Annotated in this window: 35 protein-coding genes and 1 rRNA gene (1 of these 36 running past the window's edge); 25 read left to right on the top strand and 11 right to left on the bottom strand. The window is 67.3% G+C overall.

Annotated elements, in window-relative coordinates; genetic code table 11:
• Both rrf and ABE464_RS17760 read left to right on the top strand, forming a co-directional pair.
• Positions 1–103, top strand: a 5S ribosomal RNA gene (gene rrf / locus ABE464_RS17755); the annotation flags it as partial.
• 168 nt (positions 104–271) lie between these two features.
• Positions 272–1,228 carry a D-2-hydroxyacid dehydrogenase family protein gene (locus ABE464_RS17760; RefSeq protein WP_070470104.1) on the top strand — a complete coding sequence of 319 codons (957 nt, stop codon included), beginning with the start codon at positions 272–274 and terminating at the stop codon, positions 1,226–1,228.
• A 3-nt stretch (positions 1,229–1,231) separates the two neighbouring features.
• On the opposite strand, the gene ABE464_RS17765 is transcribed toward ABE464_RS17760, so the two are convergent.
• From ABE464_RS17765 to hemH, 3 genes are all read right to left on the bottom strand, one after another.
• Positions 1,232–2,962, bottom strand: a complete 1,731-nt coding sequence (locus tag ABE464_RS17765) for a methyl-accepting chemotaxis protein (protein ID WP_346473011.1) — start codon at positions 2,960–2,962, stop codon at positions 1,232–1,234.
• Positions 2,963–3,396: 434 nt separating this feature from the next.
• Entirely contained in the window at positions 3,397–4,245 is an 849-nt protein-coding gene (locus tag ABE464_RS17770; protein WP_102788729.1) for an alpha/beta hydrolase, read from the bottom strand.
• Entirely contained in the window at positions 4,242–5,204 is a 963-nt protein-coding gene (gene hemH / locus ABE464_RS17775) for a ferrochelatase (protein ID WP_102788728.1), read from the bottom strand. Before hemH ends, ABE464_RS17770 begins: the two co-directional genes overlap by 4 nt.
• Positions 5,205–5,391: 187 nt before the next feature.
• On the opposite strand from hemH, the gene ABE464_RS17780 reads away from it, so the two are divergent.
• From ABE464_RS17780 to tatC, 4 genes are all read left to right on the top strand, one after another.
• Positions 5,392–6,288, top strand: coding sequence for a YSC84-related protein (locus ABE464_RS17780; RefSeq protein WP_313211935.1), 897 nt, complete (start codon positions 5,392–5,394; stop codon positions 6,286–6,288).
• A gap of 75 nt (positions 6,289–6,363) precedes the next feature.
• Positions 6,364–6,591, top strand: coding sequence for a Sec-independent protein translocase subunit TatA (gene tatA, locus ABE464_RS17785; RefSeq protein ID WP_019185586.1), 228 nt, complete (start codon positions 6,364–6,366; stop codon positions 6,589–6,591).
• A 15-nt stretch (positions 6,592–6,606) separates the two neighbouring features.
• Positions 6,607–7,149, top strand: a complete 543-nt coding sequence (gene tatB, locus ABE464_RS17790; RefSeq protein WP_313211934.1) for a Sec-independent protein translocase protein TatB — start codon at positions 6,607–6,609, stop codon at positions 7,147–7,149.
• The gene (tatC, locus tag ABE464_RS17795) at positions 7,146–7,895 is read left to right on the top strand and encodes a twin-arginine translocase subunit TatC (protein ID WP_102788725.1); all 750 of its coding nucleotides are present in this window, start codon (positions 7,146–7,148) and stop codon (positions 7,893–7,895) included. Before tatB ends, tatC begins: the two co-directional genes overlap by 4 nt.
• Before the next feature lie 42 nt (positions 7,896–7,937).
• On the opposite strand, the gene ABE464_RS17800 is transcribed toward tatC, so the two are convergent.
• The 3 genes from ABE464_RS17800 to ABE464_RS17810 all read right to left on the bottom strand — a co-directional run bounded on the left by ABE464_RS17800 (position 7,938) and on the right by ABE464_RS17810 (position 11,502).
• On the bottom strand, positions 7,938–8,837 hold the full coding sequence (locus ABE464_RS17800) for a BPSS1780 family membrane protein (protein WP_313219253.1): 900 nt from the start codon (positions 8,835–8,837) through the stop codon (positions 7,938–7,940).
• 135 nt (positions 8,838–8,972) lie between these two features.
• Positions 8,973–9,692: a glutamine amidotransferase gene (locus ABE464_RS17805; protein ID WP_313211932.1), complete on the bottom strand. Its 720-nt coding sequence runs from the start codon at positions 9,690–9,692 to the stop codon at positions 8,973–8,975.
• Entirely contained in the window at positions 9,664–11,502 is a 1,839-nt protein-coding gene (locus tag ABE464_RS17810; protein WP_346473012.1) for an ATPase, T2SS/T4P/T4SS family, read from the bottom strand. Before ABE464_RS17810 ends, ABE464_RS17805 begins: the two co-directional genes overlap by 29 nt.
• An 81-nt stretch (positions 11,503–11,583) precedes the next feature.
• Between ABE464_RS17810 and glyQ the strand changes: the two genes are divergently transcribed.
• The 9 genes from glyQ to ABE464_RS17855 all read left to right on the top strand — a co-directional run bounded on the left by glyQ (position 11,584) and on the right by ABE464_RS17855 (position 37,773).
• Positions 11,584–12,495, top strand: a complete 912-nt coding sequence (glyQ, locus tag ABE464_RS17815) for a glycine--tRNA ligase subunit alpha (protein ID WP_346473013.1) — start codon at positions 11,584–11,586, stop codon at positions 12,493–12,495.
• The gene (gene glyS / locus ABE464_RS17820; protein ID WP_346473014.1) at positions 12,492–14,588 is read left to right on the top strand and encodes a glycine--tRNA ligase subunit beta; all 2,097 of its coding nucleotides are present in this window, start codon (positions 12,492–12,494) and stop codon (positions 14,586–14,588) included. Before glyQ ends, glyS begins: the two co-directional genes overlap by 4 nt.
• A 260-nt stretch (positions 14,589–14,848) precedes the next feature.
• Entirely contained in the window at positions 14,849–16,654 is a 1,806-nt protein-coding gene (locus tag ABE464_RS17825; protein ID WP_346473015.1) for an autotransporter assembly complex family protein, read from the top strand.
• A complete protein-coding gene (locus ABE464_RS17830; protein WP_346473016.1) occupies positions 16,651–20,496 on the top strand; it encodes a translocation/assembly module TamB domain-containing protein in 3,846 nt (1,281 codons plus the stop codon). The genes ABE464_RS17825 and ABE464_RS17830 overlap by 4 nt, the downstream gene beginning before the upstream one ends.
• A gap of 99 nt (positions 20,497–20,595) precedes the next feature.
• On the top strand, positions 20,596–22,743 hold the full coding sequence (locus tag ABE464_RS17835) for a S46 family peptidase (protein WP_346473017.1): 2,148 nt from the start codon (positions 20,596–20,598) through the stop codon (positions 22,741–22,743).
• A 121-nt stretch (positions 22,744–22,864) separates the two neighbouring features.
• A complete protein-coding gene (locus ABE464_RS17840) occupies positions 22,865–23,614 on the top strand; it encodes a response regulator transcription factor (RefSeq protein ID WP_346473018.1) in 750 nt (249 codons plus the stop codon).
• Positions 23,615–23,844: 230 nt separating this feature from the next.
• On the top strand, positions 23,845–33,399 hold the full coding sequence (locus ABE464_RS17845) for an SdrD B-like domain-containing protein (RefSeq protein ID WP_346473019.1): 9,555 nt from the start codon (positions 23,845–23,847) through the stop codon (positions 33,397–33,399).
• Positions 33,396–36,752, top strand: a complete 3,357-nt coding sequence (locus ABE464_RS17850) for a hypothetical protein (protein ID WP_346473020.1) — start codon at positions 33,396–33,398, stop codon at positions 36,750–36,752. Before ABE464_RS17845 ends, ABE464_RS17850 begins: the two co-directional genes overlap by 4 nt.
• Before the next feature lie 10 nt (positions 36,753–36,762).
• Complete coding sequence (locus tag ABE464_RS17855; RefSeq protein ID WP_346473021.1) at positions 36,763–37,773, top strand: OmpA family protein; 1,011 nt, start codon at positions 36,763–36,765, stop codon at positions 37,771–37,773.
• Between the two features lie 13 nt (positions 37,774–37,786).
• Here the strand turns inward: ABE464_RS17855 and ABE464_RS17860 are convergent, their stop codons facing one another.
• Positions 37,787–39,739, bottom strand: a complete 1,953-nt coding sequence (locus ABE464_RS17860) for a diguanylate cyclase (protein WP_346473022.1) — start codon at positions 39,737–39,739, stop codon at positions 37,787–37,789.
• 149 nt (positions 39,740–39,888) lie between these two features.
• Between ABE464_RS17860 and ABE464_RS17865 the strand changes: the two genes are divergently transcribed.
• On the top strand, positions 39,889–41,250 hold the full coding sequence (locus tag ABE464_RS17865) for an ATP-binding protein (protein ID WP_346473023.1): 1,362 nt from the start codon (positions 39,889–39,891) through the stop codon (positions 41,248–41,250).
• A gap of 63 nt (positions 41,251–41,313) precedes the next feature.
• Positions 41,314–44,763 carry a PAS domain-containing hybrid sensor histidine kinase/response regulator gene (locus ABE464_RS17870; protein ID WP_346473024.1) on the top strand — a complete coding sequence of 1,150 codons (3,450 nt, stop codon included), beginning with the start codon at positions 41,314–41,316 and terminating at the stop codon, positions 44,761–44,763.
• Positions 44,764–44,793: 30 nt separating this feature from the next.
• On the opposite strand, the gene ABE464_RS17875 is transcribed toward ABE464_RS17870, so the two are convergent.
• The 3 genes from ABE464_RS17875 to acs all read right to left on the bottom strand — a co-directional run bounded on the left by ABE464_RS17875 (position 44,794) and on the right by acs (position 48,423).
• On the bottom strand, positions 44,794–45,372 hold the full coding sequence (locus tag ABE464_RS17875) for a manganese efflux pump MntP family protein (RefSeq protein ID WP_123729786.1): 579 nt from the start codon (positions 45,370–45,372) through the stop codon (positions 44,794–44,796).
• 268 nt (positions 45,373–45,640) lie between these two features.
• Entirely contained in the window at positions 45,641–46,306 is a 666-nt protein-coding gene (locus tag ABE464_RS17880; protein ID WP_346473025.1) for a response regulator transcription factor, read from the bottom strand.
• Between the two features lie 173 nt (positions 46,307–46,479).
• Positions 46,480–48,423, bottom strand: a complete 1,944-nt coding sequence (gene acs, locus ABE464_RS17885; protein WP_346473026.1) for an acetate--CoA ligase — start codon at positions 48,421–48,423, stop codon at positions 46,480–46,482.
• A gap of 384 nt (positions 48,424–48,807) precedes the next feature.
• Between acs and ABE464_RS17890 the strand changes: the two genes are divergently transcribed.
• The 4 genes from ABE464_RS17890 to xth all read left to right on the top strand — a co-directional run bounded on the left by ABE464_RS17890 (position 48,808) and on the right by xth (position 54,307).
• Entirely contained in the window at positions 48,808–50,235 is a 1,428-nt protein-coding gene (locus ABE464_RS17890; protein WP_346473027.1) for a DcaP family trimeric outer membrane transporter, read from the top strand.
• 66 nt (positions 50,236–50,301) lie between these two features.
• Positions 50,302–51,957, top strand: coding sequence for an MFS transporter (locus tag ABE464_RS17895; protein WP_346473028.1), 1,656 nt, complete (start codon positions 50,302–50,304; stop codon positions 51,955–51,957).
• A gap of 122 nt (positions 51,958–52,079) precedes the next feature.
• Entirely contained in the window at positions 52,080–53,495 is a 1,416-nt protein-coding gene (locus ABE464_RS17900; protein WP_346473029.1) for a coniferyl aldehyde dehydrogenase, read from the top strand.
• 41 nt (positions 53,496–53,536) lie between these two features.
• Positions 53,537–54,307 carry an exodeoxyribonuclease III gene (gene xth / locus ABE464_RS17905; RefSeq protein ID WP_346473030.1) on the top strand — a complete coding sequence of 257 codons (771 nt, stop codon included), beginning with the start codon at positions 53,537–53,539 and terminating at the stop codon, positions 54,305–54,307.
• 55 nt (positions 54,308–54,362) lie between these two features.
• Here xth and ABE464_RS17910 read toward each other — a convergent pair whose 3' ends face one another.
• Positions 54,363–54,614 (bottom strand): GlsB/YeaQ/YmgE family stress response membrane protein, encoded by a 252-nt coding sequence (locus tag ABE464_RS17910; RefSeq protein WP_070426235.1) that lies wholly within the window; start codon positions 54,612–54,614, stop codon positions 54,363–54,365.
• Positions 54,615–54,704: 90 nt separating this feature from the next.
• Between ABE464_RS17910 and ABE464_RS17915 the strand changes: the two genes are divergently transcribed.
• The 4 genes from ABE464_RS17915 to ABE464_RS17930 all read left to right on the top strand — a co-directional run.
• Positions 54,705–55,304, top strand: coding sequence for a 4'-phosphopantetheinyl transferase superfamily protein (locus ABE464_RS17915; protein ID WP_346473031.1), 600 nt, complete (start codon positions 54,705–54,707; stop codon positions 55,302–55,304).
• A 50-nt stretch (positions 55,305–55,354) separates the two neighbouring features.
• On the top strand, positions 55,355–55,993 hold the full coding sequence (rsmG, locus tag ABE464_RS17920; RefSeq protein ID WP_346473032.1) for a 16S rRNA (guanine(527)-N(7))-methyltransferase RsmG: 639 nt from the start codon (positions 55,355–55,357) through the stop codon (positions 55,991–55,993).
• 201 nt (positions 55,994–56,194) lie between these two features.
• Positions 56,195–56,992: a ParA family protein gene (locus tag ABE464_RS17925; protein WP_019185613.1), complete on the top strand. Its 798-nt coding sequence runs from the start codon at positions 56,195–56,197 to the stop codon at positions 56,990–56,992.
• Positions 56,992–57,671 carry the 5' portion of a ParB/RepB/Spo0J family partition protein gene (locus ABE464_RS17930; protein ID WP_123729796.1) on the top strand. Its footprint extends 244 nt past the window's final position, so only the first 680 of its 924 coding nucleotides appear in the window; it begins with the start codon at positions 56,992–56,994; its stop codon lies beyond the right edge, outside the window. Before ABE464_RS17925 ends, ABE464_RS17930 begins: the two co-directional genes overlap by 1 nt.

The raw sequence follows: 57,671 nt of genomic DNA on the forward strand, positions 1-57,671 counted from the left end.
AGCGCTGTGGAACCACCCGATCCCATCCCGAACTCGGAAGTGAAACGCAGCTGCGCCGATGGTAGTGTGGCCTAAGCCATGCGAGAGTAGGTCATCGCCAGGGTTTTTACCGGAAAACCCCGCTGCTCACGCAGCGGGGTTTTCTTTATGTCCGCGATCAAGTGCGTGTCCAACGCGTGCCCGACACGCCGCGAGGTGTCGTGTCTGTCCGTAGAGCGCGCCACTGCACGGGCGTATCGTCACGGCTGCTGATGACGATGGACGACCCCCCATGGCGCTGAACTGCGTGATTCTCGACGACTACCAGAACGCCGCGATGGCGTATGCCGACTGGAACGCGCTCGGCGAGGCGGTGCAGGTACGCACGCTGACGACGCCACACACCGGCGATGCACTGGTAGCCGCGCTCGGCGATGCCGACATCCTGGTGGTCATGCGCGAACGCACACCCATCACCGCGGCTCTGTTGGCCCGCTTGCCCCGTCTCCGCCTGCTGATCACCAGCGGCATGCGCAATGCGGCGGTCGATGTCGCGGCAGCGAAAGCACAGGGGATCATCGTCTGCGGCACCGACAGCCATCCCGAGCCTGCCGTGGAGATGACCTGGGCGCTGATCCTCGGCCTGATGCGTCAACTGGTGCCGGAGGTCAACGCGCTACGCAGCGATGGACCGTGGCAGCAGACGGTCGGCCGTGACCTGCATGGTGCGCGGTTGGGACTGCTGGGGCTGGGCAAGATCGGTCAACGCGTAGCGCAGATCGGCCAGGCGTTCGGGATGCATGTCAGTGCATGGAGTCCGAATCTCGATGCCGCCCGTGCGGCGGCGGCGGGGGTGCAATTGGCCACGTCCAAGCAGGCGCTGTTCGCCGGCAGTGACGTGGTCTCGCTGCATCTGGTCCTGGGCGAACGCAGCCGCGGAATCGTGGATGCCGACACGCTGGCCTGTCTGCCGACGCACGCGTGCCTGATCAATACCGCGCGGGCCGGTCTCGTTGATCGGCAGGCGTTGATCGATGCCGTGACTGAAAAGCGCATCGCCGGTGTTGGCCTGGATGTCTTCGACATCGAACCCCTCCCGGCAGGGCATCCGCTGCGCACATTACCCAACGTCTTGGCGACGCCCCATCTGGGCTACGTCACCGAGCGCAATTACCGGGACTATTTCGGCCAGGCGGTCGAGAACATCGCCGCCTGGCTGCAGCGCACGCCGCAGCGCACGCTGGGCTGAGGATCACGCCAGCGCGGAGTGGCGCACGGGGTGGGCCTGGTGACGGAACACGGCCACCGCCTGGGTGAGGTCGGCCGCCTGCGCTTCCAACAAGCGTGCGGCGGCGCTGGCTTCCTCAACGAGCGCTGCATTCTGCTGGGTGGCATCGTCCATCTGCGCCACGGTCTGGTTGACCTGATCGATGCCCGCGGCCTGTTCCTGCGAGGCCGATGAAATCTCGGCCATGATCCCGCTGACGCTGGCCACGCTGCTGACGATCTCACCCATGGTCTGCCCGGCGTCCTGCACCAGACGCGCGCCCTCGGCGACCTGCACCACGGAGGCGTCGATCAGGTTCTTGATCTCCTTGGCCGCATCTGCCGAGCGCTGGGCGAGAATGCGCACTTCGCTGGCGACCACCGCAAAGCCGCGACCCTGCTCACCCGCGCGTGCGGCTTCCACGGCGGCGTTGAGGGCAAGAATATTGGTCTGGAAGGCGATGCCGTCGATCACGCGGGTGATGTCGCCGATCCGGCGCGATGCAGTCTGGATCCCATCCATGGTCGTTACCACCTGGCTGACCACCTGGCTGCCGCGCGTGGCGACGTCGTGCGCACCGTGGGCCAGTGAGCTGGCCTGACGTGCGTGTTCGGCATTCTGGCGCACCGTGGAGGTCAGCTCCTCCATCGAGGCCGCGGTCTCTTCCAGGTGCGCGGCCTGGCGCTCGGTGCGTTCGGACAGGTCATCGTTGCCGCTGGCGATCTCACTGGCCGCCAGCGAGATGGAGCCGGTGCACTGCTTGATGCGCTCCACCATCGCGGTCAGCTGCTCCGCCGTTGCGTTGGCGTCGCGCTGCATGGCCTCGAACGAGCCATGGAAATCGCCCTGCATGCGCTGATCCAGATCCCCGTCGGCCAGCGCCGACAGCATCCGGCGGATTTCCCCGACCGTGCCGCCCACGCTGTCCAGCAGTTGGTTGATGCCGCCGGTCAGGCCATTGAGGAAGCTGGCGCCGCCATCGGTGGCCTGCAGACGGCGATCGAGATCGCCCTTGCTGGCGGCGTCGACGATGCCCGCCACCGCGTTCTCCAACAGCAGCTCATGGGTGCGGTCATGCCACTCCACCGCGAAGCCCTGGCGCTGCCCCTGCGCATCGAAGACCGGCGTCACCACCTGGGCGAAGTGCACCGGGCCGATCCGGACGCGGCCATGGTGGGTGGCCATCAAGGTATTGAGGATGGCGCGGATGCGGTCCGGATTGGCATGGAAACGATGGATGCTGCTGCCGACCAGACGCTCGGCATCGAAGTCCGGAAAGGCCTCGCGCAGGCTGGCCTGCTGGTTGCGCAGCAGGGTCACCACGGACTGGTTGACGTAGCGGATCACGTGATCGTTGTCGGCGATCATCATCGCGGTGCGCGAGACGTCCAGGGCCTGGCGGACCTGGCTGTCGTGCTGGTGGACGACATCCTCGGTCTGGCGGCGCTGGGTGAGCTCGGCAACGGCCAAGGTGGCGCGTTCTTCAGCGCGGAGCAGCGCCAATGCCTGTCGTCGGGTTCGCGTCGCCAGCACCCACAGCAGCGCCGCCCCGATCGCGAGTGGCAGCACGGACCATGGCTGTCGTTGCCATACCGCGATGATCAACGAGACCAGCAACAACACACCTGCAGCAAGCAGACACACCGTATCGGTGCGGAGCGCGGAGCGCAGCACGTGATCCGGCGGACGGGGCGGGGCGTGGGAAATGGCGGACATAGCGACTCCAGGATCAGTAGAAAGCAGGGAATCCGTCGCGCGCAGACGCACAGGCGGATGCCACCCCAGACACCGGCAATGCGGTGGGCGTGGCAGCGGGATGAGAGGGGTGTGGGCGCAGAGCCGGTGCGCGTGCAAGAGGATGCATGCGTGCCATGGCGGCAGGTGCCACCGGCATGGCGCGGCCCGGTGGGCGATGGCGCGGCCAATCCGACATTGCTTACGACCTTCCCTGGAAGCCCTGATGGATACGCGGCTTCGCAACAGCGGAGCAAGCGGCAGTGCAGACCGCGCATGGCGGGCTGCGTCCTTGGTATCGGCCCGGAAATGGAAAAGTTGAGCGGCGTGACATCGGCCGGTCACCACACTCTGCTCCAGCAGCACGCGCCGGACCGTCGCGTGCTGGCGCCTCACATGCGCCTACGCGAGGGGCGTCATTCGGCCAGGAAGCGGCGGATTACCTCGCCCACCACGTCTGGATGCTCCATGTGCAGATGATGCGTGCCCGGGAACACCGCCAGCTGCCCGTCACGCAGCAGGCCGATGCGTTCGCTGCGCAGCGGCTCGGGGTAGTACGACTGTGCGGGGGTGGCGTAGATCACCTGGGTCGGGCATTCGATCGCGGCGAGCAGGTCGTCGATCTGCGCCTCGCTGAGGCGCATCGCGGTGGGCAGCATCAGGCGCTGATCGCTGCACCAGCTGTAACCGCCTTCAACAGATTTGACGCCGCGCTCGACCAGCAGGCGCGCACAGGGCTCGCTGAGCTGGTTGGCCATCATGCGGGCGCGGATCGGGGCGGCCAGATCGGGAAACACACGCAGCTTGCGGGTGGGCAGGGCACGTGCGGCGCGCACGTGTTCGCGCAGGCGCTGCGCCGTCTCATTCTCCGGACCGCGCAGGCCGCCGAGTGCCTCGATCGCGACCAAGCGCTCTACCCGTTCCGGGGCAGCTGCTGCGGTGAGGCTGGCGATGCCGGCACCCATCGAATGCCCGAGCAGCACGAAGCGGTCCCAGCCCAGTGCATCCGCGACATCGAGTACGTGGCAGATTGCACCGGGCGTGTTGTATTGCGTGCCCGGCGGCAGATGCGCGCTGTGGCCGTGGCCGGGCAGATCGATCGCCACCAACTCCAGATCCGGCAGCTGCGCGGCCAGCGGCACGAAGCTGGCCGCGTTGTCGAGCCAGCCGTGCAGCGCCAACACGCGGGTGCCCCCTGCAGCACCAGAACGCAGGCCGGCCACGGTAGTGCCGGCGACCGCCAGCGAGAACGGCTGCAGGGTCATGCCAGCGCCGCGATGCTCAGCCGCGACAGCGCCAGTGCATGCGCCTGCGCGTCGTTGAGGCAGGGAATATAGCGCATCGTGGCGCCGCGCTCGGCCACGGTCTCGGTAAAGCCCATCGCGACTTCTTCCAGCGTTTCCAGGCAGTCAGTGGCAAAGCCGGGGCAGACCACGTCCATGCTGCGCACGCCGTTTTCGGCCATCGCCCACAGGGTGGGTTCGGCGTAGGGCTGCAGCCACTTCTCTCGGCCGAAGCGGGACTGGTAGGTCAGCTGCCAGGCATCGTCGGGCAGTTCCAGCGCTTGGGCGATCGCGTGTGCGCTGGCCTCGCAGCGCTGCGGATACGGATCGCCGGCGTCGGCCAGGCGCTGCGGAATGCCGTGGAAGGAAAACACCAGCTTCTCGCCGCGGCCATGCTGCTCCCACCACTGGCGGATGCTGCCGGCGACGGCGGCGACCCAGTCCGGATCGACCGCGTAATCGCGCACCAGGGTGACGGTGACCCCTGGGTGTCTGGGCTGCCATTCGCGCACCTGGTCCTCGATAGAGGCGGTGGTGGTCGTGGAATACTGCGGATACAGCGGCAACACCACGATCCGCTTCATGCCCTCGGCGGCCAGCCGGTCCAGCTCGGCCGGCAGCGCGGGAGTGCCGTAGCGCATCGCATGGCGCACCCGCAGATCGGGCATCAGGCCCTGCATGGCCTCGGCCAAGCGCCGCGTGTAGACCATCAGCGGGGAGCCCTCCGGCAGCCAGACCTGGGCGTACTTGGCCGCCGAACGACCGCTGCGCAGCGGCAGGATCAGCCCGTACAGCAAGGGTTTCCAGAACAGCGGCGGAATCGCGACCACGCGCGGGTCGCTGAGGAACTCAGCCAGGTAGCGACGCACCGCCGGGGCGGTTGGCGTCTCGGGCGTGCCTAGATTGACCGCCAGCACGGCGGTGTCGGGTGCGTCGAGCATGCCGCCATTCTCGCAGGTCTGCGCGATTGGCGGGATGGATTTGGATGATGAACGCGATCCAGCGTGCATATCGATAGCCAGGAATACTCATTGCCGATTCATCGCCGGCCTTCTAACGTCGAGAAGCGTATCGACCCCGGTCGTACCTGCCGCTATCTTGTATGAATCGACTTTCTGGAGCCCACCCATGCGCCGCCTCAGCCTTGTTCTGCTGATCTCCGCCAGCCTGCTGTCGACCCAGGCCATGGCCGGGCCACAGGAGGACCAGCGCGCCCGCAATGCCGTGCGCGTCCTGAATGAAATCCAGGACATCCCCGAGCAGGGGATTCCCGACAAGCTGCTCGACGAAGGCCGCGCGGTCATCGTCATTCCCGACACCATCAAGGCCGGCCTGGTGATCGGCGGCCGTCGCGGCCACGGCTTGATGTCCGTCAAGACGCCCGATGGCAGCTGGTCCAACCCGGTGTTCGTGAAGCTCACCGGCGGCAGCATCGGCTTCCAGGCCGGCGTGCAGTCCTCCGATGTAGTGCTGGTGTTCCGCAACGACCGCAGCCTGGACAATCTCGTCAACGGCAAGTTCACCCTGGGCGCCGATGCCGGCGTCGCCGCCGGACCGGTCGGTCGCAACGCCGCCGCCGCCACCGATGGCCAGCTGAAGGCTGAGATCTGGTCCTGGTCGCGCGCCCGTGGCCTGTTCGCCGGTGTGGCGCTGGATGGCGCCGTGCTGCAGATCGACGATGCCGCCAACCTGGACGCCTACGGCAGCAACACCACGCCGCGCATGGTGTTCGAAGGCCGTGTCGGCGAGCCGCCTTCGGTGGACGTGGTCGCCTTCCGTGATCGCCTGGAGGAAGCCACCTATACCGCCCGCGAGAAGCGCGGCACTGCGGGCAATGCCCCAGCGCCGGCCGCTGCGCCGCGCGCCGCCGCCGTACCGGTTCGACCTGAACAGGCACCTGCCCCGGCCCCTGCTGGCGCGACCACGGCCCCGCTGCAGTCCGTGCCGGCGCAACCGGCCCCGCAGCAGGGCTTCCAGCCGGTTGGCGACGGTGAAGTCCGTACCGAATCGCTGGACGGCAACTGACTTTTGTCACGCGCGCCGGCTTACCGCCGGTGCGCTATGCTCAACCGTCTGATCACTACGTAACGCGAGCGAGTCATGGGCAGTTTCAGCATCTGGCATTGGTTGGTCGTGCTGGTCATCGTTCTGCTGGTGTTCGGCACCAAGAAACTGACCAGCGGCGCCAAGGACCTTGGCAGCGCCGTCAAGGAATTCAAGAAGGGCATGCGCGACGAGGACAAGCCGAACGCGCAGCTCAGCGACAGTTCGCGTCCGCAGGACTCGACGACGACGTCGCAGACCGAGCACGACCGCGACCCGCGCTGATCCGGGCGGCTTGGCGTGTTCGATATCGGTTTCAGTGAACTGCTGGTCATCGCGGTGGTGGCCTTGGTCGTCCTCGGCCCCGAGCGGCTGCCCAAGGCGGCCCGCTTTGCCGGGCTGTGGGTGCGCCGTGCCCGCAACCAGTGGGATTCGGTGAAGCAGGAGCTCGAGCGTGAACTGCACGCCGAAGAGATCAAGCGGCAGTTCGATGATGTGAAAACCTCGATGCGCGATACCGAGTCGCAGCTGCGCGCCAGTGGCGAAGCGGTGCGCCGCGAGGCCGAGCAGATGCGCCAGGACGTGGCACGGCAGGGCGATGACGTCGCCGCGGCTGCGGACGACGAACCGGTGATGACCGGCCCCGCACCAGGTTCCCCGGCCAGCGTGGCCCAGCATGTGGTGGCCCCCGAGGAGGCCGAGCCGCCGCGCGATGCGATGGCGCCGCCGGGCATCGATGGCAGCGCACCGCGTGCAGATCCGCCGGCGGCCCTGCCGCCGTCGACTGACACCGCGCCGCTTACGCCTGTGCCCACGCCGCCGAACGACGAGGCACCGCGATGAGCGAGCATGAAAGCAACGAGAGTTCGCTGGTCGAACACCTGATCGAGCTGCGTGCGCGCCTGGTGCGCGCGTTGATCGGCCTGGGCGTGGTGCTGCTGGGGTTGATGCCGTTCTCGCGGCAGATCTACACGATGATCGCCGAACCGCTGATCTCGCAGCTGCCGAACGGGCAGACGATGATCGCGACCAATCCGGCCGGCGCGTTCTTCGCGCCGTTGAAACTGACCTTCTTCGTGGCGGTGTTCATCGCCGTGCCGTGGCTGCTGTTCCAGCTGTGGTCGTTCGTGGCGCCGGGCCTGTATGCCCGCGAAAAACGCCTGGCCGTACCGTTGCTGGCCTCGTCGGTACTGCTGTTCTATCTGGGCTGCGCGTTCGCGTACTTCTTGGTGTTGCCGGCGGTGTTCCACTTCCTCACCACGTTCCGCCCGGAGGTGATTGCGATCACACCGGATGCGACGGCGTACCTGGATTTCGTGCTGGCGATCTTCTTCGCCTTCGGCACCAGCTTCGAGCTGCCGGTGGCGATGGTGATCCTGGTGCTGCTGGGCTGGATCACGCCGCAGCAGTTCAAGGAAGGCCGCGGCTATGCGATCGTCGGCATCTTCGTGCTGGCCGCGGTGCTGACGCCGCCGGACGTGGTCTCGCAGCTGATGCTGGCCATTCCGATGTGCCTGCTTTACGAACTGGGCATCCACGCCGCGCGCTGGCTGGTGCCGCGCCCGGGCGGGAAAGAGCAGCCGGAGTAAGGCACAAACAAAAACCCCGGCCTCGGCCGGGGTTTTCGTTGATCAGGCGGCGAACACGTTGTTCGGGCCCGGCATCGGCGGCGGGGTCTGCGGCCCCTGCTGGCCGAACATCTGCTTCCACGCCGTGTAGATGGCACCGGCGAAGACCGGCATCACCACGCCCATCAGCAGCAGCTGCGCAACGAACAGCGCGAGCATCGTGCCGCCGATCAGCTGCGCGATCAGGGCCACCAGCATCACGCCGAAATAGATCGCAAACACCGCCACGAAGGCGAGCAGGAAGAACACCAGCATCGCCAGCACGTTGTGCAGGCAGGCGCGCAGGCTCAGTCGCATCGCCTGTAGGCCGTTGCGGTGCTCGAACATCACCTGCGGCGGCAGGGTGAACAGCGCCAGCGCCATGGCCAGGAAGGTGACCACCACCAGTGCCAGCCAGAGCAGGATGCGCATCGCCGGCAGGCTCGCCATCAGCTCTTCGATCTGCGCCGGGTCCGGCTGCGCGCCGGACTGGCTGATCGCGTTGAGCTGCACCATCACCTCGCTCAGGTGCTGCAGGCCACTGCTGCCGATCAGCACCAGCAACAACACGCCCAGGAACAGGCCGGCCACCAGCTGCGGCAGCAGCGAGGCGAGCAGGTTCAAGGCGCGGCCTTCCTGCAGGCCCTGCAGCAGGTGCGCAGGCTGCGCCACGCGACCCTGGTCGACTTCGCGCACGGCCCACACCAGGCCGCCGAAGAACAGCGGGCCGGCCAGCGCCATCAACAGCTGCGCCAGGGTACTCAGCGCCGGGCTGACCATCGCCAGCGACATCACCAGCAACGCGGCCACGGCCCAGATCACGCCGAGCAGGCCCAGCGCCAACGGCGCCTTGCGCAGCAGGGTGAAACCCGACACCAGCCATTCCGCGCCGGCGGAGGCCGGCAGCTTGCGAATCTCGCTCATAACATTCCGGGACAGGGGAGAAGGCGCGAACGCCCGATTGCGGTCGATTATCCCTGTTTTCCCGGCGCGTGACCTGAAGGCCGCCCTGCGCGGCGCGGACGCTGCGTTGCGTCCGGGGGCATGCCGGTGCAGCCCTCAGGCGTTGCGTGCCTGGCGGACGAAACGGCGCAGCAGCTGGCGGGCCAGCGGGGCGGCGCTGACGTCGCGGGCGACACTGCGCGCGCAACCGCCGTGCTGGCGGATGCACTCGGCGCGGGCGCGGACGTAGCCGCGCATGTGGTGGGTGGCGAACTCCGGATGGAACTGCACGCCCCAGGCATGTGCGCCCCAGCGGAAGGCGTGGCAGTTGTCCTGCGCCGAGCGTGCCAGGATCGCCGCGCCCTCGGGCGCGCGCAGCACGGTCTGCAGGTGGGTGGCATGGGCCGGGAAGCGCGCCGGCAGGCCGCCGAACAGCGGATCGTCCACCGCCGAAGGATCCAGCGCCAGCTCGATCGTGCCGGACTCCCGGCCGGCCGGGTTGTAGGCCACTTCGCCGCCCAGCGCGTGGGCGAGCAGCTGGTGGCCATAGCAGATGCCGAACACCGGCCGGTCGTCGTGGGCGGCAGCGCGCAGCCACTGCGCGCTGCGTTCGCTCCACTCGGCGCGGTCGGTGACGTAGGCGGCCGAACCGCTGACGATCACCCCGGCAAAATCGCGGTGGCTGGGCAGGGTGCCGCCCTGCTCGACATCGACCACCACGGTCTCGTCGGCGTCCAGCCCGGCCGCGACCCGGATCCAGTGCGAAAACCGCCCGTAACGGCGCAGCGAGGCGACGGGTTGGCCGGTTTCAAGAATCAGGAATGGGGCGGAATTCATCCGGGGGAGGCAGGACCGAGAGGACTTCCTCGATTGTAGTCAGCCCTGCCGCTACCTTTTCAAGCCCCGCGCGACGCAGGGTTCGTACCCCTTCAGCACGTGCGGCACGGTTGAAGGCGGCCAGATCCATGTCCGCGCGGATGTGTCGGCGCAGGCTGGAACCCAATGGCAGCAACTCATACAGGCCCACGCGGCCCAGGAAACCGGTGCGTCGGCAGTCGATGCAGCCGACCGGTGCATATGGCGTGGGCGCCTCAGGTAATGCCGCATCGGCATCAGTCAGCACCGCCCATTGCTCGGCCGAGAGCACCGTCGGCACCTTGCAACTGCTGCACAGGGTGCGCACCAGCCGCTGGGCCAGCACCCCGTTGAGGGTGGAGGCGAGCAGGTAATGCGGCACGCCCAGATCGAGCAGACGGGTGATCGCCGAGGGCGCATCGTTGGTGTGCAGGGTGGACAGCACCAGGTGGCCGGTGAGCGAGGCCTGGACCGCCATCTGCGCGGTCTCCAAGTCGCGGATCTCGCCGATCATGATGATGTCCGGGTCCTGCCGCAGCAGGGTGCGCACGCCGCTGGCGAAATCCAGGTCGATGTTGGTCTGCACCTGCATCTGGTTGAACTCCGGTGCGATCATTTCGATCGGGTCTTCCACCGTGCAGACATTCACGTCCGGGGTGGCCAGCCGCTTCAGCGTGGAATACAGGGTGGTGGTCTTGCCCGAGCCGGTCGGCCCAGTGACCAGCACGATGCCGTGCGGGCGCTCGACCAGGGCGGTCCAGCCGGCCGCTTCCTGCGGGCTGAAGCCGAGCTGGTCGATGCTCTTGAAGGCGGCATCCGGGTCGAAGATGCGCATCACGCACTTTTCGCCAAACGCGGTGGGCATGGTCGACAGGCGCATTTCCACTTCGCGCCCGCCCGGAGAGCGGGTCTTGATGCGGCCGTCCTGCGGGCGCCGGCGCTCGGCCAGGTCCATCCGGCCCAGCACCTTGATCCGGCTGACCACGGCGGTCATCACCGCCGGCGGCACCTCGAACACCTTGTGCAGCACGCCATCGATGCGGAAGCGCATGCGGCCCATGTCGCGGCGTGGCTCCAGATGAATGTCCGAGGCGCGCTGCTCGTAGGCGTACTGCAGCAGCCAATCCACGATGTGCACGATGTGCTGGTCGTCGGCGTTGACGTCGCCGGCGCGGCCCAGTTCCACCAGCTGCTCGAAGCTGGGCAGGGTGCTGCTGGTCTCGCCGCGGACATCGCCACGGGCGCCGCGCACCGAGCGCGTCACCCCGTAGAACTCCATGGTGTAGCGGTGCAGATCGAGCGGGTTCACCATCGCCAGCTCGATCCGGCGGCGGCTCAGGTGTTGCAGGTCGCGCAACCATTCCTGGGCCAGCGGCTCGCTGGTGGCGACCAGCACGCGCTCGCTGTCCACCGCCAGCGGCAGGAAGCGGTGGCGGCGGGCATAGGCATGGGACACCAGGGCGGTGACTGCCGAGACGTCGACCCGGGTCGGGTCTACCCGCAGGTAGCGCACACCCGCGCGTTGGGCCAGCCACTCGCTCAGGCGCTCCAGGCCGAGCTCACCGCCGGCGCTGGCGCCCAGCTTCAGGTTGGCCAGCAGCACCAGCGGATGGACCTCGCTGGCATTGCGTGCGCCCGGGGCGGAGAAGCGGATGCGCTCCAGATCGGCGGCGGCGACCAGACCATCGGCGACCAGTGCCGCGGCGACCTGGTCGAAATCCAGGCGGCCGTGCGGCAGGGGCACGACCCCCGCAGGGACGCTGGCAGAAGCCGCAGGCAGGCGTGGATCCATCCTCCATTTCCCCAGGCACGGAAGGCCCGTGCGGTCGGTCGCTATACTAGCGCACCCCTTCTGCAGGCAAGAATCCGCCGCATGTCCGCGATCCCGAACGTTCCGATCACTTTCCAGGGCCTGATCCAGACCCTCAACCAGTATTGGGCGCAGCAGGGCTGCGTGCTGATCCAGCCGCTGGACCTGGAGGTGGGTGCAGGCACCTTCCACCCGGCCACGTTCCTGCGCTCGATCGGTCCGGAAAGCTGGAATGCCGCGTATGTGCAGCCGTCGCGCCGCCCCACCGACGGCCGCTACGGCGAGAACCCCAACCGCCTGCAGCGCTACTACCAGTACCAGGTGGCGATGAAGCCGAGCCCGGACAACATCCAGCAGCTGTATCTGGATTCGCTCAAGGCGCTGGGCATCGATCCGCTGGTGCATGACCTGCGCTTCGTCGAGGACAACTGGGAATCGCCGACCCTCGGCGCCTGGGGCCTGGGCTGGGAAGTGTGGTTGAACGGGATGGAAGTCACCCAGTTCACCTATTTCCAGCAGGCCGGCGGCCTGGAGTGCAAGCCGGTGCTCGGCGAGATCACCTACGGTCTGGAGCGCCTGTGCATGTACCTGCAGAACTGCGACAACGTCTATGACCTGATCTGGACCTACGGTCCGGATGGCACCCCGGTCACCTATGGCGATGTGTACCTGCAGAACGAGATCGAGCAGAGCACCTACAACTTCGAATACGCCGACGTGGACGAAATGTTCCATCGTTTCGATGCCTGCGAAAAAGAAGCGCAGACGCTGGTCGATGTCGGCCTGCCGCTGCCCGCGTATGAGCAGGTCTGCAAGGCCAGCCATGCGTTCAACCTGCTGGATGCGCGCCGCGCGATCAGCGTGACCGAGCGCCAGCGTTACATCCTGCGTGTGCGCGCGCTGGCCCAGGCCGTGGCCAAGCTGTACGAGGCCAAGCGCCTGGAAGCCGTGGCCGCCAAGGAGGTGCAGGCATGAGCACGATGCAGCCGCTGCTGATTGAACTGGGGACCGAAGAACTGCCGGTCAAGGCGCTGCCGGGCTTGGCCCAGGCTTTCTTCGATGGCGTCGTGGATGGCCTGACCAAGCGTGGCGTGACCATTGAACGCGGCGATGCCAAGCCGCTGTCGACCCCGCGCCGCCTGGCCGTGCTGCTGCCCGGCGTGGCCGTGGAACAGCCGGAACAGCACAGCGAAGTGCTGGGTCCGTACCTGAACATCGCGCTGGACGCCGAGGGTCAGCCGACCAAGGCATTGCAGGGCTTCGCGGCCAAGGCCGGGATCGAGTGGACCGCGCTGGAGCGCACCAGCGATGCCAAGGGCGAGCGCTTCGTGCACCGCTCCACCACGCCGGGCGCGCGCACCGCGACGCTGCTGCCGGAGATCCTGCGCGAGGCAATCGCCGCGATGCCGATCCCCAAGCCGATGCGCTGGGGCAGCCACACCTACGGCTTCGCGCGCCCGGTGCATTGGCTGGTGCTGCTGCACGGCCCGGACATCATCGAGGCCGAGGTGCTGGGCCTGAAGGCCGACCGCATGAGCCGCGGCCATCGCTTCATGCATGACAAGACCGTGTGGCTGAGCGCGCCGGAGGACTACGTTGCCTCGCTGCAGGCCGCCTATGTACTGGTCGATGCCGACGCGCGCCGTACCCGCATCGTCGAGCAGGTCAACGCGGCGGCGGCCCAGGCCGGCGGCCAGGCGCGCATCACCCCGGACAACCTGGAACAGGTGGTCAACCTGGTCGAATGGCCGGCGCCGGTGCTATGCAGTTTCGAGCGCGAGTTCCTGGCGGTGCCGCAGGAAGCGCTGATCGAGACGATGGAGATCAACCAGAAGTTCTTCCCGGTGCTCGATGCCGGCGGCAAGCTGACCGAGAAGTTCATCGGCATCGCCAACATCGAGTCCAAGGACGTGGCCGAAGTGGCCAAGGGCTACGAGCGCGTGATCCGCCCGCGCTTCTCCGATGCCAAGTTCTTCTTCGACGAAGATCTGAAGCAGGGCCTGGAATCCATGGGCGACGGCTTGAAGACCGTCACCTACCAGGCCAAGCTGGGCTCGGTGGCCGACAAGGTCGCCCGCGTGGCCGCCCTCGCCGAGGCCATCGCGCCGCAGGTGGGCGTCGAGCCGGTGCTGGCCAAGCGCGCCGCGGTGCTGGCCAAGAACGACCTGCAGTCGCGTATGGTCAACGAGTTCCCGGAGCTGCAGGGCATCGCCGGCCGCCACTACGCCGTGGTTGGCGGGGAGTCGCCGGAGGTGGCGCTGGCCATCGACGAGGCTTACCAGCCGCGCTTTGGTGGGGATGACATCGCGCTCTCGCCGCTGGGCAAGGTGCTGGCCATCGCCGAACGTCTGGATACGCTGGCCGGTGGCTTTGCCGCAGGCCTGAAGCCGACCGGCAACAAGGATCCGTTCGCGCTGCGCCGCAATGCGCTGGGCCTGGCCCGTACGGTGATCGAGAGCGGATTTGATCTGGATCTGCGCGCGCTGATCGGCACCGCCATCGCCGGCCTGCCGGCAGGCGTGCAGCCCAGTGCGGAGCGCAAGACCGAGGCGCTGCCGCAGGAGTTGTACGACTTCGTGATCGATCGTCTGCGCGGCTATTACGCCGACAAGGGCGTGCCGGCCACGCACTTCAACGCGGTCGCCGAGCTGAAGCCGGCCTCGCTGTACGACTTCGACCGCCGCATCGATGCCATCGGCACCTTCGCCGCGCTGCCGGAAGCCGAGGCACTGGCCGCGGCCAACAAGCGCATCCGCAACATCCTGCGCAAGGCCGAGGGCGAGATCCCGGGCATGATCGACCCGGCGCTGCTGGCCGAGCCGGCCGAAAGCGAACTGGCCGAAGCGGTGGAAGCGGCCATCGACGACAGCAACGCCAGCCTGCACCAGAAGGACTACGTGAGCGTGTTGAACCGGCTGGCGCGCTTGCGCCCGCAGGTGGACGCGTTCTTCGATGCGGTGATGGTCAATGCCGAGGATCCCGCGCTGCGGGCCAATCGCCTGGCCCTGCTCAAGCGCCTGGGCGACCGCCTGGGCAGCGTGGCGGCGATCGAACACCTGTCCAACTGACGCTGCGGGGCCGCGCGCCCTACGGCGGACCAGAAGGCGCGGCGGCTTCGGCTGTTCGCGCCTTCTGCGTTTCCGGGAGGCGGCGCTCCGATACTCGTGCCGGAAGCGTCATTCGATGTCGATACCATGTCGCGGACGCTTCTGTCCGATGATGTGTTGTCATCAATCATGCCGCGTGTGACGCACGCGACTTTCTCGCGGAATTTAACGGCGTCTTCACCGTCGTTCTGAAACAGCCACGCCGATTTCGCATGCTCGCGATGGCCCGTTATGCTGTCGCCATGCAGCCAACGAAATTCGCCCTTCCGCTGATGTTCCTGTCCCTTGCCACCGTCTCGGTGGCACATGCACGGGGGACCATCGAGAAAGTGGACATCAAAGGATTGGACAAGGGCGACGATGCCGAGATGATCGAGAACATCGAGGTCTCGCTGTCCCTGTACGACACCATCGGCAAGGTCCAGGGCGAGTCGCGGCTGGAGTACCTGTTGTCCCAGGCCGAGCGCCAGACCCGCGAGGCGCTGGAGCCGTTCGGCTACTACAACCCGACCATCACCGTGGAAAGCCCGCGCGAAGGCGAGAACCTGCGCGTGGTGATCCAGGTCGAGAAGGGACCGCCGACCGTGGTCCGCCGCGAGCACATCGACATCACCGGCCCGGCCCAGCTGGACCAGTATCTCCAGGAAGACCTGGAGAACTTCAAGCCGCGCAAGGGCCAGCGTTTCGAACACACCGAATACGAAGCCAGCAAGATCAAGGTGACCCGTCGCTTGGCCGAGCGCGGTTACTTCGATGCCGACTTTACCCAGCGCCAGGTCCAGATCACCCGCGCCGAGAACGCGGCCGACGTCGATCTCACCTGGGACAGCGGCCGCCGCTACAACATGGGTGAGATCCGTTTCCACCAGGATTACTTCGTCGACAAGCTGTTCGACCCGCTGGTGTACTGGGACGAAGGCAGCTACTTCCACGAAGGCAAGCTGGACCGCCTGCGCGAGTCGCTGACCAAGCTGGATTACTTCAGCGTGATCGACATCCAGCCGCGCCCGGACCAGGCCGACGAGAACGGTGACGTACCGGTGGACGTCAACCTGACCCGCGCCAAGCGCACGATCTACACCGCCGGCCTGAGCTACGGCAGTGAGAGTGGCGCCGGTGTGCGTGGCGGCCTGGAGCGGCGCTTCCTCAACAGCCGCGGCCACAAGATGAACACCCAGCTCGACTATGCGCAGAAGCGCAAGAGCCTGGTCACCAGCTACCGCATCCCCGGCTTCGCCTGGCTCGACGGCTGGTATGCGTTCACCGCCAGCGCCTATGACGAGCAGACCGATTACATCGACCTGCGCAACTTCAAACTGTCGGCCAGCCGCAGCGGTGAAATCAACGAGTACTGGACCGCGATCGCCTCGATCAACGCACTGCGCGAGCGTTGGCGGTACGCCTCCGGCACCGAGTTCACCGATGCGGTCTACAACACCTCCACGCTGGTCTACCCGCAGCTGGTTGCCGACTACGTCAACGTGGACGATGACATGTTCCCGCGTCGTGGCATCAGCGGCAGCGCGACCCTGCGTGGCGGCGTCGAGGGCGCCGGTTCGGACACCAGCTTCGTGCAGGCCAACATGGTGCTGCGCTGGTATGTGCCGATCGGCGACAGCGACCGCCTGATCCTGCGTGGCGAAGGTGGCACCACCTGGACCAGCGATCTGGTCGCGATGCCGCCGAGCCTGCGCTTCTTCGCCGGTGGCGATCGCAGCATCCGCGGCTATGCCTTCCGCGAAGTCGGCCCGCGTACCGCACCGCCGGACAAGTACGCGCTCGGCGCGAAGAACCTGGTGGTCGGCTCGGCCGAGTATGAGCATTACTTCAAGGGCGGGCCCTGGGGCGCGGCGGTGTTCGTCGACACCGGCAGCGCGTTCGACAACACCATCGACCTGCATACCGGCGTGGGCTTCGGCGTGCGCTGGAAATCGCCGGTGGGCCCGGTGCGCGTGGATATCGCGCACGGCCTGAACAACCCGGATTCGCAGTTCCAGCTGTACCTGAGCATCGGAGCGGACCTGTGAGTACGCCGACGCCGTCCGCCCCTGCCACGCCGCCGCCGCCGCGCGTGCGTTTCTACCGCAAGCGCCGCTTCTGGGCGTGGTCGGGCTTCACCGTGCTCGGCCTGGTGCTGCTGGCCCTGCTGCTGGTGTACTGGCTGCTGCAGACCGTGGCCGGCCGTGATGTGCTGCTGGCCCAGGTGGTCGCACGGTTGCCGGTCGGTGCCTCACTGACCTGGAGCAAGGTCGATGGCCCGGTCGCCGGGCCGCTGGTGCTGCACGATCTGGATTTCCGCTACGACGACATCCATTTCACCGCCGAACGCGCGTACCTGGATCCGGACATCCGGCCGCTGCTGGGCCGCAAGCTGCAGCTCGATGCGCTGCAGATCAAGGACGCCACGTTGAACCTGGCCAAGAGCGATGAGCCGTTCGAGCTGCCGTCGTGGCCGGATTCGCTGCCGCAGATCGAAATGCCGCTGGCGATCCAGGCCGACACCATCATCATCGATGGCTTCCGCATCACCCAGGCGCAGCAGCCGCTGATCGACATCGCCAAGGTGCGCGGTGGGCTGGAGATCGCCAATGGTGAATTCCGCGCGCGCCAGCTGATCGTGGACAGCAGCTACGGCGATTTCCGCGTGGACGGGCATTACCTGCCGCGCAGCGATTACGACACCGACATCACCGTTGGCGCGCTGATGCCGGCCCCGCGCGGGCGCACCCCGGCGCGGCTGGGCCTGGTCGCCCGCGGCGACCTGGGCCATATGGAAGTGGCGATCGCCGGCAATGCACCGGCGCCGCTGCAGGCCAGTCTGGTGTTCGATGGTCGCACCGACCCGGTGTGGAAACTCGCTGCGCGCAGCAAGGAACTGGACCTGGCATTGCTGGTGCCGGGGATGGACGCGAGTTCCAGCACGCCGATGGCGCTGGATGTGCAGGCCGATGGCAAGGGTGGCCAGGCCAATCTGCAGGGCAGCTTCAAGCAGGGCGACATCGCGGTGGAACTGGCACCGTCCAAGGTGGGCCTGGCCGACCAGGTGCTGACCGTGTCGCCGCTGCAGGTGAAGGGCTTTGGTGGCCAGGCGCGGCTGGAAGGCATCGCCGATTTCACCGACAAGGAAAACGCCAGCCTGCGCTTCTCCATCGTCGCCAACGACCTCACCTTCGTGCCCGCCGCCGATACCACCACCCCGGGCGCCGCCGCGCCGGTGCCGGTGACGCTCAAGGAAGCACGCATGGGCCTGGCCGGCACGCTCAAGGCGTGGGCGGCGGTCGGCCGTGCCTCGTTGGAACGCGAGAAACAGGTGGCGGATCTGCAGTTTGACGTGCGCGGCAATGACCAGGCCGCCGTGATCAAACAGCTGCAGGCCAGCACGCCGGGCGGTTCGCTCGACGTGACCGGCCAGGTGGCCTGGGCGCCGCAGTTGGATTGGGACGTGGCCGCCAAACTGGCGGGCTTCGATCCGGGCTACTTCGCGCCGGGCTGGGACGGCAAGCTGTCCGGTTCACTCGCCTCGAAGGGCCGCCAGTTGCCGCCACCGGCCGGCAGTCCGGCCGGTACCGCGGGCAGCTACGAAGCCACCGTCGATGTGCCCGGCATCAAGGGCACGCTGCGCAAGCGCGCGCTGGATGCACAGGGCAGGTTCGCGCTGCGCGGTGAGCAGGGCGAAGGCAACCTCCGGCTGGCGCTCGGCACCAGTCGCTTGACCGCCAAGGGCTCGGTGGGTGACCGCCTGGATATCGATGCGCAGCTGGATCCGGTGCAGCTCGCTGACCTGCTGCCCAACAGCAGCGGCAGCCTGCGCGGCCACGTGCTGATCAAGGGCGCACGCAACGCGCCGGACATCACCGCCGACCTGGTGGGCAGTGGCCTGCGCTGGGACGATTGGAGCGCCGAGGCGATCAGCATCAAGGGGCGCCTGCCGTGGCAGGGCGACAGTGGCACGCTGGCGGTACAGGGCAGCAAGGTCCAGGTCGGGATGCTGCTGGACACGCTCAACGTCAATGCCCGCGGCAGCCTCTCCAATCTGCGCCTGGATGCACAGACGAAAAACGAACTGGGTGCTGTCTCGCTGGAAGGCGGCGTACGCCAGCAGGGTCAGGCCTGGCGCGGGGATCTGACCGCGCTGCGCATCGCACCGGTCAAGGGCGATGCCTGGAGCCTGCGTGCACCGGCGACCTTCAGCGTGCAGGGCAGCAACGTCACCTTGAGCGATGCGTGTCTGGGTGCCGCCACCGGCGGCGCGCTGTGCGCCAGCGCGAACTGGCCGCGCGAAGGGCTGCTGGTGCGGGGCGATGCGTTGCCGCTGTCGCTGGTGCAGCCGTGGCTGCCGCCGCAGTCCGGGCGCCGCATCTTCCTGCGCGGTGAAGTGAATCTGGATGGGCGCATCCGCCCCCGCGGCAACGCGTGGGAAGGCAGTGCCTCGGTCACCTCGCGCGAAGGCGGTGTACGCCTGGGCGACAACGCGCGCGGCGAGCTGGTGCGTTACGACCAGTTCTCGGTGAACCTGGAGATGACCCCGCAGCAGATCAACGCCAAGCTGGGTGTCGGCTTCCAGGGCGATGGCTTCGTGGATGCCAAAGTGCAGACCGGCTGGGATGCCAACGCGCCGCTCAATGGCGAGCTGTACATGAACATCGCGCGGCTGTACTGGCTGGAGCTGTTCTCGCCCGACATCGTGCGCCCGACCGGGCTGATCGAAGGCCACGTCAGCCTGCGCGGCACCCGTGGCACGCCGTCGCTGGGTGGTGAGGCCACGCTGAGCAAGTTCAACGGCGAATTCCCTGCGCTGGGCCTGACCTTCGCCGAAGGCAAGGGCAGCTTCACCGCGCAGCCGGATGGCTCGGCCAAGATCACCGCCCAGGCGAATTCCGGCAAGGGCACGCTGTACGTCGATGGCGGGTTGTCGTGGTTCGGCGATGCACAGCCACTGCAGCTGCATATCCACGGCGAAAACGTGCTGCTGGCCAACACCAGCGAGCTGCGCGTGATCGCCAACCCGGACCTGGATTTCACCCTGGCCGGCAGCGCGATGCAGTTGCGTGGCACCGTGCACGTGCCTGAAGCGGATCTGGACCTGGAGCGCCTGGACCGTGGTACCTCGGTCTCTGAAGACGTGGTGGTGCTGGACCCGGTCGATCCGGAAGAGGGCCCCAGCTCGCCGCTGGACATGGATCTGACCGTGAGCCTGGGCGACAAGGTCAAGATGGCCGGGTTCGGGTTGAAGGGCGCGCTGACCGGCAAGATGCAGGTGTGGGCACGCCCGGGGCGGGAGATGACCGCCAACGGCGGGCTGGAAGTCAGTGGGCGCTACAAGGCCTACGGACAGGACCTGACCATCACCCGCGGCAACTTGAACTGGAACTACAACGCGGTCTCCGATCCGCGCATCAACATCCGTGCCCAGCGCACCGTGGGTGATGTCACCGCCGGCATCGACGTCACCGGGCGGGCGCAGTCGCCGCGCGTGGATGTGTGGTCGGAACCGGCGATGTCGCAGTCCGAGGCACTGGCCTATCTGGTGCTGGGTCGCAGCCTCACCGGTGCCAGCAGCGATCAGGCCCAGCAGGTCAACGCAGCCTCGGCCGCGCTGTCGGCCGGCAGTGGCCTGCTCGCCTCGCAGCTGGGCGCCAAGCTTGGCCTGGACGACGCCGGCGTGAGCCAGTCGCGCGCGCTGGGCGGCTCGGTGATCGGCTTCGGCAAGTACATCTCGCCCAAGCTGTACATCGGCTACGGCGTGTCGCTGGTCGGCAGTGGCTCGGTGCTGACCCTGAAGTACCTGCTGCGCCGTGGCTTCGATGTGGAGCTGGAATCGAGCACGGTGGAAAACCGTGGGTCGTTGAACTGGCGACGGGAGAAATAAGCTGCGGCCGATGGTTCAGGTGCCCCTGACCATCGGCCGTTGCCCTGCGGGGCCTCAGTGGCTAAGGTCTCGGGCTGTTCTGACGTACCGGATGTGCCCATGTCTTCACGCAAACCCCTCACCGCCGCGCTGGCGCTTGGCCTGACCCTCGCCGCCGGTGCCCATGCCGATGAAGGCATGTGGATGCCGACCCAGCTGCCGGACCTGGCCAAACCGCTGAAGGCGGCCGGCTTCAAGGGCAACCCGGGTGACCTGGCCAACGTCACCGCGCCGCCGTTGAGTGCGGTGGTGCGTGCGGGTGGCGGCACCGGTTCGTTCGTGTCCGACGATGGCCTGCTGCTGACCAACCACCATGTGGCCATGGGCGTCATCCAGTACAACACCTCGCCCGAGCACAACCTGATCAACGACGGCTTCATCGCCACGGGGCGCAGCGATGAGCGCGCGGCCAACCCGGATTTCCGCGTGCTGGTCACGGTCGGGTTCGACAAGGTCACCGATGAGGTGCTGCGCGATGCGCGCGGCAAGACTGGACGAGCGTATTTCGATGCGGTCGACCGCGCCAGCAAGCAGCTGGTGGCCGAGTGCGAGAAGGAAGGCAACATCCGCTGCAGCGTGGCGGACATGTACTACGGCACCGATTTCTACCGCATCCGTCAGCTCGAGCTGAGCGATGTGCGCCTGGTCTACGCGCCGCCGCGCGCGATCGGCAACTACGGCGATGAGATCGACAACTTCATGTGGCCGCGCCATACCGGTGATTTCACCCTGCTGCGTGCCTACGTGGGCAAGGACGGCAAGCCCGCGCCGTACAGCGTGGACAACGTGCCGTACCACCCGCCGGCGCACCTGAAGATGGCGATCGACGGCCCGAAGACCGGCGACTACGCGATGCTGGCCGGTTACCCGGGCATCACCTACCGCCATCGCACCGCCGCGGAATTCGCCGGCCAGATCGATGCCGTGCTGCCGCGCCGCGTGGCGGTGTTCCAGCAGATGATCGATACCATCGAAGCGGCCAGTGCGAAGGATGCCCAGGCGCGTACCCGCTACGCCTCGCAGCTGCAGTCGCTCAAGAACAACCGCAAGCGGGCCGCCGGTGAGCTGGAAGGCCTGCTGCGCAGCGATGCCAAGGCACAGCGCGCCGCCGATGAAGCGGCGATGCTGCAGGCCACCGATGCGAAGTACCGCGGCGACATCCAGTCCTTGATGAGCTCGCTGTCCAGCGGTGCCTCGGTAGGCGAGCGCGATCTGCTGCTGGATCTGCTCTCGGCGCAAAGCCAGCTGCTCCGCTCGGCACTGACCCTGGAGCGGCTGCGCATCGAATCGGCCAAGCCCGATGCCGAGCGTGACACGGGCTACCAGCAGCGCGATCTGGCGCTGATCGAAGGCGTGCTCAAGCAGGTCCAGCGCCGCTACGATCCGGCCATCGAAAAAGCGTTGCTGACCACGCTGCTGACCCGCTACCAGCAGCTGCCCGACGCGCAGCGCGTGCCCGAGTTCGACGCGGCCTTCGGCCGCACCCCGGCCGCGCTGGCCAAGACCTTGGACACGCTTTACGCCAACACGCACCTGGGCGACGAAGCCGAGCGTCTGTCGCGCTTTGCCGCGGCGAAAGAGGGCAAGGCGCTGGCACACGATCCGCTGATCGATCTGGCTGGCCCGCTGGTGGCCGCGCAGCTGCGCCTGGATGACGAGCGCAAGACCCGCGAAGGCGAGCAGCTGCGTCTGCGCCCGGCGTACATGCAGGCCCTGTTCGCCTGGCGTGCCAAGCAGGGCCGCGCGGTCTACCCGGATGCGAACCGCACCCTGCGCATCAGCTACGGCAAGGTGCAGGCACTGTCGCCGCGCGATGCGGTGCATTTCGACCCGGTGACCACCGTGGCCGGGATCGTGGAGAAGAACACCAACGCCTACCCGTTCGATGCGCCCAAGCCGCTGCTGGCCGCGATCGCCAAGGGTGACTTCGGCTCCACCGCCGATCCGGTGCTGAAGACCCAGACGGTCAACTTCCTGACCAACCTGGACACCACCGGGGGCAACTCCGGCTCGCCGGTGCTCAACGCCAAGGGCGAACTGATCGGCCTGAACTTCGACAGCAACTGGGAGTCGGTCAGCGCCAGCTGGTGGTTCGACCCGCGCTTCAAGCGTGCCGTGCACGTGGACATGCGCTACCTGCGCTGGCTGCTGGCCAAGGTCTACCCGGCGCCGGCGCTGCTGAAGGAAATGGGCGTTCCGGCGGAATGATGCACCGGGCTGGCCACGATCCACGTCGTGGCCGGCCGCTGCGTCTGCCACCTATGTCGCATTTGGCTCGCTTCGAGGGGGCCGCTAGACTGCAGGCCGGCGTAGGGAGGCGAGCGGTCACGTGACGGCAGATCAGGACAACCACAGTGGCGCACTGCTGCCGGTGGTGGACAGGGAACTGGATGGCTTGACCGTCTGGGTGGTCGAGGACGACCCCGAGTTGCTCGCGCTGATGCTTGATGATCTGTCCTGGCGCGGTGCCGCGGTGCGTGGCCTGGGCAGTGCCGAGGCGCTTTATCGCGCGCTGTTGCAGGACCGGTGCGACATCGTCGTGCTGGATGTCGGCCTGCCCGGCGAGGATGGGTATGCCGTGGCCAGCCACCTGCGCCAGGCCGCGGATATCGGCATCGTGATGCTGACCGGGCGTGGCAGTCCGCATGACATGGCGCATGGCCTGACCCAGGGTGCCGATGTGTACCTGGTGAAACCGCTGGATCTGGACGTGCTGGCCGCCGGGCTGCTCAGCCTGCGTCGTCGCCTGTCCGCCGGGCGCCCCGCCGTACAGACAGTCACGCAGGTGCAGCGGGCCTGGCAGCTCTCTGCCGATGGCTGGACGCTGCACTCGCCCGCCCAGCAGACGTTGGCATTGACCGCGATGGAGCGTGGCGCGCTCCAGCTGTTGTTCGAGGCGGTGGGTGAACCCGTCACCCGCGAGCGCCTGATCGAGCGTGTTACCGATGCCCCATGGGATTTCGACCCGCACCGGCTCGATGTGCTGGTCCACCGTCTGCGCGCACGCGTACGCACCGCCACCGGCCTTGAACTGCCCATCCGTGCACTGCGTGGGCAAGGCTACCTGCTGACCCCCTGATCCGGCCGGTCGGCCCGATGTGTGAGGAAGTGTGAGCCAGCGTGAGCAGGCGGCACTGACTTGCCGATGCCGCGACACCACAATGCGCCCCGCTTGAGCGTGCCGATGACGACAGTCACGCGCGCTCCAGTCGCATCACGTCACGGGAGCGCAGCGCCTGCCCGCGGTCATCACCGCACCTGGCCGCGTTCCCTCTGAAAGCAGCAGAGACCGGAACAGGGGAACAACGCATGTCCAGCCATAGCGATCGCGCAGCCATCTGCGCGGCGGTGACGCCGTTCGAGCGCGTGTACGCAACCGCGCGCAAGGGCCGCTGGCGCGCCGCTCTGGCGATGCTGATGCTGGCCATGCCGCTGTCCGCACTGGCAGTGGATCTGCAGATCACCGACTTCTCCGATACCGGCTACGACCCGGTACCGGCGGGCACGACCGTGATCTACAACGTCAAGGTCGAGAACGGTGCCAACGACACCGCGGCCGGCAGCGTCACGATCATCGACCTGCCGGTCGGTACGGCCTTGGGCAGCCCGGCACCTTCCGGTTGCAGCGCTTCGCCCGGCAGTGCCGGCACGACCCGCGTGGTGTGCACCAACCCCACTCTGACCGCCTCCGGCGCGCCGTACCAGTTCAAGCTGCCGGTCACCACGCTGCAGAGCCAGCCGGCCACGATCAGCCTGCATGCCGCAATCGGATTCGCGACGGCGTTGCCGCCGGCATCGACCCCGATCGTGGCGTTGCAGAGCAATGATCCGTTCTTCGCCGGTGACACCAACACCGCCAACAATACGTCCAACCAGACCACGACGATCCAGGCGGCGGCCGATCTGGAGCTGAGCAAGTCCGCTACGCCCGATCCGGTCATTGGTGGCGGGGAGATCACGTACACGCTGACCGTCAAGAACAACGGTCCCAGTGTCACCACCGGCTTCCGGGTGATGGACACGCTGCCCCCCAACGTGACGCTGGTGGGCGTGCCGAGCGGCGCCGACTGGAGTTTCAGCGCGCAGAACGGCACCTACAACGGCACCCTGGCCGTGGGCGCAAGCGCGAGCTATCAGTTCCGCGGCAAAGTGAATGTGGGCACCGGCAACATCGTCAATGCCGCCGTGGTCAATGCCGGTTCGGTGCCCGATGCGGTGCCGGACAACAATTCAGCGCAGGTGACCACCGCCGTCACCGCCGGTGCGGACCTGGCGATGTCCAAGTCGGTATCGCCGGCCCCGGCGGCAGCGGGTTCGATCGTCACCTACACCTTGACCGCGCGCAACGACGGCCCCAGCGCCGCCACTGGCGTGGTGGTCACCGATGCGATGCCCGAGGGTTTCGTGATCACCGGCGGCACTGCGCCTGCGGGCTGGACCTGCACCAGCAATGCGGGCGCGACCGCCCGCACCTGCAGCCTGGCCGGCAGCTTCGCGCCGGGCGCGCAGGCGATCATCACCATCACCGCGCAGGTGCCGTCGACCGGCACCAACAGCAGTGGCGTGGTCAGCAATACCGCCCAGATCACCGCGACCACGCCGGATCCGGTGCCTGGCAACAACGGTGGCACGGTCGGCCTGACCATCATTCCCGATGGCGCCGATCTGCGCATGAGCAAATCCAAGGCGCCGTTGCTGGTGCCGATGTGGAACGGCACGGGCGTACGCAGCGACAGCATGATGACCTCCACGCTGGGTGTGCGGAACGAGGGGCCGCGCGCGGTGACCGGCAACCTGCAGGTGGTCGATACCCTGGCCGCCGGCGAACAGTGGGTGGATGCCAGCGGGCAACCCATCCTGCCGGGCACCTCGGTGGCCATCGGCCGTTGGAGCTGCAGCGTTGATCGTGCGTGGGCCGTCGGCCAGGCGCAGACGGTGACCTGCACCCTGACCAGTGGCTACCCGGTCGCCGTCAATGCCAGCGCGCCCGCACTGGCGCTGCAGACGCTTGCGCGCACTGCCGGGGTACTGCGCAATGACGCCTGCACCGGCGGCAGCGGCGGCTCGCTGGAACCGACGACCGCTGGCGGCATCGATCGCGACCCCAACCAAACCAACGACTGTGCCGGTGGTGAGAGCCGTGCCACCGACGACCGCGCCGACCTGTCGATCACCAAGCAGACCAATGGACCAGGCGACACCGACAACATCATCCGCAACAGCGATGATTCGGTGACCTACACCCTGCAGATCCACAATGCGGGCGAAGCCACCACCGGCGTGGTGGTGAACGATCCGATCCCGGGCTTCGTCACCGGCGTGACCACGGTCACCGGCAACGTCAGTCCGGCAGGCTGGAACTGCCGTCTCAGTGGCAGTGCGTGGGTCTGTAATGCGGGCACCACCGTGCTGGGCCGCAACGAGACCGCCACCGTCCGCTTCACCGTCAACCGTGGCCTGTTCGACAGCCAGCTCCAGCCTTCCGGCAGTTGCGGTGGTCAAGCCATGCCGGCCGGTCGCTTCTGCAACACGGCCGGTGTACGCATCGACCCGGCCATTTCCGGTGCACTGGGCGAGATCGACCAGAGCAACAACACTGCCTCGGACTGGGTGCAGATCGATCCGGTGGCCAATGTCGCCACCACGCTGAAGAGCATCACTTCCGGCACGCCCGGGCGCGCCGGCGTCAACACGACCTACCAAATCACCTACCAGAACAAGGGGCCGTCGACCGCACGTGGCGTGGTCTTCAGCGATGTGTTCACGCTGCCTGCCAACGATGCCGGCTTCGTGCTGGTCTCCGCGCTGCGTACCGGTTCGGATGCGGCAAGCAAGGTCTGCGCGGTCACCGCGCGCGATGCCTCCATCAGCTCCGCACCGGCGCCCGGGGGCACCTCCTGGTTCAACACCGGCAGCGCGCCCGCCACGCTGACCTTGACCTGTACGCCCAAGGAGATGGCCAACAACTCCACCGAGACCATGACGGTGGTGATCCGCCCGAACGTCAACAGTGGCAACACCGGACGCCAGTTCACCAACACCGGCAGCTTCCATTTCGACCTGGATGGCGATGGCACCGCGGATCCGTCCAGCGGCACCGATGCCAATGGTCTTACCTACGATTACAACAGCCGCACCGATGACGACAGCAAAGACGCCACGTTGAACTTCGACGCCGGGCGTGTGGACCTAATCGTCAACAAGATCGATCAGAACTTCGACGGTGCGGTGGACCCGCTGGGCTTCGACTCGCGTGCCGGGATGGAGACCAACAACTACATCTACTACCAGATCAGCGTGCGCAACGAGGGCCCTTCCTTGGCCACACAGACGATGATCGATGACACGATCAGTCCGGCTCCGGGCGCGAGCATCAGCCTGGTGGGCAGCCGCACCGGTACCGCCACCACGCCGCAGGGCGCCTTGGAGCCGGTCGGTACCCGCTGTTCGATGGCTGCCGGCAGTACCAATCCGAGTACCGGCCCGCAGACCATTTCCTGCAGCATGCCCAGCGTGGGTGTGATCACGACCGACGAGGGGGTGATCGCCAGCAAACAGACCAGCTATCTGTATCTGGTCTACCAATACCTGAGCGCGCCGCCGGCCACCGGCGAAACGCTGCGCAACTCGGTCACCGCACGCTCGGCCGAGGCCGAGAGCGATACCAGCAACAACACCGCCACCCAGGAAACCAGCATCCGCACCCGCTCGGATCTGGAGATGAAGAAGTCCAGCGTGGTGATCGCGCCCAGCGCCGACCCTGGCGTCGCGCTGCCTGCCGACGCCGGCACGGTCAGCCTGCATCAGCCGTTCTGGTTCGTGCTGGACGTGGTCAACCACGGTCCCGGGCACAGCCTCTCGCGCGACCGCACCGGTACCAACCCGCTCAACGGCGAAGGCGTGGCCGTCACCGACACGTTGCCCGCAGGGCTTGAGGTGATCGGCGGCGCCGCTGCGATCACCTGGCAAAAGATCGGCACCACCGCCGATCCGGGCGTGCAGACCACCGGCATGGGCAACTGCCTGCTGGCTGGTCGCACCGTCACCTGCCGCATGGGCGACCTGGCGCTGGACGGGCGCGTACGCGTGCTGATCCCGGCACGCTGGACCACCCTGCCGGCCAATGGCAGCGGCATCAATACCGCCAAGGCCACCAGTGACCAGCTCGATCCCGAGCCGGGCAACGACGACGATACGACGACCCACACGGTGGTCCGTTCCTCGCTGACCGGCGTGGTGTTCCAGGACCGCGACCGCAGCGGCGCCAACGGCGGCACGCTGCAGAGTGGCGAGCCGGTGATCTCCGGCGTGACCGTGTACCTCAGCGGTGAAGATGCGTATGGCGCCGTGGTCGCACGTGAAGCCACCACCGATGCGCAGGGCGTGTATCGATTCGAGAACCTTGCTCCGGCCGGTGCTGCCGGTTACATCCTTACCCAGGCCCAGCCTGCGGCCTACGTCAACGGCCCGGTCGCACCGCCCGCCAGCGGCGCCGAAGCGCCTTCGGCCGGTGGCGTGTTCGCTGCGGTGACCCCGGCCAGCACCGCCGATTCGGTCTACACCTCGATCCTGCTGGGCGCTGGCGTGGACGCCGTGCGCTACAACTTCCCGGAAGTGCGTCGCCCGTCGCTGTCCGGCTTCGTCTATGTGGACAGCAACTACAGCAACCTGCGCGACACCGGCGATGCGCCGATCGCCAATGCCACCGTTGAACTGCTCGACGCCGCGGGGACGGTGGTTGCGACCCGCACCACCGGTAACGATGGCAGCTACAGCTTCATCGATCTGGATCCGTTGCAGGTCTATGCGCTGCGCGAAGTGCTGCCCGATGGCAGCTACCGCAACCGCCCCAGTGCGATCAATCCCGGCCTGGTCGGCGGTGTTGCGTGCGCGAGCTGCACGGTAGCCACCGGTGCGGGCGGCGATGCCGCCACCACCGACCGCATCGCCGGCATCGATCTGTCCAGCGGCGACGACGGTACCGCCTTCAACTTTGGCGAAGACGCAATCACCGCCATCTCCGGCCATGTGTACCTGGACCGCAACGGCAACGGCGATTTCGATGCCGGTGATGCGGGCGGTCGTGGCTCGCAGCCCAATGGCGGCCTGCAGAACGTGACCATCACCCTGACCGGCGCTGGTCCGGACGGCATCTACGGCACCGCCGACGATCTGCCGCCGGTGAGTGTGCAGACCGATGCACAGGGCCGCTATACGTTCGACAACCTGGTGGTGGGGCAGAACTACCGCATCACCGAAACGCAGCCGCAGGGCTACGCCGACGCGTCGGAGAATCCGGGCAATCAGATCGCCATCACCGCGCTGCCGCTGACCGGCTCCAGCGGCAATGATTTCGGCGAGGCGCTCGGCTCGATTGCTGGCCTGGTCTACGAAGACTTCTCCAATGTGGCTGCCGGCAACAACAACGGCCTCCGCGACAGCGGTGAGAACCCGATCGCCAACGTGATCGTGACGCTTACCGGCACCGATGTGCTTGGCAATCCGGTCAGCCTGACCGCGACCACCGATGCCAACGGTGAGTACCGCTTCAGCGATCTGCTGCCGGCACAGACCGGCACCGGGTACACGCTGACGCAGACCCAGCCGGCCGCATACCTGGACGGCAAACACACCGCCGGCAATGCGGCCACCCCGGGCAGCACTGGCGTACCCAACGTGATCTCCGGCATCGCCATCAACGCCGGACAGGACGCCACCGGCTACCTGTTCGGTGAGCTGGCCAACGCACCGATCAGCGGCACTGTCTACCTGGACCGCAACGATGACGGCGACAACAACGCCGGCGACGTCGGCATCCCCGGCGTGCAGGTGATCATCGTGGGCGCGGGCCCGGACGGCGTGTTCGGCACGGCCGACGACACCACCGAAACCCTGGTCACCAACGCCGATGGCCACTACAGCTATCCGGGCGCGATCGCCGGCCAGGACTACCGCATCACCGAAACCCAGCCGCCAGGTCTGGCCGAGGGCCGTGAAACTCCGGGCAACCTGATTTCCATCAGCAACCTGCCTGCCGCCGGTTCTACGGGCAATGACTTCGGCGAGCGCGCTGCGGCGCTGTCCGGCACGGTCTATCTGGACCGCAACAACAACGGCGTGCAGGATGCCGGCGAACCGGGCCTGCCCAACGTGCAGGTGCAGCTGCCGGGCGGCACCGTGGACGCGCTGGGCCAGCCGGTCGCGGCAATCGCGACCGATGCCGACGGGCGGTATCGCTTTGACGATCTGCTGGCGGGCACCTACACGGTGACCCAGCAGGTTGCACAACCGGTGTTCAATGGCGTCGCCACGATCAACGGCATCACCGTTGCCGGCACCGTCGACGGCATGACCGTCGGCACCGCCACCCCGGTGGCGAGCGTACCCAGTGCGATCAGCGCGGTCGTACTGCCGGCGGGCAAGGCCTCGATCAGCAACAACTTTGGTGAAGTGCTGGCCGTCGCCGTGTCCGGCACCGTGTTCTTCGACGCTGACAACAACGGTGCGCAGAACGGTGCGGCCGAAACCGGCATCGAAGGCGTGACCATCGAGTTGACCGGTACCGACGACACCGGCGCCAGCGTCCCGCGCAGCGTGCAGACCGACGCCGATGGCCGTTTCGCCTTTGCTGATCTGCGCCCGGGCACCTACACCCTGACCGAACCGCAGCAGCCGACCGGCACCAGCAACGGCATCACCACCGCCGGCACCGTCGACGGTGTCAGCAGTGGCACCGCTACGCCCGTGGCCACCGTGCCCAGCCGCATCAGCACGATTGATCTGTCCACGCCGGGCACGGCCTCGGTGGACAACCTGTTCGGTGAGATTCCGCTCAACAGCGGGATCAGCGGCAAGGTGTGGACCGACCGCAACAACGATGGCGTGGTCGACCCGGGTGAGACCGGTCTGGCCAACGTCACCATCACCCTGACCGGCACGGACCTGGTCGGCAATCCGATCACCCGCGACACCGTGACCGACGCCGACGGCAACTACAGCTTCAGCGATCTGCCCCCAGGCACCTACACCGTGACCGAGCCGGACCAGCCGACGGGCACCCGTGATGGCCGCACCGTGGCGGGCAGCACCGGTGGCACGGTGACGGCACCGGGCACCCTGCCGTCGAAGATCACCGGCCTGGTGCTGGGCGTGAACCAGCAGTCGGTGAACAACAACTTCGGTGAGATCCCGACCGGCGGCATCGCCGGCCGCGTCTACAACGACAGCAATGACAACGGGGTGGTCGACACCGGTGAGGGCGGCATCGCCAACGTCACCGTGGTGCTGACCGGCACCGACGACCTGGGCCAGGCCGTGTCGATCACGCTCACCACCGATGCCGACGGCCGCTACCGCTTCGATGAACTTCGCCCGGGCACCTATACGGTGACCGAGCCGACCCAGCCGCCGCAGACCCTCAACGGCATCACCAGTGCGGGTGCGGTGGACGGCATCGTCACCGGCGTGGCCACCGGCCGCGACACCGTGCCCTCGGCGATCAGCCAGATCGTGCTGCCGCTGGGCGGGCATTCGCTGGACAACAACTTCGGTGAGATCGGTGATTCGCCGGACATGCTGGTCAGCAAGTCCGCCGGCAGCACGCGCTTCACCGTCAACAACATCGCCACGTACACCATCCAGGTGCGCAATGGGGGGCAACAGCCTTCGCGCGGCGAATACGTCGTGCAGGATCGCCTGCCGCAGGGCCTGACCCTGGCCGCCGTGCCGAGCGGGACCGGCTGGGTCTGCACCGGCGCCGTGGGTGAGACCCGCTTCGAGTGCCGCAGCCAGCAGGTCGTGGCTGCCGGTGCCACCTCGGTGGACACGATCAGCGTGCAGGCCCTGGTGGGCGCCGCCGCCGCAGAGGCGGGCAGCGTCAACAACGCCGTACTGGTCGAAGGCGGTGGCGAGAACGAGTTCCGCACGCCGACGCCGGCCGAGCGCAGCGCGTTCGAGGGCGACGTGACCCAGCTGCCCGAGTGTGTGGACACGATCCAGTTCAACGCCTGCCGTGTGCCCAACGCGGTGCAGTTGGCTGCCTCGGTCGGCGGAACCGTGTGGTACGACATCGGTGGCGACGATCAACTGCTGGACAGCGGCGATCAGCGTCTGTCGTCGTGGATCGTGGAACTGGTCGATCCGGCCACTGGCCAGATCGTCAAGACCACCACGACAGGTGCCGATGGCAGCTACCGCTTTGGCGATGTGGTGCCGGGCGTCATCTGGAACATCCGCTTCCGCGACCCGGCCTCCAACATCCTGTGGCCCAACCCGGTCACTCGCGAGTCGGTCAACGGCATCCAGCAGACCTGCGACGCCCAGGCAGCCATCGCGCGTGCCGGTGTAAGTGCCTGCCGGGTGACCGACAACGGCATCAGCCAGCTGGAAGTCGTGCTCAGCCCCGGCCAGCACCTGCCGCAGCAGAGCCTGCCGGTGGATCCGTCGGGCGTGGTGTACGACGCCACCACCCGCGACCCCGTGCCGGGCTCGATCGTGACGCTGAGCCCGGTCGGCATGTGTGCCGGCTACGACCCGCGTACCGCCGTGCTCAATGCCGGCAGCGGCGGTTACCGCCTGGAGGGCAGTGCGATCTCGATGACGGTGGGCAGCGAAGGCTTCTACCAGTTCGCCTTTGGCCCTGCCGCGCCGGCCCGTTGCGAATTCCAGCTCACCGTGACGCCCCCGGGCAGCTATCAGTTCGTCTCGACGTTGATCCCGCCGCAGGCTGGTGCGCTGTCGCCGGCCGGCAGTGCCGGCGCCAACCATGAGGTGCAGCCGAACCGGCTCGCACCGACCGGTGCGGTCGGCACGGCCACGCAGTACTACCTGACCCTGTTTGCCGGGTCGGACACCGCCGCGATCATCAACAACCACCTGCCGCTGGATACCGCGGTGGCGACGGGCCTGGCGATCAGCAAGAACGGTGACCGCCAGACCGCCGAGATCGGTGACACCGTGCAGTACACGATCACCATCCGCCAGACCGCGGGCAGCGAGCTGCGCACGGTCAACGTGGTCGATCGCCTGCCGCGTGGCTTCACCTACATCGACGGCACCGCGCGTGCCGATGGCCGCGCCGTGACCGATCCGTCCGGCAAGCCGGGCCCGCTGCTGGGCTTCGATGTCGGCCCGATCAGCGTCGGTGGCCAGATCGTGCTGACCTACCGCGTGCGGGTTGGCGTGGGCGCGCAGCAGGGCGATGGCATCAACCGTGCGCAGGCCTTCGGCTGTGCCTTCAGTGGGGGTTGCATCGACACCGGCAGCATCACGCCGCTGCCCGGTGCATTGCCGTCCAACCGTGCCGAGTACCGCGTGCGCGTCACCGGTGGCGTGTTCACCGACCAGGCCTGCGTGCTAGGCAAGGTGTTCGTGGACTGCAACAACAACCATGTGCAGGACCGCGAAGAACTGGGCATCCCCGGTGTGCGCCTGTACTTCTCCGATGGCACCTGGGTGATCAGCGATTCGGAAGGCAAGTACAGCTACTGCGGCCTGCCGCCGCAGAGCCACACGCTGAAGGTGGATGCCGGCACGTTGCCGCTCGGCGCGCGCCTGACCACCAGCAGCAACCGCAACCTGGGCGATGCGGACAGCCTGTTCCTGGATCTCAAGAGCGGCGAGCTGCACCGCGCTGACTTCATTGAAGGCAGCTGTGCCAACCCGGTACTGGAGCAGGTCAAGGCCCGCCGCACCCAGGGCGAGGTACGTGCGCCGGAGACCGAGACCGGCCAGCCGCCGCTGCGCTTCGACAGCAAACCCGCGCGGGCGCCGCAACAGGCGACCGACTCGGCCAACCAGAGACCGATCGTGCATCCCAGAGCCAACCCGCCCGCTGCCGGCGCCTCGACGGAGGGCCAGCCATGAGCCGCGCCCAGTCGTTGTACCGCCTGCCGCGCCTGAGCCTGCTGGCCTGTGCCCTGGCCGCCGTGCCCGCCATGGCCCAGAGCGTGGGCAGTCCCGGCCGCTTCACGCCGGTGCTGGGCGACGCCAGCACCTTGTACCCGCGCAGCCCGGCCAGTACCGATGCCGCCCCGCGCGCGCTGGACAGCGCCGTGCCGGGCACGCTCGACCGGATCCTGGTCGAGCTGGACCGTGATGGCGTGCCGGCCGATGGCCAGAGCGCCGTGCATGTGCGTGTGCAGCTGCTGGACGCCGCCGGTCGTGCGCTGACCGGCACCACCTACGCCACGATCGAGACCAGCGGCGGCCGCATCCGCCTGCCCGGCTCGCGGACCGACGAACTCGGTCCTGGCGCGCTGGATGCCGACAAGGTCACCCCGGGCATCCAGCTGCAGGTGGTCGACGGCATGGCCGAATTCGACCTGCTTGCCCCGCATGAGCCGCAGGACGTGGTGCTGCGCATCACTGCCGGCGCCGAGACGGCCCAGGGCACGATCGGCTTCCTGCCGGAGATGCGTGAGCTGCTGGCCACCGGTCTGATCGAAGGCGTGGTCAACTTCCGCCGGCGCAGCAACGCCGGGCTGATCTCGCCGGTGGAGCATCACGATGCCTTCGACCGCGACATCCGCCGCTGGGAGCGCCAGTTCAACAACGGCAAGGCCAATGCGGCCGCGCGCACCGCGTTCTTCGTCAAGGGCCGGATCAAGGGCGAATATCTGCTCACCGCCGCCTACGACTCGGACAAGGACACCCGTGGCCGCCTGCTGCGCGACATCCAGCCGGAAGAGTTCTATCCGGTCTATGGCGATTCGTCGCTGCGTGGCTTCGATGCGCGTTCGGCCGAGCGTCTGTACGTGCGCATCGACAACCAGCGCAGCTACCTGCTGTACGGCGACTTCCAGACCGGCGACACGCTGGCCACGGCAACCGGTATCGGCGGCAGCGGCGCGATCCCGCAGCGCAGCCTGGGTACCTACAACCGCACTGCCACGGGCCTGGGCTGGCACTTCGAAAGCGAGCGCGTGCGCAGCAATGTGTTTGCGATGCAGGATTCGCTGCGCCAGGTGATCGAGGAGTTCCGCAGCCAGGGCAGTGGCCCGTATGCGCTGCGCAACAACGCCGTGCTGGAGGGCAGCGAACGGGTGGAAGTGATCGTGCGCGACCGCAACCAGCCGACCCGCATCACCTCGGTGCGTTCGTTGGCACGGCTGGTCGACTACAGCTTCGAGCCGTTCTCCGGCCGGATCCTGCTCAATCAGTTCCTGCCCGCGTTCGACAGCGATCTCAATCCGGTCTCGCTGCGAATCACCTATGAGCTGGACCAGGGCACCGAGAAGTTCTGGGTGGTCGGCGCCGATGCACAGGTCAAACTGACCGAGCAGCTCGAGGTCGGTGCGGCGGCGGTCGATGACCGCAATCCCTACGCTGAATTCAAGATGGGCAGCGCCAACGCGAGCTATCGGTTCGGTGCCAACACCCTGCTGGTGGCCGAGTTCGCGCGCACCCGCAGCGAGGTCAATACCAATTCGATCAACCAGATCACCTCGCAGGGCCTGAAGGACATCACCGGTGAGGTCGAGGGCGATGCGTGGCGGGTGGAGTTCGCGCACAGCGCCGACAAGCTCGACGCGCGCGTGTTCGCCGCACGCACCGATCCGGCGTTCAACAACCCGGCCGCACCGCTGTACGGTGGTCGTGGCGAGTACAACGCGCGGTTGGCGTACCGGGTGGGCCCGCGGCTGGAACTGTATGTGGAAGGCCTGCGCAGCGAGGACCGCAACCCCGATGGCGGCAAGCGCGATGCTGGCGGTGCCGGTGTGCGCATCGGCGCTACCGAACGGCTGACGGTGGATCTGGGCGTGCGCAGCATCCGCGAGACCATCGGCGTGACCTCGCCGTGGTCGTCGGGGGTGCCGTTCGGCAATCCCGGCGGTCTCACCGGTGGGTTTGCGACCGGTTCCGGTGGCGGCGCGCTGGGCTACGGCCAGCAGGCGCTGGATCCGCTGACCGGCCTGATGGTCATCAACGGCAGCAGCAGCGGCAGTCCGATCACCAGCGAATTGCCGGTCGGCACCGAGCTGGAATCGGACAGTGCCCGGTTCGGGCTGGGCTACCGCCTGAGCGATCGCCTCAGCGCCGGCGCGGAAGTGGAGCACAGCGTCAGCGGTGAAGACCGCAAGCGCCTGGCGGCCGGCCTGGACTACCAGGTGTTCGAACGCAGCCGCGTGTATGGCCGCTATGAGAAGCAGACCGGCCTGACCAGCGCCTATGGCATCACCACCACCGACCGCGAAGCCGATGCGCTGGTATTCGGTATCGACAGCAGCTACCTGCGCGATACCCAGACCTTCAGCGAGTACCGCCTGCGCGATTCGATCAGCGGCCGCGATGTGCAGGCCGCCTCGGGTATCCGCAATAACTGGGACATCCGCGAAGGCCTGCGCCTGGCCAGCTCGGCCGAGCACGTCAAGGTGATCGACGGCAGCACCGGCGACAGCACCGGCCTGGCGCTCGCCCTGGACTACAGCGCCAACCCGCTGTGGCGCGGGGCGATCCGTGCCGAGCACCGTATCTCCGAGGACGTGCCCGATACCGAGGTCAATGAGGCGTTCAACACCACGCTGCTGCAGTTCATGCTCGCCCGCAAGCTCAGCCGCGATTGGACCCTGCTTGCCCGCAACTATCTGCTCAGCACCCGCTACGATGCCCGCGGCGATGTGCTGCAGGATCGTTTCCAGCTCGGCGTTGCGTACCGCGATACCGACCGCAACCGGATCAACGCGCTGGCCCGCTACGAGTACAAGCTGGAGCGCGATGAGAGCGGCCTGACCCTGTCCGACGGCAATACCATCGATGGCAGCAGCCAGGATGTGCGCACCCGCGCGCATATCGTCTCGGCGCATGCCGACTGGCATCCGTCCCGACCGTGGTGGTTCACCGGCCGCGTGGCCGGCAAGTGGCAGCAGGACCAGTTCGCTTATACCGACAGTGCACGGGTCAACAGCCGCTTCCGCGCGATGCTGTTCTCCGGCCGCGTGGTGTACGACATCACCGAGAACTGGGACATCGGCGTGCTGGGCTCCACCTTCCGTGGGCAGAGCGGTGCCAACCAGTATGCCTACGGCATGGAGGTCGGCCGGTTGCTGCGGCAGAACCTGTGGCTGTCGGCCGGCTACAACTGGAGCGGCTTCGCCGGCGACCGCGATCTGAACGGTTACGAGTACACCCAGCAGGGCGTGTTCCTGCGCCTGCGCTTCAAGTTCGATGAAGACCTTTTCCGGCCGGACCCCGTCCGCTACCGCGACCCGGCACGTTGAGGATGCCCTGATGACGACTCTTTTCCCGATTGACCGTATTGCTCCGTCGCTGCTTGCCGCGGCTCTTCTGGCTGCTGTGGCCGGGCACGCCGATGCGCAGCAGGCGCAGTTGTTGCCGCAGCAGCAGCGCATCACCGATGAGGCGATCCATGCCGACCATGGCACCTATGAAGCCACCCAGGGCCGTATCCAGGCGCTCAACGACGGTGGTCGCCCGATCCGCGATTACCACCTGTCCAAGGCACAGTGCTGGCTGGACGTGTCCTTCCACGAGTACAGCCGCAATGATCGCAGCGCGTTCCCGCAGCAGGCGCTCACCGAATCGGAGAAGCTGATCATCGGCATGGAGCAGGGTGTCTCGCCGCTGCCCACCGATACGCCGCTGGTGAACAACGCCAAGTACCTGCGCGATGACCTGTGGCAGCGCCTGCGGGTACTGCACGGTGCGCCGGGCTTCGTGTGCGCGCAGCAGCAGGTCGCCTGCGGTGAGGTCGAGCTGGTGCACGCCGGCAATGAATTCAACCAGCAGCAGTGGCGCCATTCCAAGCCGTATATCCAGATCGCCGAGGAACTGGTCAACGAGGCCGAGGCGCTGGCGCGCCAGTGCAATGTCGGCCCGGCCATCGTCGCTGCGCCGGGGCCGTTGGTGGCCAATGTGCTGTTCGAGTTCGACCGTGATGCGTACCGCGACATCCGCACCTACTCACTGGAAAGCGTGGACCGCGCGCTGGCCAGCATTGCCGACGAGTCCCTGCAGCTGGAGGGTGTGACCCTGGTGGGTCATGCCGACCGCATGCAGGGCCGCGGCTTCGATGCCAACCAGGCGTTGTCCGAGCGGCGTGCCCGGACCGTGCGTGAGCTGCTCATCGGCCGGGGCGTCGCTCCGGCCAGCATCCGCTACGAGTACAAAGGCGACACCCAGCAGGTACAGCAATGCGATGGCGTGCGCCCACGCGCAGCGCTGCTGGAATGCCTGCTGCCCAACCGCCGGGTGGAAGTACGCTTCGATGTGACGCGCTGATCGCAGCACGCGATCAACGCGGGTGACCGGTCCCGGTCTGCACATCCTGATCCACCGGGGTGCGAGCGGGCTCCGGACGCGGCGGAAGCCAGGCCATCGGCCTGCTTCCTGCCAATGACAACCAGCCGCTGGTCATCGCCTTGGCGGGGTCGTGGAGCAGGCTGTACAGATCGACATCGCGGCCGGCGTCCTCGCCCCACAACATGGCCCAGGCATTGTGTCCACTTCGGCGGGCGCTCTGCAGCGCCCGATCGGCGGCGCGCAGGCTGTCGTCGAGCACATCCGGCGCATCCGGCGCATGCGCGAACAGCGGCAACGGTGCCATGCCGATACTCGCCGTCAGGGTCAGGGTCAGGTGCTGGGACGGTCCGATGTCCACCACCAGGCGCTCGATCGCGGCACGCAGATGGCTGGCCAGCGCCTGCGCGGCTGGCGCAGCGGTATCGTGCCGGACGACCAGGAAGCTGGCGCCACCCCATCGGGCGAGGCGGTCATGGCTGTCGCAGTGTCGGCGCAGGCACTGAGCCACGGCGCGCAACACGGCATCGCCGGCGGCCTCGCCGTGTCGCTCGTTGAGGGCTTTGAACGCATCCACTTCCAGCAGCATCACCGCGCTGCGCTGATCGGCACCAGCCTTGGCCCGCTCCGCAGCGAGCAACCGCTCCGCTTCGCGGCGGTTGACCAGGCCAGTGACCCGGTCGGTGCTGGTCAGCAGGGTCAGGCGGTGGCGTTGCCGACGCATGCGGAGCACCACGAACGTGGCGATGCCTGTCACCACCAGCAAGGCGATCAGCGCGCCATTGCGCAGCACCCGTACGCGGTCGAGGTCCTGCATCGCATGGATATCGGCCGGGTGGATGCTGCGTTCGGCGGTAGCCTGCAGTTTGGCGAGCTGGTTGAGTGTCTCCCCTTTGCTGCGCGCTTGATCGATCCCGCGGGCCTGGCGCGCGTACTGCAGCGCCTGCTCGCGGTTGCCCAGCAAGGTATGGATATCGCCGAGCAGGTCCAGCCCGCCGCGGACTTCATCGCTGAAATGGCCGCGCTCAGCCAGCTCCTGGGCCTGTTCCGCCAACGGCTGGGCTGCCTCGGCACCGGCCTGCTCCAGGGTGAGCCGGGCGAGCCGCTGCAGGGTGACCACCTGGCCCTGCGGGTCCTGCACCACCTGCCAGGCCAAGGCTCGCCGCAGCCCTGCTTCGGCGGCAGGCAACTGTCCGCGCAGGCGCTGGATCTCCGCGCGGTGGCTGACGATGCGGTGCAGGAACAGGTCCTGGCCGCCCACGCGCGTGCCAATCGCCTCGGCCCGGCTGAAGGCCGTGTTGGCCTCTTCAAGCCGCTGCATCTGCAGCAGCGCATACCCGAAGTTGTAGTACAGGATGAGATCGCCGGGATTGGGCGGCCGACGCAGATGCTCGCTCAATGCGGTGGCTTTCTGCAGATAGGTCAGAGCGCCCTGTGCGTCGCCCATCGCGTCGCCGCGGATCATGGCGATCTGCATCAGCGCCCCGATCTGGCCCTGCACGTCGCGTTGGCGGACCGACTCCTCCAGGAAGCGATTGGTCAGCTCAAGTGCCTGGCCATGGTCGCCGCGCCACAACAGCAGGTGTGCGGCGATGGAATGAGCGCGCAGCTGGTCCTCGGCCGTTGCATCAGGGCGCGAGGCAGCGGCCAGCAGCCGGTCGGGCAATTCGATGGTCTGGTCGAGCTGACCCTGGGAGCGCAGCGCCGCACCCAGGCACCCCAAAGCCCCGATTTCGATCGAGGTGGGCAGCACGGGCCCGGCGAGCAACGAACGCGCCATCTGCAGTGACGTGCGCGGCGCGCTGGTCAGCAGGCCGTGGCACTGTTGTACCTGCGCGGTCAGTGGGGCGCTGTCCATCGGGTGCTGCGCCAGCGCGCACGGCGCGGCCAGCCAGGACAGACAGACAAGCGCGGACAGCCCGCGACGGACAAAGGACAACGTAGGCATGAGGACAGCGACTTCCCGGTCGAATGCGGACGGACGGCAATGCGGCACGTTCCTGGTGATACCGGCGCAGCGACGCTGCCGGATCACGCGCCGCTAATATACCCTCCTTGTTGCCGGACGCTGTCGCTCCGGCCCGGAGCCTGCCGCGCATGCCCATACCACCACCGTCCACCCCGAGCGGGCCCACCGACGTGGCTGCGCCACAGTCGCTGGGTCGCCGTACCGATGCCATGCTGCGCGGCCTGCTGCACATGGTGGGCCTGTTCCACCTGGTGATGGCGCTCTGGATCGCGCTGCGCATGGGGATGGCGCTGGACCTGGTGGTGCCGCTGATTGCCGTGCTGCACGCACTGCTGTGCGTGCTCTGCCTGCTGCTGCAGCGTGCCGGGCGACCGCTTCGCGCAGCCACCTTCTTTGTTGTTGGCCAGATGCTGCTGCTCACCGTGGCCTACGCGTACTGGGGGCTGGCGGCCCAGCTCCGGCTGCAGCTGGTGTTGCTGCTGCCAGTGATGCTGGTGGCGGCCGTACTGGGCAGGCGCCCGCTGTGGTGGGTCACCAGCGGGGTATGCGTGCTGATCGTGGTCGGGGCGTGGGTCGATGCGTCCAGCCTGATGTTCCGCCCCGATCGGCTGCTGCTCGCGGTGAATGACCTGGCGATATGCTTGTTCGCCACCCTGATGGCGGCCTGGTTGCTGCATCACAGTGTCACCGGCCTGCGTGAAAGCCTGCAGGTGGCGCGCGAGCACAGCCGCGACCTGGCCCGCAAACGCGATGAGCTGCAGCTGGAGATCCAGGAGAAGGAGCGCTCGCGCGACCAGTTGGTGCACGCGATGAAGATGGAGAACGTCGGTCGCCTCGCCAGCGGCATCGCGCATGACTTCAATCATCTGCTGGCCCTGGTCCAGAGCTATATCGCCAAAGCCCGGCGCAGCCAAGGCGGAGAGCTCCAGGTGGCCCTGCAGGGAGCCGACGCGGCGGTGCGGCGTGCGGCAGCCGTCAGCCGGCGGTTGCTGGATTTCAGTCGGCTGGAGCACAGCCGGCCGCAGCTGCTGGATGTCGCCGCAACGATCACGGCCATGGCACCTACCCTGCAGCAGGTGTTCGACACGCGGGTGCAGTGCGAGGTCGACGGCGGTCAGGTGCAGTGTCTGATCCATTTCGATCCGGCCCAGCTGGAGTCGATCCTGCTCAGTCTGGCGGTGAATGCCCACCAGGCCATGCCGGATGGAGGCCAGTTCAACCTGGTGGTCGTGCAGCCCTCGCGCATCGATGAAGTGGTCATCCATGTGAGCGACAGCGGCCACGGGATGAGCGAGGAGGTGCGTGCCCGCTGCCTGGAACCGTTCTTCACCACCAAGCCGGTCGGGCAGGGAACAGGACTCGGGCTGGCCGTCACCGCCAGCCTGGTCGAGGCGGCCGGTGGACACATCCAGGTAGAGAGCGGCAAGGGCCGTGGTACCCGGGTCAGCATCCGTCTGCCGACCCGCCCGCTGGCGATGGTGCCGGCCTGAACCGGGCCGTGACCGGGGCCGCCCAGCCGCTACACTGCGGGCTGCTCTCGCGGAAACAACCCTGTGGTTTCTAGCTGGATCCTGCTGCTGGTCTCGGTGGCCTACGCCGCGCTGCTGTTCGGCGTGGCGTGGTGGGGCGACCGTCGCCCGATGTACCCCGACCGCCCGTGGCTGCGCCCGGTGGTCTACAGCCTGGCGCTGGCGGTGTACTGCTCGTCGTGGACCTTCTACGGCGCGGTGGGGACGGCGGTGCGCAACGGCGTGGGCTACCTGCCGATCTACCTGGGGCCGCTGCTGCTGTGGGTGTTCGGCTGGCGCATCATCGAGCGGCTGGCGCTGATCGCACGCAGCCAGAACGTGGTGTCCATCGCCGATTTCATCTCCTCGCGTTTCGGCCGCTCGCGGCGGCTGGCCGCGCTGGTGGCGGTGATCGCGCTGATCGGCATCGTGCCGTACCTGGCCCTGCAGTACAAAGCCGTGGCGATGAGCCTTCAGGTGCTGACCGGCAACGTCGGGCCCACCGGCTTCTTCACCGATCCGGCGCTGTACGTGGCGCTGTTGATGGCCTTGTTCGCCACGTTGTTCGGCACCCGCCAGGTGGATGCCACCGAGCACCACCACGGCATGATGCTGGCGATCGCGCTGGAATCGATGATCAAGCTGATCGCGATGGTGGCGCTGGGCCTGTTTGCCTACCTGTGGCTCAACGACCGCACCGATGCGGTGATCGAATCGGCGCACACGCTGTTCACGGGCCTGCCGCCGGTCGGCTTCATTTCGCAGACCCTGCTGAGCTTCCTGGCCATCATCTGCCTGCCGCGCCAGTTCCATGTGGCCGTGGTCGAGTGCGGCGACGTGCGTGACATCCGCCGCGCGCGCTGGATGTTCGGTGCGTACCTGGTGATTATTTCGGCGATGGTGATTCCCATCGCCACGGCGGGCGTGACCCTGTTCGGCACCGGTGGCAGCGTTGCCGACGACAGCATGGTGCTGGCCCTGCCGCTTGCCGAGGGGCGCAAGTTCCTGGCACTGGTCGCCTATGTCGGCGGCTTCTCGGCGGCAACCGGCATGGTCATCGTGGCCTCGATCGCGCTGGCCACCATGGTCAGCAACGACCTGGTGATGCCGGTCCTGCTGCGCCGCAATGATCACCACGAGGACGCAGCAAACGTCGCCTCACGCGTATTGTGGATCCGGCGTACGGCGATCCTGCTGCTGGCCCTCGTGGCCTACAGCTATTACCGCGGCAGCAGCAATGACAGCACGCTGGCCTCGTATGGATTGATGGCGTTCGCGGCGGTGGCCCAGTTCGCGCCCGGGTTGATCGGTGGGCTGTACTGGCGCGGTGCCAGCCGCCGAGGCGTCGAGGTCGGCATGCTGCTGGGCTTCGGCACATGGGTCTACACCCTGCTGCTGCCTGCGCTGACCCATGCCGGCTGGATGGATGAAACCTGGCTGGTGCAGGGCCCGTTCGGCATCGACTGGCTGCAGCCGCAGCACCTGTTCGGGATGAGTGGCTGGGACCCGCTGACCCACGGCACGTTCTGGTCGCTGCTGGTCAACGTGGCCGCGATGGTGCTGGTCTCGGTGCGCTGGCGTCCCGGCGTGGACGAGCGGCTGGGCGCGGCGCCCTTCCTGGATCCCTATGCGCAACGGCCGTCGGTCGCCGGTGCGTGGCCGGGCCATGTGCACGTGGGTGACCTGCTGGCGCTGGCCGCACGGGTGGTGGGTGACCGCCATGCCCGCCGCTCGTTCTTCGAACAGGCGCAGTCACTGGGGCGCGAGCTGCAGGCCTCGGCGCCCGCCGACCGTGCCTGGGTGCAGTTCACCGAACGCCTGCTGGCCGCCTCGATCGGTGCGGCGTCCGCGCGTCTGCTGCTGACCAGCCTGCTGCGCGGCTCGGGCATGGACCTGGGCGAAGTGGTGGCGGTGCTCGATGAAGCCGGCCAGGAACTGCGCTTCAACCGCGAGATCCTCTCCACCACCCTGGAGAACATCAGTGCGGGCGTCAGTGTGGTCGATCCGGACATGCGGCTGACCGCCTGGAATCGCCGCTACCAGCAGATGTTCGGCTATCCCGACGGCATGCTCTACGTGGGCCGCCCGGTCGCCGATCTGATCCGCTACAACGCCGAGCGTGGCGAGCTGGGCGAGGGCGAGATCGAGGTGCAGATCAACCGTCGCATCGGTTACATGCGCGCCGGTTCGCCGCACATCTTCGAGCGCACCCGCAGCGACGGCAAGGTGATCGAGATGCGCGGGCAGGCGCTGCCTGGCGGCGGCTATGTCACCAGTTACAACGACATCACCGACTACAAGCACGCCGAGCGCGCGCTGCTGGAAGCCAACGAAACGCTGGAGCAGCGGGTGGCCGAACGCTCGCACGAGGCGGAGATGGCGCAGCAGTCCAAGACGCGTTTCCTGGCGGCGATCAGCCATGACGTGCTGCAGCCGCTCAACGCTGCGCGCCTGTTCGCTTCTGCGCTGCGTGAGAGCCACCACAACAATGAAGAGCAGCGGCATCTGGCCGAGCGCGTGGATGCGTCACTGCGCGCAGCCGAGGAGCTGCTGGATGGCTTGCTGGACGTCTCCCGGCTGGATGCAGGGGGGCTGCACCCGGTGATCGGGGATTTCGACGTCAGCCTGCTGATGCGCGAACTGGCCGCGCAATACTCCCCCGTCGCCGCCGGGCGTGGCCTGCGCCTGGATCTGTTCGCGCGGCCGGCGTGGGTGCGCAGCGATCGCCGCCTGCTGCGCCGCGTGCTGCAGAACTTCCTGGCCAATGCGCTGCGTTACACGCGTCAGGGCCGCATCGTACTGGCGGTGCGGCATCGCGGGCCGGAGGTCGAACTGCAGGTATGGGATACCGGCCCGGGCATTCCCGAACACCACATGCAGCAGATCTTCGATGAGTTCCATCGCTACCAGCAGCCCTTCGACTGGGGCGAGCAGGGGCTGGGGCTGGGGCTGTCGATCTGCCAGCGCATCTCGCGCCTGCTCGATCACCGCCTCAACGCGCGCAGCCGGGTCGGCAGCGGCAGCATGTTCTCGATCCTGTTGCCGCTGGTGGCCGCACCGGCGCTGCCCAGCGTGACAGCGGTGCCGGCACCCAGCCCGATCACCCGCACCGATTCGCTGGCGGGCATGCGCGTGCTGTGCGTGGACAATGACCAGGAAATCCTGGATGGCATGCGCGCGCTGCTGGGCCGTTGGCAGGTGCAGGTGATCACCGCCAGCACGGTCGACCAGGCATTGGAGAAAGTGGTTGAACGGCCGGATGTGATGCTGGTGGATTACCACCTGCACGACCGCCTGGATGGGCTGGATACCTTGGTGGCCCTGGGCCAGAAGGCCGGGCGCGCGATCCCCGGTGCGCTGCTCACCGCCGATGGGCGCGATGAGCTCAAGCGGATGGCGCGCGACCGCGGCTACCGGTTGCTGACCAAGCCGATCAAGCCGGCGTCGCTGCGCGCCTTCCTGGCCGCCTTCCACGATACCCGCGGCGATCTCTAGCCGCGGGCTGGCGGCGGTCGCAGTGCCCGATCAGGCCACGGCGCCGCTGAGGTGTTCGTACAGGATGGTGGAGCCGATGATGATCAGGATCACGCCGCCGATGATCTCGGCGCGCTTGCCGACCATGCCGCCCAAGACGCGGCCAAGCATGATCCCGCAGGTGACCATGGTCAGCGTGCACAGGCCGATGACCAGCGCCATGACGCCGATATGCACATCGAGGAAGGCCAGGCCGATACCGACCGCCATCGCATCGATGCTGGTGGCGAAACCGGTCATCGCCAGGCGCCAGAAGCCGTGGTGTTTGCTGGTGTCGTCTTCCTCCGCACCCTCATCGGGGCGCAGGCCGTTGATGATCATGTGCACGCCCAGCGCCCCGAGCAGGCCGAACGCGATCCAGTGATCGAAGGCCTCTACGTACTCCAGCGCGGCGCGACCGAGCAGCCAGCCGATCACCGGCGTGATGCCTTCGATGACACCGAAAATCAGGCCGGCGCGCAAAGCATCGGAGAAACGTGGCTTGCGCATGGCTGCGCCTTTGCCGATCGCCGCAGCGAAGGCATCGGTAGACATGGCAAAGCCGATCAGCAGGATCGAAACAGGGGACATTGGGGTACGCGGCAGGTCGGGCGAGAGCGAGCAACGGGCCGCGGACGCGCCCAACCTGTCGTTGCGCACGCGGACCGCTGGTCTCGCCAACCAAGATGGTTGCCCGCACCACGGCGCACTGGCCGAGTATGTTGACGCGGGCGATTCCTTCAGCAGGAATCCGGCTACTCCCCAAGGGGACGCGAAGCTTAGCACCGGGCCTGCAGCGTGGAGCGTTTGCGGCGAATTGCGCAGGTAACGCTGGAATTCATAGCTCCGGCTATAACGCCTACTCTTCTTCGGGCGGCAACACGATCTGTTCGTCATCGATGGCCAGCTTGCCGGCCATCAGCACCGCCTGGGTGCGGTTGGTGACGCCCAGCTTGCGCAGGATCGCGGTGACATGGGCCTTGATCGTCGCTTCGGAGACGTTGAGGTCGTAGGCGATCTGCTTGTTGAGACGGCCGGCACCCAGCATCTGCAGCACCCGGAACTGCTGCGGCGTCAGCTCGCGCAGGCGCTGGCCGATCTCGCGCTCCTCGCGCCCGGTCTGGGGCACGCTGTGCGCTTCCGGTGGGGCCCAGGTCTCACCATCGAGGATGGTGCCCAAGGCATGACCGATGGTGTCCGAATCGGCGGATTTGGGGATGAAGCCAAAGGCGCCGTGGTCGAGCGCGCGGCGCATCACCGTCGGTTCCTCACGTGCGGACACCACCACCACCGGCAGCTGCGGGTGCAGGGCACGCATATGCACGAGCGCGTTGAAGCCCTGCGCGCCGGGCATGTTAAGGTCCATCAGGACCAGGTCGGCGTCGGTGTGCTGGTCGGCCAGCTGGTACAGCGCTTCCACACTGTCCGCTTCGTACAGCTGCACGCCGGGGATGACGCGTTGCACGGCCCCGCGAAGGGCTTCGCGGAACAGCGGGTGGTCATCGGCAATCAGGAGGGTCGTCATGGTGGGGGCCATGTTGCGGAGGCGTGCAGCGACGCAACGAAAAAGTCTATCGAGATGACCGCCCCCTGAGTCAGGGGGCGGCCGCGAAGCGGCGGGGTGTGGGTGCTGGTGAGGAGGGGCCCACGAACGCGATGACGCGGCCCCATCCTGCGCCTTCACGGCGAAGGGTTACTTCACTTCACTTTGCGTTCTTCCACCAGCGAGGCCACGACCGACGGATCGGCTAGGGTCGAGGTGTCGCCAAGCTGGTCCGGGGCGTTCTCGGCGATCTTGCGCAGGATGCGGCGCATGATCTTGCCCGAGCGCGTTTTCGGCAGGCCCGGCGCCCACTGCAGATGATCGGGCGCGGCGATCGGACCGATTTCCTTGCGCACCCAGGCCACCAACTCCTTGTGCAGTTCATCGCTCGGCGTCTCGTCGGCGATCAGCGTCACGTAGGCATAGATGCCCTGGCCCTTGATGTCGTGCGGGAAACCGACCACGGCCGCTTCGGCCACCTTCGGGTGCGAGACCAGCGCGCTTTCCACTTCGGCGGTGCCGATGCGGTGGCCGGAAACGTTGATCACATCGTCGACGCGGCCGGTGATCCAGTAGTAGCCGTCTTCATCGCGACGGCAGCCGTCGCCGGTGAAGTAGCTGCCCGGGTAGGTGCGGAAGTAGGTGTCGATGAAGCGCTGATGGTCGCCGTAGACGGTGCGCATCTGGCCCGGCCACGAATCGCGGATGATCAGGTTGCCTTCGGTCGCCCCTTCCTGGATCTCGCCATCGGCGTTGACCAGGGCCGGCTGCACGCCGAAGAAGGGCAGGGTGGCCGAGCCCGGCTTGAGATCGACCGCACCAGCCAGCGGCGAGATCAGGATGCCGCCGGTTTCGGTCTGCCACCAGGTATCCACGATCGGGCAGCGGCTGTCGCCGACCACCTCGTAGTACCAGCGCCAGGCCTCCGGATTGATCGGCTCGCCGACGCTGCCGAGCAGGCGCAGCGAACTGCGCGAGGTGCGCTTGACCGGTGCATCGCCTTCGCGCATCAACGCGCGGATCGCGGTCGGGGCGGTATAGAAGATGGTGACCTGGTGCTTGTCGATCACCTCCCAGAAGCGCGAGGTGTTCGGGAAGTTCGGCACGCCTTCGAACATCACCGAGGTCGCGCCATTGGCCAGCGGGCCGTACACGATGTAGCTGTGGCCGGTGACCCAGCCGACATCGGCGGTGCACCAGTAGATGTCGTCTTCGCGCAGGTCGAACACCGCTTCATGGGTGTAGGCCGCGTACAGTAGGTAACCGCCGGTGGTGTGCAGCACGCCCTTGGGCTTGCCGGTGGAGCCGGAGGTGTAGAGGATGAACAGTGGATCCTCGGCGTTCATCCGCTCGGGCTCGCACTGCGCCGGCTGCGGGTCCACCACATCGTGGAACCAGCGGTCGCGCGGGGCCTGCATGTCCACCGCACCGCCGGTATGGCGGACCACCAGCACCGTTTCCACGGTGGTGGTGCCGGGCAGCTTCAACGCCGCATCGACATTGGCTTTGAGCGGAATCTTCTTGCCACCGCGCAGCCCTTCGTCGGCGGTGATGATCAGCTTGCTGCCGCAGTCGATAACGCGGTCGGCGATCGAGTTCGGGGCGAAGCCGCCGAACACTACCGAGTGGATCGCCCCGATACGCGCGCAGGCCAGCATGGCCACGGCGGCGTCGACGATCATCGGCAGGTAGATGGTGACCCGGTCGCCCTTCTTGACGCCGAGGTTGCGCAGCGCGTTGCCGAGGCGGCAGGTGCGCTCATACAGCTCGCGATAGGTGACGCCCTGCGCCGGTGCATCGGGGCTGTCCGGTTCGAACAGCAGGGCGATCTTGTCGCCGCGCTTGTCGAGCTGGCGATCCAGGCAGTTGACGCTGGCGTTGAGTTCGCCATCTTCGAACCACTTGATGCGGAAATCGTCGAGCTGATAGCTGACATTCTTGATACGGGTCGGTTTCTTGAACCAGTCCAGGCGCTCGGCGGCCTTGCCCCAGAAGGCATCCGGATGCTCCACCGATTCACGGTAGAGCTGCTGGTACGTGTTCTTGTCGATCCGCGATGCCGCGGCGAACGCGGCGTCGACGGGGTAAAGATCAGCCATGGCACCCTCACTTGCACGTTGACTTGGGTTGTGCGGTCGCAACATAAGTGACGACCTCTCCCTCTCAGTTTGCCGCATCCACCCGCCTGCGCGGTGTCGAGGTGGTTAGACCTTGGTCGAACGCCGTGCGCTGCGATGGGACAGGGTCGCTGGGCGCGGCAGATCATGACTGTCCGTCGTTAGGGAGGGGGTACCGACCAACGGTCAGTACCTACGCGGTGCCTTCGGCACCTGCCGGTCGCCTGCCGGCGCCCGGGTCGTACTCGCCCCCGGGGGGGCGAGTACGACTAATGGCCAATAGCTTCGGTGCGTCAACGCGCCGCACCCTCGGGTCGACCGTGCCCCATGCGCGGCATCACCTTGCCACCCGGGAGAGAGGGCAACATGAGCCACCGTTTGCTGAGGACGACACGCCGGCCATTGGCCGCCGCCATGTTCGTCGCACTGATCGCGCCAGGCATGGCGTTCGCCGAAACCGCAAAAGAGAAAGCCCTGGAAGCACGCGTCGTCGAGCTGGAGCGCCAAGTCCAGCTGCTGCTGAACAACCAGCAGCAACAGCAGGTCCAGATCAGCCAGGCCCAGACCGATGTCACCGCCGTGCGCACGGTCCAGGCGCAGCAACCGGTGGCCGCCACCGTACCGGCGGGCAAGCAGCCGATCCAGGTCACCACCATCACCCCGGGCGCCGCGCCGGGGACGACGGTCAAGATCGGCGGTTTCATCAAGGCCGATTTCCTGGCCACCCAGACCGGCGATGGCCAGCTGGCTGACGATGCCACCGGCCGCGCGCTGTACCTGCCGGGTCAGACGCCCGTGGCGGGTGCCGGTGGCAGCGGCAAGCGCTCGGACGTGGACTACAACGCCCACGCCAAGTTCTCGCGCTTCAACCTCGGCATCGACAACGTCAGCGAAGGCGGCAACAAGGCCGGCGCGTTCTTCGAGATGGACTTCTTCGGCAACTCGCTGGGCAACCAGACCGCGACCAATACCTACGGTGTGACCCTGCGTCATGCCTACATGTACTGGAACAACTGGATGGCCGGCCAGACCTGGTCGAACTTCATGGATGCCGCCTCGATCCCTGAAGCGGCCGACTTCGTCGGCCCGACCGACGGTGTGGTCTTCGTGCGCCAGGCACAGATCCGCTACACCCAAGGCGGCTTCAGCGTCGCGCTGGAAAACCCGGAAACCACCGTCCTCACCGGCACCCGCAATCCGATCACCGGTGCGTGGACCAACGTGGCCAGCAACTCCGACCGCGGCGCGCTGCCGGATCTGACCCTGCGCTATGGCTGGAAGGGTGACTGGGGCACCTTCGGTGTCGGCGGCGTGGTCCGTCAGCTCAAGGTCGACAACCAGACCACCGGCGCCGATGCGGACAAGATCGGCGGTGGCCTTACCTTGGGCGGCAAGTGGGTGATGGGCCCGACCGACACGCTGCATTACCAGGTCACCGGTGGTGAAGGCATCGCGCGATACATCGGTCTGGGCGTCACCGCCGATACCGCGTATGACATTGCCCGTGACGAACTCAACCCGACCGGCGTGCTGGCCGGCTACGTGGGCTGGCGCCACGCCTTCACCCCGAAGCTGCGCACCAACCTGATCTACGCGCGCAGCGATTACGACAACGACGGCAGCCTCGGCCCGCTGGTCACCAAGAGCGTGCAGAGCATCCGCGGCAACGTGTTCTACACACCGATGCCCAAGGTCGATGTCGGCGCCGAGCTGATGTACGGCGTGCGCGAAATCGAGGATGGCCGCAAGGGCGATATCAGTCGCCTGCAGTTCACCACGAAGTACAGCTTCTAAAAGAAAAAACGATTGCCGGTGAACAGCCGGCACAACACAACGATTGCTTCGGAGGGGAAGCGTCTTATGTCAACAACACCTGCACCGGCGAAAGCCCAACTTACCCAGGGACACAAGAAGGTCATCTTCGCGTCCAGCCTGGGTACCGTCTTCGAGTGGTACGACTTCTTCCTGTACGGCTCGCTCGCCGCGATCATCGCCAAACAGTTCTTCAGCGGTGTCAATGAAACCACCGGCATGATCTTCGCGCTGCTGGCGTTCGCGGCCGGCTTCTTCGTGCGCCCGTTCGGCGCGGCCTTCTTCGGCAGCCTCGGCGACCGTATCGGCCGCAAGTACACCTTCCTGGTCACGATCCTGATCATGGGCATCTCGACCTTCCTGGTCGGCGTGCTGCCCAACTACGCCTCGATCGGCTTCGCCGCCCCGGTGATCCTGATCATCCTGCGCCTGGCCCAGGGCCTGGCGATGGGTGGCGAATACGGTGGCGCGGCGACCTATGTCGCCGAGCATGCACCGGCCGACAAGCGTGGCCTGTACACCAGCTTCATCCAGTGCACCGCGACGCTCGGCCTGTTCATGTCGCTGCTGATCATCCTGGCCTGCCGCTACTTCCTGGGCAATGAAGCGTTCGAAGCCTGGGGCTGGCGTATTCCGTTCCTGGTCTCGATCGTGCTGCTGGGCATCTCGGTGTGGATCCGCCTGCAGCTGAGCGAGTCCCCGCTGTTCCAGCAGATGAAGGCCGAGGGCAAGGGCTCCAAGACCCCGTTCCGTGACAGCCTCAAGGACGGCAACCTCAAGCTGATGCTGCTGGTCCTGCTCGGTGCCGCAGCCGGCCAGGCCGTGGTGTGGTACGGCGGCCAGTTCTACGCGCTGTTCTTCCTGAGCAGCATGCTCAAGGTCGATGCCACCACCTCCTACCTGCTGATCGCCGCAGCGCTGGCGCTGGGCGTGCCGTTCTTCATCTTCTTCGGCTGGCTGTCGGACCGTATCGGCCGGAAGAAGATCATCCTGGCCGGCTGTCTGCTGGCGGCGATCACCTACATCCCGATCTTCAAGGGCCTGACCCACTTCGCCAACCCGGCCATCGAAGAAGCTCGCACCAACTCGCCGGCGCTGGTCAATGCCGATCCGAATACCTGCTCGTTCCAGTTCGATCCGGTCGGCCTGCGCAAGTTCACCAGCTCCTGCGACGTGGCCACCGCGGCTCTGACCAAGGCCGGTGTGCCGTATGAAGTGAAGCCGGCACCGGCCGGTACGCTGGCCACGGTCAACGTCGGGACCACCGCCGTGACCTCCTACGAGGCTGCGGGGCTGACCAAGGAAGAACTCAAGGCCAAGGGCGATGCCTTCGGCGGGGAGCTCAAGGGTGCGTTGAGCGCCGCGGGTTATCCGGCCAAGGCCGACAATGCGCGCATCAACATCCCGGGCACGATCTTCATGCTGTGGCTGCTGGTGCTGTACGTGACCATGGTCTACGGCCCGATCGCCGCCTACCTGGTCGAGCTGTTCCCGACGCGTATCCGCTACACCTCGATGTCGCTGCCGTACCACATCGGCAACGGCTGGTTCGGTGGCTTCCTGCCGGCGATTTCCTTCGCGCTGGTGGCCGGTACTGGCAACCTCTACTACGGCCTGTGGTACCCGATCATCATCGCGTTGATGACGGTCGTGATCGGTGGCCTGTTCCTGCATGAAACCAAGGATGTGGATATCACCAAGTAACGGTGATCCACACGGCAAGACGAAGGGGCCGCGATGCGAATCGCGGCCCTTTTTGTGTCCTGGGTAGTAGCGGCCGGCACTACCGATCCCGCCATCACGCAGCCTGCCGCTATAGTCGGCCCATGAGCGATGCCCACACCGATCCCGCCGCGCTGCCCGCGATCCTGCAAACCCTGCGTACCGCCTGGCAGGCCAACCGCCCGACGCTGGAGCAGCGCCGCGACGACCTGCAGCGCCTGCGCGCTGCCCTCAAGGCGCGCCTGCCGGACATGGCCGCGGCGATCTCCGCCGATTTCGGACACCGCTCCACCCACGAATCACTGATCGCCGACGGCATGACCGTGCTTGGCGATATTGACCACCTGTGCAGCCATCTGCGCGGCTGGACGCGGCCGCGCCGGGTCGGGGTTGGCTGGCGCTTCTGGCCGGCACGCGCGCAGACCCGACCGGTGCCGTTGGGCGTGGTCGGGGTGATCTCGCCCTGGAACTACCCGGTCAACCTGGCGCTGATTCCGCTGGCCACCGCGATCGCCGCCGGCAACCACGTGATCCTCAAGCCGTCCGAGCACACGCCGCGCACCAGCGCATTTCTGCAGTCGCTGCTGGCCGACGTATTCCCCTCTGATCGCGTGGCGGTCGTGCAGGGCGATGGCCAGCTGGCCAGCGCCGTGGCCGGCTCGCCGCTGGACCATCTGGTGTTCACCGGCTCCACCGCCATCGGCCGCAAGGTCATGGCGGCGGCGGCCGAGCACCTGACCCCGCTCACGCTGGAGCTGGGTGGCAAATCTCCGGCCATCGTCTGCAGCGACTACCCGCTGGAGAAGGCCGCCGCGCGTCTGGCCACCGGCAAGTTCTTCAATGCCGGGCAGACCTGCATCGCCCCGGACTACGTGCTGATCGACGGCCATCGCCAGCGCGAGCTGGTGCAGCAGCTGCAGACCCAGGTGCAGGCGCGCTATGGCGACTTCAGCGACGCCACCGATTACACGCGGATCATCCACGACGGTCAGTACCAGCGCCTGCGCGGCTATCTCGATGAGGCCCGCGCGCGGGGCGTGCCGGTGATCGAGCTGGCGACGGTCGATCCCGAGCGTGCCCAGCGCGAGCGGCTGATCGTGCCGACCATCGTGCTCGATCCGCCGGCCGATCTGGCCCTGATGCGCGAGGAGATCTTCGGCCCGATCCTGCCGGTCTGCGCGTATCCGGACCTGGATGCGGCCATCGCGGCCGTGCAGTCGCGTGACCGCCCGTTGGCGCTGTACGTCTTCAGTCACGAGCGCGCGCAGGTGGAACGGGTGCTGGCGCAGGTCGTGGCCGGCGGCGTCACCGTCAACGACACCCTGCTGCATTTCGCGGTCAATGGCCTGCCGTTCGGCGGCGTCGGCCCGAGTGGCATGGGCGCCTATCACGCGCGCGCCGGCTTCGATGCGATGAGCAAGCAGCTGCCGATCCTGTGGCAGTCGCGCTGGGCCGCCAGCGATCTGCTCAAACCGCCGTATTCGAAGATCGCCGGGATGTTGAAGGCGATGGTGCGTTAGCGGCTGCCAACGGACGCGCGCCCCGCAGGTAGAATGCCCGCATGAAAATCGCCTCCTGGAACGTCAACTCGCTCAACGTGCGCCTGCCGCACCTGGAACAATGGCTCACGGCGTTCGCGCCGGACGTGGTTGGCATCCAGGAAACCAAGATGGAGGACCACAAGTTCCCCGACGCGGTGCTGGCCGGGCTGGGCTACCGCAGCGTGTTTGCCGGGCAGAAGACCTACAACGGCGTCGCGCTGCTCTCGCGCGAACCGGCGCAGGACGTGCAGATCGGCATTCCCGGTTTCGAGGATGAGCAGAAACGCGCGATCGCCGGTACCGTCAATGGTGTGCGCATCATCAACCTGTACGTGGTCAACGGCCAGGATGTCGGCACCGACAAGTACGCCTACAAGCTGCGCTGGCTGGAGGCCGTGCATGCCTGGGTCGAGGCGGAACTGGCCAAGTACCCGGAGCTGGTGGTGATGGGCGACTTCAACATTGCGCCGGATGCCCGCGACGTGCACGACCCGCTGGTCTGGAACGAGAACCACATCCTGACTTCCACCGCCGAGCGCGTCGCCCTGAACAAGCTGTTGCAGCTGGGCCTGCACGATGCCTTCCGTCTGCACAGCGAGGAAGAGGGCGTGTTCAGCTGGTGGGACTACCGGGCGGCCGGCTTCCGTCGCAACCTGGGCCTGCGCATCGACCTGACCCTGGTCTCCGACGCGCTCAAGGCACGGGCGGTCGCTTCCGGCATCGACCGCGAGCCGCGTACCTGGGAGCGCCCCAGCGACCATGCCCCGGCGTGGGTAGAGTTGGCGCCGTAAACAACAAGGCCCGGCAGTGCCGGGCCTTGTCGATCCAACGAGGTACGTGCGTTCGTTACCGGACGCTTCGACGCGTAAACAGATTCACGATCGCGAGCAGGATCACTGCGCCGATCAACGAGAACAGGAACGTGCGGATGGTGATCGCTTCATTGATGCCACCGCCGAACAGCCAACCGGCCAGCAATGCGCCGACGATGCCGACCACGATGTTGAGGATGATGCCTTGCTGCGCGTCCCGCTTCATGATGATGCTGGCAAGCCAGCCCACGATGCCGCCGACGATCAACCAGATGATGATGCCCATAGCGTTGACTCCCTCTGTGCGGTTGCAACCCGTGCAGTTGACGGCACACCCCGTGAAGTCGTCGTGCAGCCGCGATGGCGGAGCGGTGGCATGACCCTGCCGGCCACCCTGGATGGCCCCTGGCGCTTCGGCCCGGTCACGGTCTGGCGCCTGCCGCATGTGCCGGGTACCCGGGGCGAGCCCCAGGCCCGGGTCCTGCTGGCGGAGCAGCTGGGTGGGGAGCCGGAGCACCTGCCGCTGCAGCGCGACCCGCGCGGGCGGCCGGAGCTGCATGGCCCGCTGGCGCATGTCGGGACTGGTTGGAGCCACAGCCATGGGCAACTGCTGGTCGCGTTGGGTGAAGGCGTCCGCCTCGGCGTGGACCTGGAGCCGCTGCGCCCGCGCCCACGGATGCTGGAGATCGTGCAGCGCTTCTTCCACCCGGCCGAGATCGCCTGGCTGGAATCGCTGGACGAGAACGCCCGCAACCATTGGTTCTTCCGCGTGTGGTGTGCCAAGGAAGCGCTGTTGAAGGCGCAGGGGCAGGGCATCTCCTTCGGTCTGCACCGGCTGCAGCTCGCGCCCGGCATCGACGGTGGCCTGCACCTGGCCTGGTGTGATCCAGAACTGGGGCCGGCCGAGCGCTGGCACCTGCATGAGTGGCAGGCGGCCGATGATTTCCGGGCGGCGCTGGCCTGGCATGCCCTGTGAGATGGGGCGCCGACCCGCGGTCGGCTCTACCGACCTGCGATAATGGTGCCATGACAGAACACACCCTCCCCGCTGGCGTCGCCGATGCGCTTGAGCGCGGCCTGGCCGCCATGCAGCTGGATGCCGCGCTGGCACCGCCGCTGCTGACCTACCTGACCCTGCTCGACCGCTGGAACCGTACGTACAACCTGACGGCCATCCGCGATCCGCTGGAAATGGTGACCCGCCACCTGCTCGATTCGCTGGCGATGCAGCCGTTTCTGGAGACCGGTACCCTGGCCGATCTGGGCACTGGCCCCGGGCTGCCGGGCATTCCGCTGGCGATCGCGCGCGCGCAGCTGCAGGTGACCCTGGTCGAGAGCAACGGCAAGAAGGCCCGCTTCATGCGCGAAGCCGTGCGACAGCTGGGCCTGGGCAATGCCCGTGTGGCCGAGTCGCGTGCCGAGGCGCTGGCCGAACCGGCCGCCTACGACCATCTGACCGCCCGCGCGATGGACACCCTGGCCGGGATCATCCGGGTCGGTGGGCATCTGCTGCGACCGGGCGGCCGCCTGCTGGCCATGAAAGGCGTGTACCCGCACGACGAGATCGCGCAGCTGCCGGCCGGCTGGGCGGTGGAGAAGGTGCTGCCGCTGAGCGTCCCCGGGTTGACCGGCGAGCGCCATCTGGTGGTGGTTACCGGCCCGTGAGCCGGTGACCTCGGCGAGCGCAGCGCCCGCCCCAGCAGCGTTCCGATCCCCTCCCGCGGTGGCCTCGCGTGGCGCTGTCGGCGTGCCCGTGGGCGTCGCTGCGGCATTGCGGCGCGTGCTTGCCGCGCATCTGACAGTGCATGACACGCCCCATATACGCATAATGACCAGTCCCACTCCCTGCCGATGAGGCTCACCCGCATGGCCCGCATCATCGCCATCGCCAACCAGAAAGGTGGCGTCGGCAAGACCACGACCGCCGTCAATCTGGCCGCCTCCCTGGCTGCTGCACCCAAGCGCGTGCTTCTTGTCGACCTCGATTCCCAAGGCAATGCGACCATGGGCAGCGGCGTGGACAAGCGCGAAGTCGCCGCGTCCACCTGTGATCTGCTGCTGGGCGAAAGCACCGCGGCCGAGGTCCGGGTCAAGACGCCGGAAGGTTTCGATCTGCTCCCGGGCAACATCGACCTGACCGCCGCCGAGATCCAGCTGATGGACCAGAGCGAGCGCGAGCAGCGCCTCAAGCGCGCACTGGCGCCGATCCGCGACGAATACGACTACATCCTGATCGACTGCCCGCCGGCGCTGTCGCTGCTGACGCTCAACGCGCTGGCCGCCGCCGATTCGGTGATCGTGCCGATGCAGTGCGAGTACTACGCGCTGGAAGGGCTGAGCGCGCTGGTGGAAACCATCGAAGCGCTGCGTGCCAACCTCAATCCCGCGCTGGAGATCGAGGGTGTGCTGCGGACCATGTTCGACGTGCGCAACAACCTGGCCAATGCCGTGTCGGCCGAGCTGACCGAGCACTTCGGCGAGCAGGTGTTCCGCACCATCGTGCCGCGCAACGTTCGCCTGGCCGAGGCGCCCAGCCATGGCCAGAGCATCGTGGGGTACGACCGTGCCTCGCGCGGTGGCGTTGCCTATCTCGGCCTGGCCGGCGAGATCATCCGTCGCAACAACCAACGCAAGAAGGCCGACAAGGCCATGGAGACCGCCTGATGAGCACCAAGCCTGCCCTCGGCAAGAAACGCGGCCTCGGCCGTGGCCTCGACGCGCTGTTGGGGCCCAAGGGGGCGGTGACACAGGTGCAGGCAGCCGCCGTGGTCGAACCGCAGCCGGGTGAACGCCTGCGCAAGCTGCCGGTCGGTCACCTGCAGCCGGGCAAGTACCAGCCGCGCCGCGACATGGACGAGACCAAGCTCGCCGAGCTGGCCGAGTCGATCAAATCGCAGGGCGTGATCCAGCCGATCCTGGTCCGCCAGCTGGGCCCGGACAGCTTCGAGATCGTGGCCGGTGAACGCCGCTGGCGCGCCTCGCAGCTGGCCGGCCTGGATGAAGTGCCGGTGGTGGTGCGCGAACTGGAAGACCGCACCGTCATCGCGATGGCGCTGATCGAGAACATCCAGCGCGAAGACCTCAACCCGCTCGAAGAAGCCGAAGCCCTGCAGCGGCTGATCAGCGAGTTCGCCCTGACCCACGCCGAGGCCGCCCAGGCCGTCGGCCGCTCGCGTGCGGCGGTGTCCAACCTGCTGCGCCTGCTGGAGCTGCCGATCGCCATCCGCCTGCTGCTGGAAACCCGGCGGCTGGAAATGGGCCATGCCCGCGCGCTGCTGACGCTGGCGCCGGAACTGGCCAGCAAGCTGGCCCAGGAAGCGGCCGACCAGGGCTGGTCGGTGCG

This window comes from Stenotrophomonas sp. TWI587, from assembly GCF_039674145.1.
Taxonomy (GTDB): Bacteria; Pseudomonadota; Gammaproteobacteria; order Xanthomonadales; family Xanthomonadaceae; genus Stenotrophomonas; species Stenotrophomonas maltophilia_AY.

Coding starts and splice junctions, on each gene's coding strand:
- ABE464_RS17770 (WP_102788729.1), bottom strand. CDS start 4,245: ATGACCCTGCAGCCGTTCTCGCTGGCGGTCGCCGGCACTACCGTGGCC.
- ABE464_RS17910 (WP_070426235.1), bottom strand. CDS start 54,614: ATGGGCATCATCATCTGGTTGATCGTCGGCGGCATCGTGGGCTGGCTT.
- tatA (WP_019185586.1), top strand. CDS start 6,364: ATGGGCAGTTTCAGCATCTGGCATTGGTTGGTCGTGCTGGTCATCGTT.
- glyQ (WP_346473013.1), top strand. CDS start 11,584: ATGTCCGCGATCCCGAACGTTCCGATCACTTTCCAGGGCCTGATCCAG.
- ABE464_RS17875 (WP_123729786.1), bottom strand. CDS start 45,372: ATGTCCCCTGTTTCGATCCTGCTGATCGGCTTTGCCATGTCTACCGAT.
- ABE464_RS17880 (WP_346473025.1), bottom strand. CDS start 46,306: ATGACGACCCTCCTGATTGCCGATGACCACCCGCTGTTCCGCGAAGCC.
- ABE464_RS17915 (WP_346473031.1), top strand. CDS start 54,705: ATGACCCTGCCGGCCACCCTGGATGGCCCCTGGCGCTTCGGCCCGGTC.
- xth (WP_346473030.1), top strand. CDS start 53,537: ATGAAAATCGCCTCCTGGAACGTCAACTCGCTCAACGTGCGCCTGCCG.
- glyS (WP_346473014.1), top strand. CDS start 12,492: ATGAGCACGATGCAGCCGCTGCTGATTGAACTGGGGACCGAAGAACTG.
- ABE464_RS17825 (WP_346473015.1), top strand. CDS start 14,849: ATGGCCCGTTATGCTGTCGCCATGCAGCCAACGAAATTCGCCCTTCCG.
- ABE464_RS17855 (WP_346473021.1), top strand. CDS start 36,763: ATGACGACTCTTTTCCCGATTGACCGTATTGCTCCGTCGCTGCTTGCC.
- ABE464_RS17900 (WP_346473029.1), top strand. CDS start 52,080: ATGAGCGATGCCCACACCGATCCCGCCGCGCTGCCCGCGATCCTGCAA.
- ABE464_RS17765 (WP_346473011.1), bottom strand. CDS start 2,962: ATGTCCGCCATTTCCCACGCCCCGCCCCGTCCGCCGGATCACGTGCTG.
- ABE464_RS17810 (WP_346473012.1), bottom strand. CDS start 11,502: ATGGATCCACGCCTGCCTGCGGCTTCTGCCAGCGTCCCTGCGGGGGTC.
- ABE464_RS17890 (WP_346473027.1), top strand. CDS start 48,808: ATGAGCCACCGTTTGCTGAGGACGACACGCCGGCCATTGGCCGCCGCC.
- ABE464_RS17780 (WP_313211935.1), top strand. CDS start 5,392: ATGCGCCGCCTCAGCCTTGTTCTGCTGATCTCCGCCAGCCTGCTGTCG.
- ABE464_RS17865 (WP_346473023.1), top strand. CDS start 39,889: ATGCCCATACCACCACCGTCCACCCCGAGCGGGCCCACCGACGTGGCT.
- ABE464_RS17845 (WP_346473019.1), top strand. CDS start 23,845: ATGTCCAGCCATAGCGATCGCGCAGCCATCTGCGCGGCGGTGACGCCG.
- ABE464_RS17835 (WP_346473017.1), top strand. CDS start 20,596: ATGTCTTCACGCAAACCCCTCACCGCCGCGCTGGCGCTTGGCCTGACC.
- acs (WP_346473026.1), bottom strand. CDS start 48,423: ATGGCTGATCTTTACCCCGTCGACGCCGCGTTCGCCGCGGCATCGCGG.
- ABE464_RS17895 (WP_346473028.1), top strand. CDS start 50,302: ATGTCAACAACACCTGCACCGGCGAAAGCCCAACTTACCCAGGGACAC.
- hemH (WP_102788728.1), bottom strand. CDS start 5,204: ATGCTCGACGCACCCGACACCGCCGTGCTGGCGGTCAATCTAGGCACG.
- tatC (WP_102788725.1), top strand. CDS start 7,146: ATGAGCGAGCATGAAAGCAACGAGAGTTCGCTGGTCGAACACCTGATC.
- ABE464_RS17925 (WP_019185613.1), top strand. CDS start 56,195: ATGGCCCGCATCATCGCCATCGCCAACCAGAAAGGTGGCGTCGGCAAG.
- ABE464_RS17860 (WP_346473022.1), bottom strand. CDS start 39,739: ATGCCTACGTTGTCCTTTGTCCGTCGCGGGCTGTCCGCGCTTGTCTGT.
- rsmG (WP_346473032.1), top strand. CDS start 55,355: ATGACAGAACACACCCTCCCCGCTGGCGTCGCCGATGCGCTTGAGCGC.
- ABE464_RS17800 (WP_313219253.1), bottom strand. CDS start 8,837: ATGAGCGAGATTCGCAAGCTGCCGGCCTCCGCCGGCGCGGAATGGCTG.
- ABE464_RS17805 (WP_313211932.1), bottom strand. CDS start 9,692: ATGAATTCCGCCCCATTCCTGATTCTTGAAACCGGCCAACCCGTCGCC.
- ABE464_RS17850 (WP_346473020.1), top strand. CDS start 33,396: ATGAGCCGCGCCCAGTCGTTGTACCGCCTGCCGCGCCTGAGCCTGCTG.
- ABE464_RS17760 (WP_070470104.1), top strand. CDS start 272: ATGGCGCTGAACTGCGTGATTCTCGACGACTACCAGAACGCCGCGATG.